At 70.7% G+C, this 56723-nt stretch carries 51 protein-coding genes and 1 pseudogene (2 of these 52 only partly in view); 25 read left to right on the forward strand and 27 right to left on the reverse strand.

What is annotated here, in order from left to right; all coding sequences use genetic code 11:
* Positions 1-370: the start of a helix-turn-helix transcriptional regulator gene (locus ABZT04_RS09925; RefSeq protein WP_356054952.1), read on the reverse strand. Its footprint begins 479 nt before the window's first position; only the first 370 of its 849 coding nucleotides appear in the window; it begins with the start codon at positions 368-370; its stop codon lies beyond the left edge, outside the window.
* Between the two features lie 350 nt (positions 371-720).
* Here ABZT04_RS09925 and ABZT04_RS09930 point away from each other — a divergent pair, with 350 nt between their 5' ends.
* Entirely contained in the window at positions 721-3546 is a 2826-nt protein-coding gene (locus ABZT04_RS09930) for an alpha-L-rhamnosidase (RefSeq protein ID WP_356055164.1), read from the forward strand.
* A gap of 54 nt (positions 3547-3600) precedes the next feature.
* Here ABZT04_RS09930 and ABZT04_RS09935 read toward each other — a convergent pair whose 3' ends face one another.
* The 5 genes from ABZT04_RS09935 to ABZT04_RS09955 all read right to left on the reverse strand — a co-directional run bounded on the left by ABZT04_RS09935 (position 3601) and on the right by ABZT04_RS09955 (position 8593).
* The gene (locus tag ABZT04_RS09935) at positions 3601-3936 is read right to left on the reverse strand and encodes a hypothetical protein (protein WP_356054954.1); all 336 of its coding nucleotides are present in this window, start codon (positions 3934-3936) and stop codon (positions 3601-3603) included.
* A gap of 63 nt (positions 3937-3999) precedes the next feature.
* Complete coding sequence (locus tag ABZT04_RS09940) at positions 4000-5919, reverse strand: glycoside hydrolase family 9 protein (protein ID WP_356054956.1); 1920 nt, start codon at positions 5917-5919, stop codon at positions 4000-4002.
* Between the two features lie 50 nt (positions 5920-5969).
* Positions 5970-7223, reverse strand: coding sequence for an ATP-binding protein (locus ABZT04_RS09945; RefSeq protein WP_356054958.1), 1254 nt, complete (start codon positions 7221-7223; stop codon positions 5970-5972).
* Positions 7220-7891, reverse strand: a complete 672-nt coding sequence (locus ABZT04_RS09950; protein ID WP_356054960.1) for a response regulator transcription factor — start codon at positions 7889-7891, stop codon at positions 7220-7222. Before ABZT04_RS09950 ends, ABZT04_RS09945 begins: the two co-directional genes overlap by 4 nt.
* Positions 7892-7963: 72 nt before the next feature.
* Positions 7964-8593, reverse strand: coding sequence for a TetR family transcriptional regulator (locus ABZT04_RS09955; protein ID WP_356054962.1), 630 nt, complete (start codon positions 8591-8593; stop codon positions 7964-7966).
* A 176-nt stretch (positions 8594-8769) separates the two neighbouring features.
* Here ABZT04_RS09955 and ABZT04_RS09960 point away from each other — a divergent pair, with 176 nt between their 5' ends.
* The 9 genes from ABZT04_RS09960 (at position 8770) to ABZT04_RS10000 (ending at position 19647) form a co-directional block, all read left to right on the forward strand.
* Positions 8770-9405 (forward strand): nuclear transport factor 2 family protein, encoded by a 636-nt coding sequence (locus tag ABZT04_RS09960; RefSeq protein ID WP_356054964.1) that lies wholly within the window; start codon positions 8770-8772, stop codon positions 9403-9405.
* Between the two features lie 89 nt (positions 9406-9494).
* Positions 9495-10238 carry an SDR family NAD(P)-dependent oxidoreductase gene (locus tag ABZT04_RS09965; RefSeq protein WP_356054966.1) on the forward strand — a complete coding sequence of 248 codons (744 nt, stop codon included), beginning with the start codon at positions 9495-9497 and terminating at the stop codon, positions 10236-10238.
* A 37-nt stretch (positions 10239-10275) separates the two neighbouring features.
* Positions 10276-11208 (forward strand): LLM class F420-dependent oxidoreductase, encoded by a 933-nt coding sequence (locus ABZT04_RS09970; protein WP_356054968.1) that lies wholly within the window; start codon positions 10276-10278, stop codon positions 11206-11208.
* Positions 11209-11433: 225 nt separating this feature from the next.
* Positions 11434-12453: a DNA-directed RNA polymerase subunit alpha gene (locus tag ABZT04_RS09975; protein ID WP_355909291.1), complete on the forward strand. Its 1020-nt coding sequence runs from the start codon at positions 11434-11436 to the stop codon at positions 12451-12453.
* 414 nt (positions 12454-12867) lie between these two features.
* Positions 12868-14628: a helix-turn-helix transcriptional regulator gene (locus ABZT04_RS09980; RefSeq protein ID WP_356054971.1), complete on the forward strand. Its 1761-nt coding sequence runs from the start codon at positions 12868-12870 to the stop codon at positions 14626-14628.
* Positions 14629-15217: 589 nt separating this feature from the next.
* Positions 15218-18238 (forward strand): nitrate- and nitrite sensing domain-containing protein, encoded by a 3021-nt coding sequence (locus tag ABZT04_RS09985; RefSeq protein WP_356054973.1) that lies wholly within the window; start codon positions 15218-15220, stop codon positions 18236-18238.
* Positions 18235-18678, forward strand: coding sequence for a roadblock/LC7 domain-containing protein (locus ABZT04_RS09990; protein ID WP_355909300.1), 444 nt, complete (start codon positions 18235-18237; stop codon positions 18676-18678). Before ABZT04_RS09985 ends, ABZT04_RS09990 begins: the two co-directional genes overlap by 4 nt.
* A complete protein-coding gene (locus ABZT04_RS09995; RefSeq protein ID WP_355909303.1) occupies positions 18675-19049 on the forward strand; it encodes a DUF742 domain-containing protein in 375 nt (124 codons plus the stop codon). The genes ABZT04_RS09990 and ABZT04_RS09995 overlap by 4 nt, the downstream gene beginning before the upstream one ends.
* On the forward strand, positions 19030-19647 hold the full coding sequence (locus tag ABZT04_RS10000) for an ATP/GTP-binding protein (protein ID WP_356054975.1): 618 nt from the start codon (positions 19030-19032) through the stop codon (positions 19645-19647). Before ABZT04_RS09995 ends, ABZT04_RS10000 begins: the two co-directional genes overlap by 20 nt.
* A 28-nt stretch (positions 19648-19675) precedes the next feature.
* Here ABZT04_RS10000 and ABZT04_RS10005 read toward each other — a convergent pair whose 3' ends face one another.
* The 5 genes from ABZT04_RS10005 to ABZT04_RS10025 form a co-directional block, all read right to left on the reverse strand.
* Positions 19676-20272, reverse strand: a complete 597-nt coding sequence (locus ABZT04_RS10005) for a DUF4232 domain-containing protein (RefSeq protein ID WP_356054977.1) — start codon at positions 20270-20272, stop codon at positions 19676-19678.
* Between the two features lie 165 nt (positions 20273-20437).
* Positions 20438-21367 carry an NAD(P)-dependent oxidoreductase gene (locus tag ABZT04_RS10010; RefSeq protein WP_356055165.1) on the reverse strand — a complete coding sequence of 310 codons (930 nt, stop codon included), beginning with the start codon at positions 21365-21367 and terminating at the stop codon, positions 20438-20440.
* Between the two features lie 66 nt (positions 21368-21433).
* Positions 21434-22786 (reverse strand): hypothetical protein, encoded by a 1353-nt coding sequence (locus ABZT04_RS10015; protein ID WP_356055166.1) that lies wholly within the window; start codon positions 22784-22786, stop codon positions 21434-21436.
* Between the two features lie 109 nt (positions 22787-22895).
* Entirely contained in the window at positions 22896-23288 is a 393-nt protein-coding gene (locus tag ABZT04_RS10020) for a MazG-like family protein (protein WP_356054979.1), read from the reverse strand.
* 62 nt (positions 23289-23350) lie between these two features.
* Complete coding sequence (locus ABZT04_RS10025; protein ID WP_356054981.1) at positions 23351-23920, reverse strand: DoxX family membrane protein; 570 nt, start codon at positions 23918-23920, stop codon at positions 23351-23353.
* 133 nt (positions 23921-24053) lie between these two features.
* On the opposite strand from ABZT04_RS10025, the gene ABZT04_RS10030 reads away from it, so the two are divergent.
* Positions 24054-24380, forward strand: a complete 327-nt coding sequence (locus ABZT04_RS10030; protein WP_355909318.1) for a nuclear transport factor 2 family protein — start codon at positions 24054-24056, stop codon at positions 24378-24380.
* A gap of 56 nt (positions 24381-24436) precedes the next feature.
* A complete protein-coding gene (locus ABZT04_RS10035) occupies positions 24437-25429 on the forward strand; it encodes an aldo/keto reductase (RefSeq protein ID WP_356054983.1) in 993 nt (330 codons plus the stop codon).
* 142 nt (positions 25430-25571) lie between these two features.
* Here the strand turns inward: ABZT04_RS10035 and ABZT04_RS10040 are convergent, their stop codons facing one another.
* Both ABZT04_RS10040 and ABZT04_RS10045 read right to left on the reverse strand, forming a co-directional pair.
* Positions 25572-26279 carry an ABC transporter ATP-binding protein gene (locus ABZT04_RS10040; protein ID WP_356054985.1) on the reverse strand — a complete coding sequence of 236 codons (708 nt, stop codon included), beginning with the start codon at positions 26277-26279 and terminating at the stop codon, positions 25572-25574.
* Between the two features lie 92 nt (positions 26280-26371).
* Positions 26372-27853, reverse strand: a complete 1482-nt coding sequence (locus tag ABZT04_RS10045) for an FtsX-like permease family protein (protein ID WP_356054987.1) — start codon at positions 27851-27853, stop codon at positions 26372-26374.
* Between the two features lie 274 nt (positions 27854-28127).
* Here ABZT04_RS10045 and ABZT04_RS10050 point away from each other — a divergent pair, with 274 nt between their 5' ends.
* On the forward strand, positions 28128-29306 hold the full coding sequence (locus tag ABZT04_RS10050; RefSeq protein ID WP_356054989.1) for a D-alanyl-D-alanine carboxypeptidase: 1179 nt from the start codon (positions 28128-28130) through the stop codon (positions 29304-29306).
* Positions 29307-29525: 219 nt separating this feature from the next.
* Here ABZT04_RS10050 and ABZT04_RS10055 read toward each other — a convergent pair whose 3' ends face one another.
* Both ABZT04_RS10055 and ABZT04_RS10060 read right to left on the reverse strand, forming a co-directional pair.
* Entirely contained in the window at positions 29526-30284 is a 759-nt protein-coding gene (locus ABZT04_RS10055; protein WP_356054991.1) for an SDR family oxidoreductase, read from the reverse strand.
* A gap of 17 nt (positions 30285-30301) precedes the next feature.
* Complete coding sequence (locus ABZT04_RS10060) at positions 30302-31300, reverse strand: Gfo/Idh/MocA family oxidoreductase (protein WP_356054993.1); 999 nt, start codon at positions 31298-31300, stop codon at positions 30302-30304.
* Positions 31301-31405: 105 nt separating this feature from the next.
* Here ABZT04_RS10060 and ABZT04_RS10065 point away from each other — a divergent pair, with 105 nt between their 5' ends.
* The 4 genes from ABZT04_RS10065 (at position 31406) to ABZT04_RS10080 (ending at position 35786) form a co-directional block, all read left to right on the forward strand.
* Positions 31406-32701, forward strand: a complete 1296-nt coding sequence (locus tag ABZT04_RS10065) for a multidrug effflux MFS transporter (protein ID WP_356054995.1) — start codon at positions 31406-31408, stop codon at positions 32699-32701.
* Entirely contained in the window at positions 32641-33828 is a 1188-nt protein-coding gene (locus tag ABZT04_RS10070) for a serine hydrolase domain-containing protein (RefSeq protein WP_356054997.1), read from the forward strand. The genes ABZT04_RS10065 and ABZT04_RS10070 overlap by 61 nt, the downstream gene beginning before the upstream one ends.
* A gap of 111 nt (positions 33829-33939) precedes the next feature.
* The gene (locus ABZT04_RS10075; protein ID WP_356054999.1) at positions 33940-34926 is read left to right on the forward strand and encodes a small ribosomal subunit Rsm22 family protein; all 987 of its coding nucleotides are present in this window, start codon (positions 33940-33942) and stop codon (positions 34924-34926) included.
* A 125-nt stretch (positions 34927-35051) separates the two neighbouring features.
* The gene (locus ABZT04_RS10080) at positions 35052-35786 is read left to right on the forward strand and encodes a bifunctional DNA primase/polymerase (protein ID WP_356055001.1); all 735 of its coding nucleotides are present in this window, start codon (positions 35052-35054) and stop codon (positions 35784-35786) included.
* Positions 35787-35790: 4 nt separating this feature from the next.
* Here ABZT04_RS10080 and ABZT04_RS10085 read toward each other — a convergent pair whose 3' ends face one another.
* The 4 genes from ABZT04_RS10085 to efeO are packed head-to-tail and all read right to left on the reverse strand — an operon-like array spanning position 35791 to position 40022.
* Positions 35791-36783: a hypothetical protein gene (locus tag ABZT04_RS10085; protein ID WP_356055003.1), complete on the reverse strand. Its 993-nt coding sequence runs from the start codon at positions 36781-36783 to the stop codon at positions 35791-35793.
* Positions 36743-37615 (reverse strand): iron uptake transporter permease EfeU, encoded by an 873-nt coding sequence (gene efeU, locus ABZT04_RS10090; RefSeq protein ID WP_356055005.1) that lies wholly within the window; start codon positions 37613-37615, stop codon positions 36743-36745. The genes ABZT04_RS10085 and efeU overlap by 41 nt, the downstream gene beginning before the upstream one ends.
* 3 nt (positions 37616-37618) lie before the next feature.
* Positions 37619-38872 (reverse strand): iron uptake transporter deferrochelatase/peroxidase subunit, encoded by a 1254-nt coding sequence (efeB, locus tag ABZT04_RS10095; protein ID WP_356055007.1) that lies wholly within the window; start codon positions 38870-38872, stop codon positions 37619-37621.
* Between the two features lie 10 nt (positions 38873-38882).
* The gene (efeO, locus tag ABZT04_RS10100) at positions 38883-40022 is read right to left on the reverse strand and encodes an iron uptake system protein EfeO (protein ID WP_356055009.1); all 1140 of its coding nucleotides are present in this window, start codon (positions 40020-40022) and stop codon (positions 38883-38885) included.
* A gap of 247 nt (positions 40023-40269) precedes the next feature.
* Between efeO and ABZT04_RS10105 the strand changes: the two genes are divergently transcribed.
* On the forward strand, positions 40270-40914 hold the full coding sequence (locus ABZT04_RS10105; RefSeq protein WP_356055011.1) for a PhzF family phenazine biosynthesis protein: 645 nt from the start codon (positions 40270-40272) through the stop codon (positions 40912-40914).
* A gap of 22 nt (positions 40915-40936) precedes the next feature.
* Here the strand turns inward: ABZT04_RS10105 and ABZT04_RS10110 are convergent, their stop codons facing one another.
* Both ABZT04_RS10110 and map read right to left on the reverse strand, forming a co-directional pair.
* The gene (locus ABZT04_RS10110; protein WP_356055167.1) at positions 40937-41584 is read right to left on the reverse strand and encodes a biliverdin-producing heme oxygenase; all 648 of its coding nucleotides are present in this window, start codon (positions 41582-41584) and stop codon (positions 40937-40939) included.
* Between the two features lie 111 nt (positions 41585-41695).
* A complete protein-coding gene (map, locus tag ABZT04_RS10115; protein ID WP_356055013.1) occupies positions 41696-42553 on the reverse strand; it encodes a type I methionyl aminopeptidase in 858 nt (285 codons plus the stop codon).
* A gap of 59 nt (positions 42554-42612) precedes the next feature.
* On the opposite strand from map, the gene ABZT04_RS10120 reads away from it, so the two are divergent.
* A complete protein-coding gene (locus tag ABZT04_RS10120) occupies positions 42613-42846 on the forward strand; it encodes a hypothetical protein (RefSeq protein WP_355909374.1) in 234 nt (77 codons plus the stop codon).
* On the opposite strand, the pseudogene ABZT04_RS10125 reads toward ABZT04_RS10120, so the two are convergent.
* Both ABZT04_RS10125 and ABZT04_RS10130 read right to left on the reverse strand, forming a co-directional pair.
* Positions 42847-44138, reverse strand: a pseudogene (locus ABZT04_RS10125) (MFS transporter). It abuts the gene before it with no gap.
* Positions 44139-44232: 94 nt separating this feature from the next.
* Positions 44233-44835 carry a hypothetical protein gene (locus tag ABZT04_RS10130; RefSeq protein WP_356055015.1) on the reverse strand — a complete coding sequence of 201 codons (603 nt, stop codon included), beginning with the start codon at positions 44833-44835 and terminating at the stop codon, positions 44233-44235.
* Between the two features lie 114 nt (positions 44836-44949).
* On the opposite strand from ABZT04_RS10130, the gene ABZT04_RS10135 reads away from it, so the two are divergent.
* From ABZT04_RS10135 to ABZT04_RS10145, 3 genes are read left to right on the forward strand one after another with little or no spacing between them, the layout of a single operon-like run.
* Positions 44950-46032 carry a sialidase family protein gene (locus ABZT04_RS10135; RefSeq protein ID WP_356055017.1) on the forward strand — a complete coding sequence of 361 codons (1083 nt, stop codon included), beginning with the start codon at positions 44950-44952 and terminating at the stop codon, positions 46030-46032.
* A 37-nt stretch (positions 46033-46069) separates the two neighbouring features.
* Positions 46070-46798 carry an NADPH-dependent F420 reductase gene (gene npdG, locus ABZT04_RS10140; RefSeq protein ID WP_356055019.1) on the forward strand — a complete coding sequence of 243 codons (729 nt, stop codon included), beginning with the start codon at positions 46070-46072 and terminating at the stop codon, positions 46796-46798.
* Between the two features lie 59 nt (positions 46799-46857).
* Positions 46858-47028: a hypothetical protein gene (locus ABZT04_RS10145; RefSeq protein WP_266768013.1), complete on the forward strand. Its 171-nt coding sequence runs from the start codon at positions 46858-46860 to the stop codon at positions 47026-47028.
* Here the strand turns inward: ABZT04_RS10145 and ABZT04_RS10150 are convergent.
* On the reverse strand, positions 47018-47818 hold the full coding sequence (locus ABZT04_RS10150) for a site-2 protease family protein (protein ID WP_356055021.1): 801 nt from the start codon (positions 47816-47818) through the stop codon (positions 47018-47020). The two genes, ABZT04_RS10145 and ABZT04_RS10150, sit on opposite strands and share 11 nt — an antisense overlap.
* Before the next feature lie 238 nt (positions 47819-48056).
* Between ABZT04_RS10150 and ABZT04_RS10155 the strand changes: the two genes are divergently transcribed.
* Positions 48057-51599, forward strand: a complete 3543-nt coding sequence (locus tag ABZT04_RS10155; RefSeq protein ID WP_356055022.1) for a BTAD domain-containing putative transcriptional regulator — start codon at positions 48057-48059, stop codon at positions 51597-51599.
* 34 nt (positions 51600-51633) lie between these two features.
* On the opposite strand, the gene ABZT04_RS10160 is transcribed toward ABZT04_RS10155, so the two are convergent.
* From ABZT04_RS10160 to panB, 3 genes are all read right to left on the reverse strand, one after another.
* Positions 51634-52455 carry an ABC transporter permease gene (locus tag ABZT04_RS10160; RefSeq protein ID WP_356055024.1) on the reverse strand — a complete coding sequence of 274 codons (822 nt, stop codon included), beginning with the start codon at positions 52453-52455 and terminating at the stop codon, positions 51634-51636.
* Positions 52452-53471: an ATP-binding cassette domain-containing protein gene (locus ABZT04_RS10165; protein WP_356055026.1), complete on the reverse strand. Its 1020-nt coding sequence runs from the start codon at positions 53469-53471 to the stop codon at positions 52452-52454. The genes ABZT04_RS10160 and ABZT04_RS10165 overlap by 4 nt, the downstream gene beginning before the upstream one ends.
* Before the next feature lie 170 nt (positions 53472-53641).
* Positions 53642-54517: a 3-methyl-2-oxobutanoate hydroxymethyltransferase gene (gene panB / locus ABZT04_RS10170; protein ID WP_356055029.1), complete on the reverse strand. Its 876-nt coding sequence runs from the start codon at positions 54515-54517 to the stop codon at positions 53642-53644.
* A 203-nt stretch (positions 54518-54720) separates the two neighbouring features.
* On the opposite strand from panB, the gene ABZT04_RS10175 reads away from it, so the two are divergent.
* On the forward strand, positions 54721-56310 hold the full coding sequence (locus ABZT04_RS10175; RefSeq protein WP_356055031.1) for an MFS transporter: 1590 nt from the start codon (positions 54721-54723) through the stop codon (positions 56308-56310).
* 52 nt (positions 56311-56362) lie between these two features.
* Positions 56363-56723, forward strand: the 5' portion of a protein-coding gene (locus tag ABZT04_RS10180; protein ID WP_356055033.1) for a TetR/AcrR family transcriptional regulator. It continues 266 nt past the right edge of the window; only the first 361 of its 627 coding nucleotides appear in the window; the start codon lies at positions 56363-56365; its stop codon lies beyond the right edge, outside the window.

The raw sequence follows: 56723 nt of genomic DNA on the forward strand, positions 1-56723 counted from the left end.
CGGACCAGGTGTCGAGAAGCCGGTGCAACGGCGGGGCGACGCGCTCCACCAGGGGCGCCCGGCGCGTACGCCGAGTGGTCGGGGTGGCCACCCTGAACAGGTGCGCGACCGCTTCGTCGTCCAGTTGCAGCGCGCGTGCCACCGCTTCGAGGATCCGCCGGGACGGGTGCCGTTCGCGGCCCTGCTCCAGGCGCATGTAGTAGTCGGTGCTCACCCCTGCCAGGGCGGCGACCTCCTCGCGGCGCAGACCGGGCACCCTGCGGCGGCCGGTCGCGGGGAGCCCCGTGTCTTCGGGGCGCAGTCGGGCACGCCGTGCGCGGAGGAAACCTCCCAGCGCGTTCTCGGCGGCGGGGCCCTTGTCTGTGTCCATACATCGAGGCTAGGGCGCCGCGGTGCCTGGTTGGGACGGATAAGGGGGGTGCGTTTCACCCAGGAACCCTTGCGCTCCACCCAGAACATGACGGCTGCCGCGATGGGTTGACACCCGCTTTTCGGGCGCCCATCATCGGTGCGAACTTCGGCGAGTCATCTCGCACCCCCGTCGCGTCTCAGATCCCAGGCATGCACGCTCGATCGTTTTGAATCGATTCAAGCACGCGCTGTCCAGTTGAGCAGCCAGTTGAGCAGCTGGTTCCCCACCGATTCCGGGAGGTACTCATGCGCCGCCATCGGCCATCGCTGAACCGAAAGTCCAGACCAGGGCGCCTAGTTGGCCTCGTGATGGTGGTGTCCGCCGCGCTGGCCGTGGCGCCCGCGCCGTCCGCCGGAGCGTCGGTAACCACAACTCCCGGCCCCCGAGCGGTACTTGACGCCCTGAACTACTCGCCGACCTCGCGCACCCTCAAGCCGACAGCCGTCTACCGTACGTCCGGCAGCGTCGCGAACCCGCAGAACGTCCTCACCGGACAGCCGACCCGGATCTCCGGCTCGCAGTCGGCCGTCACGCTCGACTTCGGTAAAGAGGTCGGCGGTGTGACAACGTTGTCCTTCGGCAGCGCGAGCGACAGCGGCCAACGGGTGGGCCTGGCCTTCAGCGAGTCGTCCCTGTACGTGGGCAACAACAGCGACCGCAGCAGCGGCCGCGACGGCGAGGACGGCGCGCTCTACGCCACCGCCTCCGCCAACGGCACCTATACGGTGCCCACCGCCCAACTCCGGGGCGGCTTCCGCTACTTGACGGTCTTCCTCGACACCTCGGGCTGGGTGGACCTCAAGGGCGTCAGCCTCGCCTTCACCGCGGCCCCGGGGAAGGCGAACCCCGCCGACTACCCCAACTACTTCCACTCCAGCGACGAGTTGCTCAACCGCGTCTGGTACGCCGGGGCCTACACCGTGCAGCTCAACACGATCGCCTCCGACCAGGGCCGCGCCTGGCCCCCGCCCACCTCGGAGTGGGACAACAGCGCGACCGCCGGTGTCGGTGACTCCGTCCTGGTCGACGGGGCGAAGCGCGACCGTACGGTGTGGCCCGGCGACATGGGCGTCGCCGTACCCACGCAGTATGCGTACTCGGGCGACCTCACCTCGACCCGCAACGCGCTCACCACGATGTACGACGCGCAGTCCGCGGCGGGTGAAATCCCGTGGTCCGGGCCGCCGTTCAACCTCACCGGCTCGGACACCTACCACACCTGGACCCTGCTGGGGACATCCACGTACTACACGTACACCGCCGACCGGGCGTGGCTGGACTCGGAATGGGCCGACTACAAGCGCGGGATGGCCTTCATCACCGACAAGATCGACGGCAACGGCCTGCTCAACGTGACCCGCACCCAGGACTGGGCCCGGGTCGGCCAGGGCGGCGAGAACATCTCCGCCAACGCGCTGCTGTACGGCGCGCTCAAGGGCGGCGCCACCCTCGCCGCGGTCGAGGGTGACAGCGCGCTCGCCGCGAGTTGGAACAGCAAGGCGGACGGGATCAAGGCCGCCGCCAACTCCCGTCTGTGGGACGCCTCGAAGGGCCTGTACAAGGACAACCCCACCAGCGGGCTCTACCCGCAGGACGGCAACTCCCTTGCCGTCTGGTACGGGTTGACCGACTCGGCGGCCAAGGCGAAGAGCGTCGTCGCGGGGCTCGGGAAGAACTGGGGCGCGTACGGCCCCACCACCCCCGAATGGGGCGGCAACGTCTCGCCGTTCGCCGGCGGCATGGAGCTGAACGCCCGCTTCACGGCCAACGACGACTACACCGCCCTGGACCAGATCCGCCGCACCTGGGGCCACATGCTCGACAGCGACATCGGCACCAAGAGCACCTTCTGGGAGGGTGTGAAGTCCGACGGCGGCCTCGCCTACGGCGGTTCGTTCATGAGCCTGGCCCACGGCTGGTCCACCGCGCCGACCTCCACGCTCACCTTCGACGTGCTGGGCACCGCACCGGAGTCGGCGGCCGGCGCCTACCGCTTCGTCCCGCACCCCGGCGACCTGACCAGCGCGGACGGCCGCATCACCCTGCCCCAGGGCGCCGTCGACGCCTCCTGGTCCCGCGACCCCGCCGCCGGCACCTACTCCGCGCACCTGACCAGCCCGTCCGGTACCAACGGCCGTATCGGAGTCCCGAAGTTCGGCGGCGGCAACGTCTCGGTGACCGTGAACGGCACCACCGTCTGGAGCAACGGAACCTTCACGCCCACCTCCGGCATCACCGGCGCGAGCCAGGACGACACCTACGTCTATCTCACCGGCGTCGCGCCCGGCAGCTACACCGTGACCGCGACAGGCCTCGGCAACCCCGCCGCGTCCGCCGACCCGGCCACCACCGGTGCGCTGCGCGCGGGTTACACCCGGTGCGGGGGAGAGGGCGGCACCTGCTCCTTCAGCGGCACCCGCTCGGTGGCCTACGGCGCCGGGACGTACACGTACAAGACGGTGACCGACAGCACCGCCTGCACCAACGACTCCTTCGGCGGCGACCCGGCACCGAACCTCGTGAAGTCCTGCTACGTCGCCGACGCGGGCGGCCCGCCCGGCTACACCGCCTGCGCGGCCGAGAACGGCACCTGCGCGGTGCCCGGCTACAACCGCGACGTCGCTTTCGGCGCCAACGGCAACTTCGCCCACCAGGTCACCAACGGCTCCGTCGCCTGTACCAACGCCCACTTCGGCGATCCCATCGACGGCGTCGCCAAGTCCTGCTACCTGCCGCCCGACGGAGCACCGGCCGGCGGCTGGACCAAGTGCGCCGCGCAGAACGGCACGTGCCCGGCCGCGGCGGGACAGCCGGTGATGTACGGCGCGTTCGGGGCCTTCACCACGGCCACCGCCACCGGCGACACCGCGTGCACCGACGCCAGGTTCGGCGACCCGATCCCCGGTGAGTCGAAGGCCTGCTACACCGCCACGGGCGGTCCGGTCGGCTACGCCACCAACTGCGCTCCGGAAGGCGGCACTTGTGGCTTCAGCGGACAACAGACCGTCGCCTACGGCGCACGGGGCCGCTTCGTCTACAAGTCGTTCACCGGCGGGGCCGGTTGTACGACGGCGGCCTTCGGCGGCACTGACCCGCTGCCCGGCGTGAGCAAGTCCTGCTACCTCACGCCCTGACCGGAGCGACGCTTCCGGCAGCCCCAACTCCCCGCGTATCAGGGGCTGCCGGACTTACTCAGGGTGGGCTACTGCCTCCTTCTGCAGTTGCACCGCCGCCACCAGGCTCAGCATCGGCTCCGCCTGCCGCAGCGCCTTCACCGCCGCGACCGAGCCGACGTCCCCGGTGAAGCCGACGGCGGCCAGGCGGGCGCGGACCCAACGGGCGCGCAGTTGGGGCTCGGTGGCGCCTGCTGTGGACTCCACGAGCGCGACAGCACGCTCCAGGCCGGGGCGGTCCTCCGGCGACGCCCCGGCCAGGGCCTGACGCAGGGCTGCCACGACCACGTCCGAGTCCCGGACGGACAGCACGAAGTTGTTCTTCTCGCTCAGTTTCGTGATTCCCCTCATGGCGACAGCCTGTCCCTCATGTTCCATGCGTGCCAAGCGACTTGAGGAGTCTCAGAGGCTCGGTCACCGGCCGTCGGACTGTGCGGTCAGGGTGAAGGCCAGCAGGGCCGTCGTGGTGAAGTCCAGCGAGGGCTCCACGGTCTGCCAGGCGCCCACGTCGTCCACGTACCGCGCGCCCTTGCCGTCGAAGTCGGTCCAGGCCCCCGACGGGGGAGCGGCCGTGCATTTCTTCATGGTCGGGAAGCCGTTCAACTCACCAAGCTTGGAGGCCGCGTTGGGGCCGTTGACGACGGCTCCGCGCAGAATGGCGCCCTTGCCGTCGTGACTGCCCCGGAGGTTGGCCAACTGGTGTTCCGGGCAGTGCGGGTAGACCTCGCCCGCGCCGATCACGAAGCTGGTGCCCCAGGGGTTGGCGCCGAGTGCCCAGCCCCGTTGCTGCCCGGCGAAGGCCGCGTAGCGGTTGTCGCCGGTGGCCCTGGCGTAGAGGCGGGCGGTGGCCACCAGCCCGAAGGTGTGCGGTACGGCGTCGAAGTCGTCGTAGACCGCGCCGGCGCCGAACGGATCGTGCCCGGCGCGATCGACACCCTCCTCCACCTGGCGGCGCAGATCCCGGTACAGGTCGGCGGCCCCGACACCGTTCGAACGGGCGCCGTCCAAGGCGGTGATCAGGTCGCTGTGGGCCAGGGCGCTGACGTCCGCCACATCGAGGGTGCCCTTGACGTCGGAGTCCAGGTAGGCGCGGGCCCAGCGGGCCGAGTCGGCCGTCCAGCCGCTCTCCCGGTCGTCACCCAACTTCCGAGCAGCCAGCGCGAGTTCGGCGCCCGCGAACTCCAGGTCGTCCTGCCAGGAGTCCTCCGGGTAGAAGGCGGCGGGGAACGCGGTGACAAGTGGTTCATCGGGGTCGGTGTCCGCCAAGTCGTAGACCGAGGCGGCCTTCTCCAGCCATTCCCGCGCCTCACCGGGGTCCGTGTCGGCGACCCGCTGCGCGGCGAGGGCGAAGGCCGCGGCCACCCGTCCGGCCAGGCTCGGAGTGATCGCCTCGCCGGGGTCGTTCGCGCGGAACACCGGCCGGTGCTTGATCGTGTAGTCCGGGTCGCCCGGCGACACATCGAGCCGGTCGTCGGCCTCCGGCAGCCGCCACACGTCGTGATCCGTCCGTACGGCGTCGTTGCCCGCACCGATGCCGACCTGGGCGTAGAGGGTCTCGCTGTCCTCGTCCCACAATTTGTCCAGCCAGTCCAACCCGTGCGTGGCCTCGGCGGACAGCTCCTTCATGTCGGGCAAGTCCCGCTGGGCGGGAAGGAGTTCGGCGGTCGAGTAGGAGGTGGTACCGGTGAACTTGAGGAAGTCCCCCGCGTCGAACCAGCCCCCGGAGACGTCGACCTGGTCGCCGGTCGGCGTCAGCCGCTCGTCGAGGAGTTCGTTGCCCTCCTCGTCGTAGTCCGGATCGGTGTAGACGGTCGCGTCCTCGTCGGCGAGATGGGACGGGCCGTGCTTCAGGGCGCCGGGAAGCACGTCGGCTCCGTCGCGCTGGGCCTGGAGGAACCGGATGTTGTCCCGGACCAGCGGGGTCAGCAACTCGCGGGCGTCGGCCACCTGGAAAGCGGGGGAGCGGCCGCTCGCGGTGCCGGTGAGGACGATGCGGTAGGTGCCAGGGGTGTTGAGTGAGGAGAGGTCGACCGTGCGGACCGAAGGGTACTTGGCGTTCCAGTGGCCGGTGAAGGGACCGAGCCTGCCCGCCGTGACCACCTTGTCCTCGGCGTCGACGACCTTGAAGCGAGCCCCCTTCAGGGCCGCCGAGGGACCCATGATGTAGGCCCGCTTCGTCTCGCCGCGCGCATAGCCGACCTGGTCGACCCGGACGGCCACTCCGGAGGAGGGCGGGTCGGCGGCCGCGCCGTAGAGGTTCATGGCGACGAGTACGGCGCCGAGGCTCACGGCGGTGGTGGTGACCAGCAGTGCGGGACCGCGCGATACGTTCATGCGCCCACGGTGCCGGGGCCTTCATGAGATGACGATGAGGACGACAGGACCTAGGCCGTCGGCAGCCGCAGCTCGGCGATCAGGCCGCCTCCGGGCGCCTCCGTGAGACGGGCGGTGCCGTGATGCAGCTCGGCGACCCAGCGGACGATGGCGAGCCCCGCCCCCGTGCCCGAAGCGGTCCCGGAACCACCGGTGACACCCCGGGCGAAGACCCGCTCCCGGTCCGCGGGCCGGACACCCGCGCCATGATCACGGACCGCGACGAGGCCCTCGGCGACGGTGACCTCCACCGGAGCCCCGGCCGGGCCACCGTGGCGCTGGGCGTTCTCCACCAGGTTCCGCACCGCCTGGGCCAGCAGGTCCGGGTCCCCGAGCACCACCACCGGCTCGGCGGTCACCGTGACGCTCTCGTGGTCCGGCAGCTCCTCGACGGTGGTCTCCACCAACTGGTCGAGGCGCAGGGGCACCAGCTCGGCCCGCTGCGCACCGGCCTCCATACGGGCCCTGGCGAGCAGCCCGGTGACCAGCCGGCTCAGCCGGTCCACGAGCCGTAGCGCCTCGTCGGAGGAACCGCGCCCCTCGACCACGAGCCGCAGGGTCGCCAGCGGCGTGCGCAGCTCGTGCGCCGCCTCGGCGAGGAACTGCTCCTGCTGCGCCAGCCCACGCAGCGCGGGACGCATGGCCCGCCCTGACAGCAGATGGCCGACGGCCGCCGCACAGCAGACCAGGGCCGTGCAGCCGAGCACCAGCCAGCGCACGAGGACTTCGTGATCGTGCTCGCCGCGCGCCAGGTCGGTACCGACCAGCACGGCCGCGCCGATCCGGTCGCCGTCCCAGACGGGAGCCGCCGCCCACCGCAGCCGCTCGCCATGTCGGGCAGGGGCGCTGACGACGACGGTCTCCTGTTCGTCGAGGACGCTCTGCCAGACCCGGTCGAGCCGTTCCTGATCGGGCAGTGCGGACCGGCCGGGCACGACGTTCCGAACCGACGGCGATGCTCCCGACTTAGTCTGGAGAACGGCCAACACCTGGGCTCCCCGGGCGAGTTCGTCCTCCCGCAGCGGCTCCAAGTGCAGCACCCCCGCGTCGAACCAGACCGCCCGCGACAGCCCCGTGGCGCGGCTTGAGACCTCGTGGTCGAGACCGGAACGGCGGGATCCGGCATCGATACGGATGGCGACGGCGGCGAGTACGACGAGACAGGCCGCGGTGGTCGCGGCGAACAGGAGCGTCATCGACCGGCGGGTGCGCCGCAGCCGGGCCACGGCGGGGGAGCGGGCGGACGCTGTGCCCCCGCGGATCACGTCCGCGCCTCGTCGGCCAGCCGGTAGCCGACGCCGCGCACCGTGGCGATCGGATCGGGCGGCCCGAGCCGCCGTCGCAACTGGCCGATCAGCACGTCCACGACATTGGACATCGGCTCGCTCGCCTCGTCCCAGCAGCTCTCGATCAGCTCGGTGCGCGTCACCACCAGGCCGGCGCGCAGCATCAGGACCTCCAGCACCGCGAACTCCTTGGCCGACAGACTGAGCAGCACCCCGGCCCTGGACACCCGGCGCCGCGGCAGATCGACCTCCAGGTCGCCGGCCCGCAGCAGCGGCGGCCGCGCGGGCTGTTCCCTGCGGCACAACGCCCGTACGCGTACGACCAGTTCGGCGAAGGCGAACGGCTTGACCAGGTAGTCGTTCGCCCCGTGTTCGAACCCGGCCACCCGGTCGCTCACCGCGTCCAGCGCCGTCAGCAGCAGAAAGGGCAGCGTCGATCCCGCCCGCCGGTGTCCGGCGAGCAGCGTGAGCGAGTCACCGTCCGGCACCGAACGGTCGGCCACGACACAGTCGTAGCGATTGACGGAGAGCTTGAGATCCGCCTCGGCCAGAGTCCGCGCGAGGTCCACCGCGAACCCGGCGTCCCTGAGCTGAGCAGCGACGACGGGTCCCAGTCCGGGATCGTCCTCCAAGACCAATACGCGCATGCGCCGGAGCTTAGACGGTGCGGGTGGCGGGGCCGGACGCCGCGACTCCGGACCCGGGCCGGTCGCCCGGTGCTACCCGCGGGCTCCGCGGAACGCCCCGGCGACGATGGGGACGAGCTGCCGCTCGATCTGCTCGGCGGACATGGTCGCCAGCTCCGCGCCGATGGGCGCCAGCGCGAGCCAGTTGAGCAGGCCGGCCGCGCAGCGGGTTCGGAAGATCAGTTCCTGCTCGTCGACCCCGGGGATGTGCGGGGTCAGCACGCGGATGGCGTCGCGGCGGCTCTTGTCGAACTTGCCGGTCAGACGCTCCCAGCCCTGGGGCGGTTCGATGCCGACGCGTGCCACCGTGCGCATCACGGCCAGGTCCTGCCCGCCGGCCGCGAGCGCGCGGATCATCGGCCCGGCGAACGCCGCCGCCACCTCCTGGAGCGTCGGAGTGGGGCCGAGGGAGTCGAGCGCCTCCATCTGCGCGTCCAGATACTGCTCCAACGCGTGCTCGATCGCCGACTCGCACAGCGCCTTGAGTGATCCGAAGTGGTAGCTCACCGCGGCGACGTTGGCCCCGGCCCGATCGGTGATCTCGCGGAGTGTCACGCCCTCCTGGCCGCGCTGCGCCAGCAGCTCAAGGGCGGCCGACTGCAAGCCGTCCCGGGTGCGCTGGCCGGCCTCCCGGCGCAGGTCCGTCTTCTCCACGCGTGTCATGCAATGTACTCAAGCAGACGTTTGAGTACATCGTCAACACTCCTGTCTGACCTGCGGTGACGGCTGCGAGGGGCAGGGAATTCAAACAGTGGCTTGACAGGTTGCCGAGACCGTTCATAAAGTCAAGCGAGCGTTTGAATTACTAACGGCGCACAAGAGACCTGAAGGAACCTGTCATGAAGCTGATCAGCCGGAAGTCGATCACCGCCGCGACCGCGGTAGCCGTCCTGGGCGGTCTTTCCATCGCGGCCATGCCGTCACAGGCCGCGACCCCCGCCCGCGGCGGTACGACGGTCCCCGACCTGACTCCTCGCCAGCTCGCCGAGCTGCCCCTCACTGACCGCCACCTGACCAAGCACGAGCGGCAGAACCTCGCGGTCGTCCTGCGCGACTACTACGTAGCGGAGGGCAGCCACATCGACGTCCCGACCTTCGTCAACAGCTTCACCAAGGACGGCGTCTTCAACGACATGGTCGCCGGACAGGCCTACCGGGGTAAGGCGCTCGGGAACGTCCTGCCGTACATGAAGGGCCTCTTCTCCGATGTCCACCGCGACCTCAAGCGCATCACCGTGAACGGCGACGTGGTCAGCATCGAGTTGTCGATCGACGGCACGTTCGACGGGCAGCTCCCGACGCCCACGGGTGGCTTCGTCAAGGGCAAGGGCCAGAAGGTCGCCGCCCCGACCGCCGACTTCTGGTACCTGAAGAACGGCAAGGTCACGACGTTCAACTGCTTCGTCGGCTACTCGAAGATGTACGCCGACATGGGCGTGAACTTCGACTGGGCCACGGCCGTCAACAAGCACTGAGCCGAGCCGCTGCGCGGCGGGTGACGCCCGGCCCCACCGGCCCCGCGTCACCCGCCGGCCCATGTCACCCCACACGGTCGGAGCACCCCTTGAACGTCACGGGCAACACCATCTTCGTCGCCGGAGCGACCTCCGGCATCGGCCTCGGCCTCGCGTTGCGGCTGCACGCGGCAGGCAACCGGGTCATCGTCTCGGGCCGCCGGGAGGACAGACTGAAACAGATCGTCTCGGAGAACCCCGGCATCGAGTCCCTCGTGCTCGACGTCACCGATCCGGCCGCTGTCCAGGACGCCACCGCGCACCTGCTACGACGCTTTCCCGACCTCAATGTCCTGGTGGCGATGGCCGGCATCATGCTGCCCGAGGACCTGCACAGCGACGGTTTCCTCGCCACGGCGGAGGCGACGGTGGCGACCAACCTCCTGGGCCCCATCCGCCTCGTGGCCGCGCTGACCGAACACCTCGCCACCCGGCCCCGGGCGACGATCATGACGGTGTCCTCCGGACTCGCGTTCGTCCCCCTACCCATCGCCCCGACCTACAACGCCACCAAGGCCGCCATCCACTCCTTCACCGAGAGCCTGCGCGTCCAGCTCGCGGACACGCGTATCGACGTCCTGGAACTGGTGCCCCCGGCGGTGCGCACCGCCCTGATGGGACAGGAGGACTCGGCGACCGCCATGCCGCTCGACGCCTTCCTCGACGAGGTCATGACCATCCTCGGCCGCGGCGGACAACCGAACGAGATCCTCGTCAAGGCGGTGGAACCCGTGCGGTTCGCCGAGGCCCGCGGCGAGTACGCCGACCTGCTGCGCATCCTGTCCAACCGCTGACGACCGCGCGACCCACCACAACAGAGGAAGCATCGGCATGACGACCCGGCTTGGAATCGGACTTCCGCAGAACCGGCAGTACAACCTCGGCAAGGACGTGCCCGACGTGGCACGCGCCGCCGAGGACATCGGATACGACAGCGTCTGGGTGTACGAACGCGCCCTGTTCCCGGACCCCCCGACCCAGCCGCTCTACGGCGTCCCGGGCCTGCCCTGGCCCGAGGCCTACCGGGGCGTGGCCGAGCCGCTGGTCACCCTGACCCTCGCGGCGGCGGCCACCGAGCGGGTCGAACTGGGCACCGCCGTGCTCGTCGCCCCGCTGCACATCCCCTTCCAACTGGCCAAGACGCTGGCCACACTGGACGCGGCGAGCGGCGGCCGGGTGGTCGCGGGCCTCGGCAGCGGCTGGTCCCTCGACGAGTACGCGGCCGCCGGGATACGCCCGTTCGAAGAGCGCGGCAAGGTCATGGACGAGATGTTCGAGGTGTGCCGCGCGGTGTGGGGCCCGGACCCGGTGGTCTACGACCACGGCCGCGTCACGCGGATCGCGTCGGCCGTGGTCGGACCGAAACCGGCCCGGTCCATACCGATCCTGGTCCCGGCCAACTCCCCACGGGCCATGCGCCGGCTCGTCGACCACGCCGACGGCTGGCTGCCGTACGCCGACGGGCCCGACCAAGTGGCCAAGAGTTGGCGCCGGTTGCAGGACCTCGCCGCCGAGCGGGGCCGCACCCTGCCGCTGCGGACGGTGGTGCGCGTGAACCCGGACTACACCCCCAAGCGGTACGAGGGACCGGACCGCCGGCCCTTCCAGGGCGACGTCGAGCAGATCGTCAGCGATCTGATGGCGTACGCCGACATCGGCCTCGACGAGTTCCTGGTCGACCTCTCATGGGCCACGCGGGACGGGCAGGAACTGAAGGACGTAGCCGCCGAGGTGTACGCGGCGGCCCGTGCGGCCGGCTTCTGACCGACCCGCCCAGTTTTCGCCTCCCGGATCGGCCGAACCGCGCCCGTTCTACGGCAGGGCTCTGACCTGGTCCTATGGGCCGGTCGGGGCCCTCTGTCGGGTGGTGGCACAATGGCTGCCGCTACATACCGGGCCTGCCCGGCGAGGTTCCAGGCGAAATCGCCGTACCCTTCTTCATGTCTACGGCGTCAAATAGCGGGCGCCGAAAAAGAGAGGCAACACCCCGTGCTCATTGCTCAGCGTCCGTCTCTGACCGAAGAGGTCGTCGACGAGTTCCGTTCCCGGTTCGTGATCGAGCCGCTGGAGCCGGGCTTCGGCTACACCCTCGGCAACTCCCTCCGCCGCACGCTCCTGTCCTCCATCCCGGGTGCGGCGGTCACCTCCATCCGGATCGACGGTGTCCTGCACGAGTTCACCACCGTGCCGGGCGTCAAGGAGGACGTCACCGACCTGATCCTCAACATCAAGCAGCTCGTCGTCAGCAGTGAGCAGGACGAGCCGGTCGTGATGTACCTGCGCAAGCAGGGTCCGGGTCTGGTCACCGCCGCCGACATCGCGCCCCCGGCCGGTGTCGAGGTCCACAACCCCGATCTCGTCCTCGCCACGCTCAACGGCAAGGGCAAGCTGGAGATGGAGCTGACCGTCGAGCGCGGTCGCGGCTACGTCTCCGCCGTACAGAACAAGCAGGTCGGTCAGGAGATCGGCCGCATCCCGGTCGACTCGATCTACTCGCCCGTGCTGAAGGTCACCTACAAGGTCGAGGCGACCCGTGTCGAGCAGCGCACCGACTTCGACAAGCTGATCGTCGACGTCGAGACCAAGCAGGCCATGCGTCCCCGTGACGCGATGGCGTCGGCCGGTAAGACCCTGGTCGAGCTGTTCGGTCTGGCGCGTGAGCTGAACATCGACGCCGAGGGCATCGACATGGGCCCGTCCCCCACGGACGCCGCCCTGGCCGCCGACCTCGCGCTGCCGATCGAGGAGCTGGAACTCACCGTCCGCTCCTACAACTGCCTCAAGCGCGAGGGCGTCCACTCCGTGGGCGAGCTGCTGGCGCGCTCCGAGGCCGACCTGATGGACATCCGCAACTTCGGTGCGAAGTCCATCGACGAGGTCAAGGCGAAGCTGGCCGGTCTGGGTCTGGGCCTGAAGGACAGCCCGCCCGGATTCGACCCGACCGCCGCGGTCGACACCTTCGCCGCCAACGACTCGGACTCGGGATTCGTCGAGACCGAGCAGTACTGATCACCGAGTAGTACACGTCGGCGTCATGCGGGCGCCCGGAACCATCGGCCTTGCCGTGGACCGGGCGCCCGCACTGCTGAGGTCGGCCTGTCGGCTGATCCGGGGTCCGGAGCGCCCCCCGCGCGCCCCGGACCGTGGACCCCCCGTACCCCGTCGTCATTCAGCTCTTCGGCGCCCGGGCGGAGCACGGATCGAAGTGCCGCGGTCGTACGCCTCCGGCATATCGACCGTAGTCGGCGCCCACGGGTTCCCCCGAAGGCATGACCTGTGCTCCTGTTCCGCCCATGGACACGTCCCTGTGCCCGGTAGGCTCCCGGCACAGACAGCTTCGCCGGAAATCGCGGCGGTCTGGAGGGGTCGGGTGTTGCCAGCGGGTATGTGGCAACACCGGCCGGGTGGCGCGTTGTTGGGGGGATGGCCATCGAGCACGACGGATTCGGCGCCGAGTTACGGCGGCGCCGTATCGCGGCCGGCATGTCACTGAGCGAGCTGGCCGGCAAGGTGTACTGCAGCCGCAGCTTCCTGAGCCGCGTGGAGAACGGACGCCGCAGGGCGTCCCTGGAGTTGGCCCAGCTCTGTGACGAAGTCCTGGACGCCAAGGGCGCGTTGGTCGGGCTGGCACCGCTGCCCGGCGCGGACCCGGTGCCCAGGGCGGTCCGGCGCGGGACGGACCAGTCGCTCAAGTCGCCCGAGCGGGGCGGGCGTTCGGCGGTGGCGCGGGATCACGCCGAGTTCCGGCGGCTGCTGCGGCGCGGTGACCTCAGCCATGCCGCGGGGGAGATGCGGGAGGCCGAACGCCACTACACCGCCGCGTACCGCAGCGCCGAGGGTGATCCTCGGGCGCAGGCCGAGGCCGTGATCAGGATGGCCCGTCGCTGGTCCGATCCCGGACAGGTCGACCGTGAGCTGATCCAGTCCCTCAAGGGCTGTCTGGCCGCGCTGGAGGGCGACGACGGCGTCGAGGCCGCGGGGCTGCGACTGCGTCTGGAAGCCCACCTCGCGAAGAAGATGTCCCTGGCGGTGAGCCAGGAGACGGCGACGGGCCTCGCGGGTCCCGCCGAGGGCGCGCGGCTCGCCGAGGACACCCTGCGCCGATTACCCGTGGACGGCGACGACGAGGTGCGCTGCGAGGTCCTCACCGAATGCCGCTGGGCGCGCTACGACTTCATGACCGCCCCCGAGTCACTGACGCTCTCCGAGCGACTGCGCGAGGCCGCGGCGCGGCAGGACTCGACGTACTTCCGCGGTGAGGCCCTCATGGCCGTCGCCGTCGACCAACTGCGCAACGGCAGGATCTTCAGCGCGCTGGCCACCGCGAACCAGTACCGCAAGCACGCGGCGGACACCCACAGCGCCCTCGCCCTCTGGCAGCGGCACACCCTGGACGCCCTGCTCGACCTGTGGCACGGCCGGTTCGACGCCGCCGCCCAGTGGATCTTCGTGGAGTCCCTCAAGTTCATCGACCTGCTGCGCGCCGACTACGCGGTGCCCGCCGACAACCTGACCCAGACCCGCCTCGGCCAGGCCTACTGGCTGCTGCGGCAACAGGGCAGGCTGGCCGAGCTGTTCGCCTCCGACCTGGCCGGCGATGTCGAGCGGCACGCCTACTTCCCGGTCTGGCGGGCCGGTCTGGCCCTCGCCCTGTGCGAGACCGGGCAGTACGCCGAGGGGGCGGACCTGTTCCTCGGCTGTGTCGCCGATGTCGACCGGTTCCCGCCGTCTGGCTGGGCGGTACCCGCGCTCGTGCTGCTGGCGGAGGTCTGCGCGGCGCTGGACCTGGAGGGCGGATTCGAGACCGAGGTGACGCAGGTGCTGCCCGTGCTCCGCGCGCGGCTCGCGCCGCACGACGGCGAGCAGATCGCCCTGGGTGGCTGGCCCACCGTCCTCCTCGGTCCCACCGCCCGGGCCTGCGGACTGCTCGCCCTGGCAGCCGGGGAGCCGGAGACCGCCCTCGAACACTTCCGGCAGGCGGCGGTCCCGGCCCGCTCCTCCCAGCCGGAACTCGCCCGCCTCCGCCTGGCGCAGGCCCGCGCCCTGCGCCGCGCGGGCGGCCCGGGCAGCGAGTCGTACGCCGTCCGGCTGCTGCGGGAGGCGGCCCGCGGGGCGGAGACCTACGGCATGACCTGGCTCGGGGGACAGAGCCTGGCCCTGCTGGAGGCGCCCGGGCGGGCGTGAGGGCGGCGAGTTGTCCGCAGCGGCGATACGGCGTCGCCCAACGACCCCGGAAGCCGATGGAGTTGGTGTGCATGGACCGTGTTCATGCTGTGAACTAAGTCACATCTGCTGGCGAGTTGGGTGCTTCGCCCCGGCGCCCTCGCGACGCCCCTCGCGTCACCCGCACCACCCTCTGCCCCGCACCTCACCGTGGGTAGTCAGCCAAAACGTCTTCGTGGGCGGGGAGTTCGGTGCGAGGGGCATCGAATTGTCTACGCGCATAGTGTACTGAGTGGCCTAAACCTGTGCGTCTGGCGCGTTCGCGGCGTCCCTTGACCCGGGTCGGATGGCTCGGTTTCATACCTAACCAACTGCGCGGGGGGCTCGGGTGCCCGTCGTGAATCCGCAGGGTGTCCTTGGCGTTCCTGGCGTGCCGCGCCGTCAACTCCCCAGTGTGTGCAGGCATGTTGACGTGTCTGTCGGCCCGCTTCGACGCGTCGCGCGCCACCCCGGAAAGGAAATCGCCGGTGTCGCAGTTCCTCACCGCAGCTCCTCTTCTCCACCGTGCCGGATGCCGGTGGGCGAGGTGAGCAGACATCGGGGTACGTCCGTGCAGACGGGAACCGGCGCCGGTCGCGGACGCAGTATCCGCGCCTCGCTCATCACGCTCGCGGTGGTGCCGGCGACGGCGATGGTCCTGCTGTGGGTCAGTGGCTCGTTCGCGCTGTTCGACCAGTGGCACAACGCCAACAAGGAAGGGCAGTCGGCGAAGACCACGTACGCCCTGCTGCCGGCGCTCGGCGAGTTCCAGAAGGAACGGCGGCTCACGGTCGGCCTGTTGGCCTCGCACGGCAGCCCCGCCGCCCTGGCGGCGCAGCGGCATCGGACCGACGCCGTACTCGCCGGATTCCGCGCGGCGGACGCCGCGTCCGGCAGTGACGGATCGACGCAGTACCGGGCCCAGTTGGCCACCGTACGGAAGCGGATCACCGCGCTGACCGCCGCACGGACCGCCGTCGACGACGGCAAGAGCACCCGGCAACAGGCCTACGCCGTCTACTCCGACGCCGTGTCGTCGGCGCTGAACCTCTTCGGGACGCTGAGCGCCGACAACGGCGACGCCGCCACGGCGGCCGACGCCGGCCATGCCCTGGCGTTCCTGCGCGGGGCGGAGGCGCTCTCCCAGGAGGAGGCGATCCTCGACGGAGTCGCCGCGTCCCGGACGCTGAGCGTCCAGGAGCGGTCCGCGCTGGCGGCCGCCCAGGCCGTCCGGACCTCGGTGCTGTCCAACGAGGTGCAGCCCTACCTGCCCGCGGAACTGGGCGCGGAGCTCGGCAAGGCCATGGACGGTTCGGACTGGGCCGCCCTGACGGCCTTCGAGAAGACCGTCGCCGATGCCTCCGCCGCGCACGACGGCACGATCCGCGTACCCGCCGTCGCGGCCGCCCGCGCCGCCGCCCCCGGGCGGGTGTCCGGCGCGGTCCAGGCCGTGGAGGGGCAGTTCCTGGGCAAGGTCACCGCCGACTCCGACAGCCGGACCCACCTGGTGCTCGTCAAGGCACTGCTCGGCAGCGCCCTCGCGCTGGTGGCCGTGCTCGCCGTGGCCCTGCTGTCCTGGCGCATCACCCGGTCCCTCATCGGCCGGATGTCCGGACTCCGTGCGCAGACGCTCGAACTGGCCGAGGAACGGCTGCCCGAGCTGATCACCCGGCTGCGCACCCAGGGCAAACGCGCCGAACTCGACGACCTGCCCGAACTCGACTACGGCACCGACGAGTTGGGCAAGGTCGCGGACGCGTTCAACAGCGCCCAGCGGACCGCGGTGAGCGTCGCGCTGGAGCAGGCCTCGCTGCGTGAGGGGGCGCGGCTGGTGTTCCACAACATGTCGCGCCGGATCCAGCTCCTGGTGCACCGTCAGCTCACGGTGATCGACTCCATGGAACGCAAGGAGCAGGACCCCCAACTCCTCGCCGACCTCTACCGGGTGGACCACCTCGCCACCCGGATGCGGCGCAACGCCGAGAGCCTGACCGTGCTGTCCGGCGCGGCGCCCCGGCGCCGGTGGAAGCACGCGGTGCCGCTCGCGGACCTGCTGCGCAGCGCGGTGTCCGAGATCGAGGGCTACACCCGGGTCGTCGTCGAACCCCTGCCGTCCATAGCGGTGTTGGGACCGGCGGTCGGCGACACGATCCATCTCATGGCCGAACTGATCGAGAACGGCGTGACGTTCTCCCCGCCGCACACCGAAGTACGCGTACGGGCACTGCCGGTGGCGCAGGGCTACGCCGTAGAGGTGGAGGACCGGGGTCTGGGCCTCTCACCCGACGAGTACGCGGCGGCGAACGAACTCCTGCACCAGCCCAAGGACTTCAGCTTCACCACCCTCGGCGAGGACCCCCGCCTCGGCCTCTTCACCGTCGGCCACCTCGCCCACCGCCACGGCATCACAGCCAGCCTCCAAGCCTCGTCCTACGGCGGCTCGCTGGCCGTAGTCGTCCTCCCCCACGCCCTCACCGAACCGACCACCGACACCACACCACCCCCGTTCGACACCCGAGCCGACCGCCACCTGGCATCGGTCACCGGCACGGACACCGGCCCGATCCCGACCGCCCGCACCGGCGTGACAGCCACGGGCATGCCGATGCGCATCCGCACGGCCGCGCCCACGGGCTCCTCGACCCCGGTGACGGCCGCCTCCGACACCACACAGATGGGGGAGACCGGAGCGGGGGGAGTTCCGACGGGTTACCAGGAGGCCGGGGTTTTCGGGGATCCCCGCGAGGCTGGGTCTGCCGGGGATTCTCGTGGCGCTGGGTTCTCAGCCGGTGCGCGTGAGGCCGGTTCTTCGGCGGACTACCGTGCCTCCGGAGCTTCTGGGGGTACCCGCGAGGTCGGACCGTTTGGGGACTCCCGTGAGGCGGGGCCTTCAGCAAGTCCCCATGCGGCCGCGCCCTCAGTGGGCTCCCGTGCTGCCGGAGGTTCTGCGGGTCCTCGCGGGGCTGGGTCTATCGGGGAGCCCCGCGAGGCTGGGCCCGCATCAGGTCCCCGTGCGACCCGGTCTTCAGCGGACTTCCGTGCAGCCGGAGCTTCTGCGGGTTCCCGTGAGGCCGGGTCCTTCGGGGACTCCCACGACGGTGGGGCCTCACGTGGCCCCCGTACGGCCGGGCCATCAGTGGGCTCCCGTGTCGGCGGAGCTTCCGTAGGTCCCCGTGGGTCCGTGCCGCTGTCGGGTTCCCGTGGGGGCGGAGCTTCCGGGGAGACCCGCTCGGGGGGCTCTTCGGGGGAGTCCCGGCCGGGTGGGACGTACGGGGAGTCCCGGTCGGGTGGTTCGTCGGGCGGAGCCCGCGTCGGTGGGTCCGGGCGGTTGCCGCGGCGGGTTCGGCAGGCTCATCTTGCTCCGCAGTTGCGGGAGCGGGCGGTTGAGGCCGACGGTGAGTACGGCGCGCCCGAGCGGCGGCCGGAGCAGGCGCGGTCGATGCTCGCCGCGCTGCGGGACGGTACCCGGCGGGCCCGCGCCCAGGAAGAAGTCCCCATGCCTGTCTGGCCGACCTCGCCACGAGACGAAGTCCCCGCGTCCGAGCGGCGCCAGTTGCCCACCCGTCCCCGTCCGACAAGGAACACCCCATGACCGCGCCCAACACCACGCACGGCGGACTGGCCTGGCTGCTGGACAACCTGATCGAGCGGATCCCCGAGACCCTGCACGCCATCGTGCTCTCGGAGGACGGTCTGCTCGTCGGTTCCTCCGAACGGCTCGCCCAGGACGACGCCGAGCAACTCGCCGCCATTTCCTCGGGAGTTCACTCGCTCGCCCTCGGCACCAGCCGGCACTTCGGCGGCGGACGCGTACAGCAGACCGTCATCGAGATGGACGATCTTTTTCTCTTCGTCACCACCGCCGGCGGCGGCGCCCGCCTCGCCGTGCTCGCCACCTCGCAGGTGGACGTCGGCAACGTCGGTTACGAAATGACCATGGTGGTACGGCAGGTGGGCCAGTTCCTCAGCGCGGCCCCCCGGTTCCCCGAGCCCGAGTACAGCGGCGCGCCCTTCGCGGGTGAGCATGAATGAGACATTGGTCCGAGGAAGATCCCTGGGCGGACGAAGACCCCGCGCTGCTCGTCCGCCCGTACACCGTGACCGGCGGCCGCACCCCGACCGCCCACACCGGCATCGAGCTGATCACCCTGATCAGCACCGTCCGGCCACCGACCCGCGACCAGCGCCTCCAGCCCGAACAGAACCGGCTGCTCGCGCTCTGCCGTACGCCGACGGCGCTCGTGGAGGTCGCCGCCCGGCTGGACCAACCCGTCGCGGTCATACGGGTGTTGCTCGATGACCTCCTGGACAACGACCTCGTCTCCGTCTCCCCGCCCGCCGCGGCCGGTACCCCCGACGCCCGTTTCCTCCAGGCAGTGATCGATGGCATACGCAGAATCTGAACGTCGCGCCACCACGGTGGCGCCCAACGCCGCGACCGCCAAGATCCTGGTCGCGGGCGGCTTCGGCGTCGGCAAGACCACCCTCGTCGGCGCGATCAGCGAGACGACCCCGCTGCGTACCGAGGAACTCATCACCGAGGCCAGCGTCGGCATCGACAACCTCGCCGGCGTGGAGCGGAAGACCACGACGACGGTCGCCATGGACTTCGGCCGGATCACGCTGAGTTCGGCCCTCGTGGTCTACCTCTTCGGTGCGCCGGGGCAGGACCGGTTCTGGTTCATGTGGGACGACCTGTCCCGCGGCGCGCTCGGCGCGGTCGTCCTGGCCGACACCCGCCGACTGGAAAGCTGCTTCCCCTCCGTCGACTTCTTCGAGCACCGCGGCATCCCCTTCGCCGTGGGCGTCAACTGCTTCAACGGCGTCTGCGAGGAGGACCCCGAGGAGATCCGCGTCGCCCTCGACCTCGCTCCCGAGATACCGCTCGTACTGTGCGACGCCCGCGACAAGGAGTCGGTGAAGACGGTGCTGCTCGCGCTGCTCGAACACGTCATGCGAGGCCTGGCGGCGGAGGCCTCCGGCGACCGCCAACCGGTATAGCCCCTGCGGCCATACGGCGGTTCTACGGTCAGGAAGGCCTCGTCGCCGTCACGGCCGTCGCGGTCAAGGTCCCGTCGCACTCCGCGAACTCCCCGTCGTCCAGCGCGACTTGGTGCGCTCCGGCGCCGGGCAGCCCGATCACCATCGTCGGATAGAGGACCGGCGCCGAACCGGACTCGCAGTAGCCGTCCCCCTCGCCCTGCACCTGCACGAAGGTCAGCTTCAGCCAGGCCTGGCCGCCGGGGGCGAGCCGCACGGGGGAGGCGGAGCCGATGGGGGTGACCTCCAGGGGCACGTTCAACTCCGGGGAACCGTTCGCCGCGCCGGCGACGGTGGGGTGCCCCCGCAGAACACACGCCTTGCTGGTCGTGTTCGTGAACCGCACGACCGCCGCCCCGGTCCCGGTCCCCTGCGGACGATCGGCGGCTTGGTAGGCACGCGCCTTCAGGGAGCCCGCGGCGCAGGTCTTCACTGCCGTACCGGTGGGCTGCGAGGAAACGGGAGACCCGGTGCTGGAGTCGGCGCCGGTGTCTGTATTTCCCGGATGACACCCCGTCACCACCAACACCGCCGCCGACAACGCGACCAACGCCGCCGCGCCCCTACGGATGCTGCTCTTCTGCATGACGTCCCCCGAGTTCCGTTCGTGCGACCGGACGTGCCGGCATTTCGACGGGGGAGACAGAGCAGGCCGTATGTGAGGTTTCTCCTGTGCGTTCGCTGTGTCTTTACTGTGACGAGATCGGGACCGAGGCCGCCAACCCCCGCCCCTCACCCGCACGTTGGACCGTCAGCCGGTCGGCTTGCCCTCCGTACCCGCCTCGAAGCTCGCGAAGTACGCCGCCGCCATGTCCTCGTCCCCATGCCCCTGTGCCGCCGCACGCGCGAAGCGTTCCGCGCCTGCCGCTGCCACGTCGAGGCGGACTCCGTTGGCCGCGCCGGCCTGGACGATCAGGCGGGCGTCCTTCTCGGCGGTGGTGACCGCGAAGCTGGCCGGAGTCAGCCGGTCTTCGAGGATGGCGGCGGCCTTGGCGTGCAGGTAGCCCATGTCGAGGGGGCCGCCGGCGATGAGGTCGAGGAAGTTCTGGGGGTCGACGTCCAGGGCCTTGGAGAGGGCCAGGGCCTCGCCCGCCGCGTTCGTCACGGCCAGGACCCAACTGTTGGCCACCAGCTTCAGGCGGGTCGCGGTGGCCGCCGCGCCGTCCTCGCCCACCCACATCGTGCGGGCGCCGACCGCGTCGAAGACCGGGGTCACCGTGTCGCGGCCGGTCGCCGGGCCCGCCGCCAGGACGGTCAGTTGGCCGGCCTCCGCGGGCTGGCGGGTGCCGAGCACGGGGGCGTCGTAGAAGACGAGGTCGTGGCGCTGGGCGAACGCGGCCAGTTCGGCCACCGATTCGAGGGCCGAGGTCGTCGACTGGACCCACGCGGCGCCGGGACGCAGCACGGGGGCGGCCTCGCGCATCACCTCCAGCACGGTGTCGCCGTCGTAGAGCATCGTGAGGACCACGTCCGCGTCGCGGACGGCCTCCGCCACCGTGTCGGTGACGTGCGCGCCGTCGGCGGTCAGGGGTTCGGCCTTGGCGCGGGTGCGGTTCCAGGCGTGGACGGTGAATCCGGCACGGGCGAGGTTGCGGGCCATCGCGGCCCCCATGATTCCGGTGCCCAGGACGCTTACGGTGAGCTTCTCGGTGGTCATGACTCGGCTTTCGTCCTCGACGATGTTGTCGATACCAGGGTGCCAGGTGGTGCGCGCCCGGCCCCTCGACCGGCCGGGCGCGCGTCGCCGTCAGCCGGTGACCGTGAACCAGGTCGACCGCGACTTCTGCCACTCCGGGTACGCGAGGTCCTTCGCCTCGGTGCCGTCGCCGTACAGGTCGGCCGCGCCGTCGTCGGTGATCAGTTGGGCGCGGGCGCCCGCGACCGTCAGGTCCGGTACGTCCACGACCGCCTCCCAGGCGCCCGGGTCCGTGGTCGGCAGATCACGCAGCTTGACCGGCCGGTCGGCGGCGTTCCCGGTCCAGGAGTAGAGGGCGTACGGGTCGGAGTTGTCGTCGGCGGCCCAGGAACCGGCGACGATCAGATACTGGTTCGCCGCGTTCTTGCGGATGTCGCGCACCGAGAGGCCGCCGAGGTCCAGCTCGATCGGCGTGCCGAAGGTGGCGGCGGTGCCGTTCGCGACCACCTTGTCGATGTTGGTGACCGGGACGAGGAGCGCTTTGCCGCCTGCCACCGCGGGGGCGAGCGGAGCCCGGAAACCGAGGTACGCCGTGGTCGTCGAGCCCGGCGCGAACTCCAGACCCTCCACGTTGAACCCGTCTATCTCCTTGGGGATCTCACCGTCCGCGGTGCCGGCCGCGAAGCCGTACCGGTTCCCGTTCGCCTTGTCCCAGGCCACCAGGTTGTCACGCAGCCTGCCGTACGAACTGCCGTAGGAGAGCGCCGTGTTGGCGCCCGTGCCGGTCACCTCGGTGGTGAAGACCGTGTTGCGGGCCGCCTTGTACTCGCCGTCCTTGTTGTTGCCGAGCGAACCGGTCCAGTAGATCGTGTCGCCGACACGGGCCGCGCCCTCGATGTCGATCTCCTTGTCGACGCCGATGTCGTCGCTGAAGTCCCAGGTCTTCACCGGCGCGCCGGACGCCGAACGGTCGTACAGGCGAAGGACGTTGGACTCGTCATCCGCCACGACGACATAGCCGCCGCCCACGTCGACGGCGGCGGAGGCGTCGCTGGAGCCGGTGAAGTAGCGGGTGTCGCCGGCTTGTTGGACGGCTGCCGAGGCGGCGTAGTGGAGGGTCTTGGTGGCCGTTTTGCCGCCCAGGCCGGTGACCTTCACCGTGAGGTCGGTGTAGCCCTGCGCGGCCGCCGTGACGGCGAGTTGGCGGGTGCCGGCCGTGCCGGTGACGGTCACCGCGCTCGTCGGCGCCACGGACGTCCTGCTGCTCTTGCTCGCCGCGACCGTCAACGCGCTCGCGTCCGCGCCGCTCTGAGCGACCGTCACCTGGATGGTCGGATCGCCGACGGCGCCCACCGCACCCGAAAGGTAGCTGGCCGACAGGGAGATGGTCGGTGTGCCGTAACTCGCCGCGTGCGCCTGGCCGTTCAGGCCCAGGGCGGCGAGGGCGAGGCAGGTGCCCACCACGGCGACCGCCCTGCGTCCGTTGGAGAAAACTCCGTTGGAGAAAGTTCCGTTGGAGGAAACGTAGTCCTGCACGGGGACCCCTTCGTCGGCTCGGTGTCGACGAGAAGGCTCAGTGGATCTCACCAACACCGCGGGGCGCGGGCAGGTCCTGGGAGTGAACAACGGCGGACGGCCCGAGGGAGCGTTCCATGACCTTCGCCAGATGGCCGGTGAAGACCTCCCGCGTGTCCGGGGTCAGCGTGCGCAGCGCCACCAGCGCGGTGATCACGACATCGCACAGTTCGCCCTGGACATCGTCCCAGGTGTGGGTGACGCCCTTGCGCGGGTTCTGGCCGGTCGCCCCGATCACCGCCTCGGCGACCTCGCCGACCTCCTCGGACAGCTTCAGCATGCGCAGCAGCATGCCCTCGCGGCCGTCGAGGGGCTGGGTCGTCTCCAGCCAGGTCCAGAGGCTGTCGATGCCGGCCCAGAGGTCGGCGGGCCGGTCGTTCTGATCACTCATGGACCCAGCCTGCCATCACCGCCCCGCGCGCCTGCCCCAGTCGCCCACCCCGCCCGTCCGGTCTATTCGTCCGCGTACTCCTCGAACAGGGTCTCCTGCCCGTCCTCCCACCCGTCCTTCGACGCCTCCCGCACCCTCCTGTTCCGCAGGCCGACCACCACGGCCGTCGCCGCCCCGGTCGCCGCGAGCGCCAGCGGGACCATCCAGCCCCGGTTCACCGTGTGGCCGAGCGCCTGGTCCAGGGAGAAGCGGCCCGGCCCGGTGATCGCGAGGCCGGCCGCGGTCAGGGCCAGGGAGGCCGCGTACTCGTAGCCGCCGCCCTGCGCGAAGAAGCCGTTGGGCGCGTGTACGGCGCTCGCGCCGACCATCGCCCCGGCCGCCGCGGCACCCGCCGCCGGAGTCGCCAGGCCCAGCGCGAGGAGCGTGCCGCCACCCGCCTCCGCGAGGCCCGCCATCACGGCGCTCTGCCGGCCGGGGGAGTAGCCCATCGCCTCCATGGCCTCCCCGGTGCCCTCGATCCCGCCGCCGCCGAACCAGCCGAACAGCTTCTGCGAGCCGTGCGCGGCCAGCACACCGCCGGTACCCAGCCGGAGCAGCAGCAGGCCCAGATCACTTCGGTCGTAACAGCTCACGGTGACTCCCGGAACGCTCAGCAGGAACAGGTTCCCCTCCGAGTCCCCACCGTCGCACCGTCGACACCCACGGGGCCTGTTCGGGCCGCCGTTCGGGTGGCGGGTGCCTGGGAACGGTGTGAGTCTGACCGGCATGACGATTCAGACGTCCAAACTCAGCGATCCGGCCGTCCGGGCCTTCGTCGGCGCCGTCAACGCCCATGACCGCGATGCCTTCCTGGCGCTGCTCGCGCCCGGCGCGACGATGGCGGACGACGGCTTGGACCGTGACCTCGCCGAGTGGATCGACCGGGAGATCTTCTCCTCGCACGGCCACATGGAGGTCGACCGGGAGTCGAACGGCGGGCGGGCCCTGGTCGCCCGCTACTCCAACGACGCGTGGGGCGAGATGCGGACGCGGTGGAGTTTCACGGTGGGCGAGGACGGCAGGATCGCGCGCTTCGAGACGGGGCAGGCGTAGAGGTTCTGTCCAGGACCTTGACCTGAAGCGCACTCCAACTCCTAGCGTGCACAGGCATGGAGACGCAGACACACAGGACCCTCGGCCGTACCGGAATCGACGTGAGCGCTCTCGGCTTCGGCTGCTGGGCGATCGGCGGTGAGTGGCAGGACGCGAGCGGGCAGCCGCTGGGCTGGGGCAAGGTCGACGACGAGGAGTCCGTACGGGCGGTCCGGCGCGCCCTGGACCTGGGGGTGACCTTCTTCGACACCGCCGACACCTACGGCGCGGGGCACAGCGAACGCGTCCTCGGCCGCGCGCTCGGCAAGCGCCGGGACGATGTCGTCCTCGCCACCAAGTGGGGCAACGTCTTCGACGAGGAGACCCGCACGCTCACCGGCGCGGACGACTCCCCGGAGTACGCCCGCCGGGCGCTCACGGCGTCGCTGGCGCGCTTGGGCACCGACCACATCGACCTGTACCAACTCCACCTGTCCGACGCGGACGTGTCGCGTGCGGCCCAACTCCGCGACCAGTGCGAGGAGTTCGTGCGGGAGGGGCTGATCCGCGCCTACGCCTGGAGCACCGACGACCCGGCCCGCGCCGCGGTGTTCGCCGAGGGGGAGCACTGCGCGGCCGTGCAGCACGCGGCGAACGTGTTGCAGGACGCGCCCGAGATGTTCGCCCTGTGCGAGGAGCTGGGACTGGCCAGCATCAACCGCAGCCCCCTCGCGATGGGCCTCCTCACCGGAAAGCAGGCCGCGGGCCGGGTGTTGGAGCCCGGCGACATCCGCAACACACCCCCGTCCTGGATGCAGGGCTTCAAACAGAACGCCGGCGCCGACGAGAAGTGGGCCGCCCGAGTGGACGCCCTACGCGAGATCCTCACTTCAGACGGCCGTACGCCGGCACAGGGCGCCCTCGCCTGGCTGTGGGCCCGCAGCCCCCGCACCATCCCGATTCCGGGCTTCCGCTCGGTCCCCCAGGCGGAACAGAACGCGGGCGCGATGGAGAAGGGGCCGCTTACTGCTGGGCAGTTGGCGGAGGTGGAGGGGGTGCTTGGGAGGTAAGGGGTAGGGGGCGGCTGCCCTGGGCCGTACGAGATCGTGGGTGGGATGCCGAAGAGCCGCCCCCCACCCACCAGTCGGCCGAAGCCGACCGGCTGCTCGGGTGGTGGGCGGCCCCTGGAATCCAGGTACGGGTTCAGTACCCCTAGTTGCCCTGCTGTGCGAACTGACCGCCCCTGCTCTGTTCGGTGAGGGTGATCTGGCCGGACTTGATGGTGGCCAGGCGGGGGGCTCGGCGGGCGATCGACGAGTCGTGGGTGACCATGATGAAGGTCAGGCCGTACTCGTGCCAGAGGCCTTCGAGGAGGCCCATGATGTCGTCGCGGGTGCCCTCGTCGAGGTTGCCGGTGGGCTCGTCGGCGAGGAGGACCTTCGGCTTCTTGACCAGCGCGCGGGCGATCGCGACGCGCTGCTGCTGGCCGCCGGAGAGCTCGGAGGGGGCGTGGCGGAGGCGGTCTCCGAGGCCGACCGAGGTGAGGGCCTCGGCCGCGCGCTCGCGACGTTCCGCCGGCTTGACGCCGAGCGGGACCAGGGCCGTCTCGACGTTCTCCTGCGCGGTGAGCGTCGGGATGAGGTTGAAGGACTGGAAGATGATGCCGATCTTCTCGGCCCGCAGCCGGGTCAGCTTGGCCTCGCTGATGGTGGCGAGGTTGACGCCGTCCAGCTCGACACTGCCCTCGGAGGGGCGGTCCAGACCGCCGATCATCTGCAGCAGCGTCGACTTGCCGCCGCCGGTGGGGCCCTGGATGACGAGCTGGTCGCCGTCCTCGATCGTGAGGTCGACGCCGCGCAGCGCCTCGACCGTCTCCTTGCCCCGCGTGTAGCGCTTGGTGACGCCGGTGAGCTTGTACATGGGATCTCCGTCGGATACGTCTGTGAAGAAGAGGGACGGGGCGCCGCCGCCCGGGGGGAGTGGAGGCGGCGCCCCGGATCAAGGGGCAGCGACTAGGAGACGCTGCGCAGGGCGTCCGCCGGACGCATCCGGGAGGCGCGCCAACCGCCCATCGCGCCGGCGATCAGACCGCCGGTGACGGCCAGGCCCACCGCGAGGGCGATGGTGGTCAGCGAGACCGGCGCGTTCAGCGCGATCTCCAGGGTGTTCTGCGTGGCCTGCTGGCCGGGTCCGCCCTGGCCGCCACCGGGACCGCCGCCCTGGCCGCCGCCCGTGGAGCCGAGCTGCGCGGTCAGCTTGGGGCTGATCGCGGTGACCGCGTAGGCCGCCGCGAGGCCGAGGGCGATACCGAGGGCGCCGCCGATCAGACCGTTGACCATGGACTCGCCGACGACCTGCCGGGTCACCTTGCGGCTCGGCCAGCCCAGCGCCTTCAACGTGCCGAACTCACGCACCCGGCGCGACACCGCGGACGAGGTGAGCAGTGCGGCGACCAGGAACGCGGCGATCAGGACCGCGATGGACAGCCACTTGCCGACGCTGGTCGCCAGGTTGGAGGCGGTGGACAGCGAGCCGGAGACGGTGGAGGCGAGGTCGGCGGAGGTGGTGACCGTCGTACCCGAGATGTTCTTCTGGATTGTCGACTTGACGGTCGAGATCTGCTTGGAGTCGGTCGCCTTGACGTAGATCGTGGTGACCTTGTTCTTCGAGTCGCCCAGCGTCTGCGCCTGCTTCAGCGGCAGGTACACGTCGATCGTGGACTCGCTGCTGTTGGGCGTCGCGATGCCGATGACCGTGAACTTGGTGCCGGAGATCGAGAAGGTCGAACCGACCTTGTACTTCTTCGACTTGGCGTACGACTTGCTGACGACCGCGACCTTCGCGTTGGTCTGCGCGGTAGTGAACGTCTTGCCGGTGGTGATCTTCGACGTGGACAGCGGGCCGAGCGCCTGGTTGGTGACGTCGATGCCGGCGACCGAGTACGAGTTGACGTTGAAGTTGGCGCCGCCGCCCTGGACCTGGGGCGCGCCGGTGGAGCCGGTGGAGCCGCCGCCGGGGCCGCCCTGCTGCCCGGAACCGGAGGAACCGGTGGAACCGGAGGTGGTGGAGGACTTCGCCTTGCCCTGCGTGAAGGAGCCGTCGACCTTGGTGACGTTCAGGGTGAGCGCGCCGACCGCGCTGGACACGCCCTTCTGGGAGGCGACCTTGGTGACCAGGGAGGACGCGAGGGCCTGACCGCCCTGCGTGTTCACCCGGTCCGAGCTCTGCGAGCTGCTGCTGCTCGATGTGGCGCCGAACTTGAAGCTGGGACCCTGCGAGCTGCCGGCCTTGGGGGCCGACTGCGCCTTGGTCACGGTCATGTCGGTGCCGAGACCGTAGAGAGACTTGAGGACCTTGTCCTGAGCCTGATTCATGCCGGCCGTCACCGAGTTGACGGTGATGACCAGCGCGATACCGAGCGCCAGACCCATCGCGATGACCAGGGCCGCTTTCTTGCGCCGGCCGAGCTCGCGCTTGAGATAGATGCCAAACATCCCATTCCCCAAAGGTTCTTGGCGCCCGCTGTGGGCGCGGCCACAAGCTATGGAGGAACCTTTGAGTCGACCTGAGTAAAGGATGTGTCGGAGCTGAGAAAAAAACGTCCGGAATCAGAATTTCGTCAGACAGCTCATTCCTAAGCTGTGGAGGGCTTCCTGCCAGGAAACCCCTGTTCAATGGCCTGCTGAAATGGGTTCCAGGTCACCTTTTCGGCGGCCGGTCACGGACCCCGCCGTGCATCGTCCCGGCCCGATTTTGTACGGTCCCGGGATGCGCGATTCCTCTCGGCTCACCCGGCGTGCCGCTCTCGGCCTGACCGCCGCAGTCCTGCCCGTGGCGGCGGCCACGCCCGCGTCCGCGGCCACGGCCACGGCGATAGGCGGTGAGCGTCTGGCCCGCGACGGGATCCAGGTGGGCAGTGCCGCCGGACTGCCCAAGAAGCTCACCGCCCGTTCCTGGCTCATCGCCGACCACCGGACGGGCGAGGTGCTCGCCTCGTACCGCGCGCATCAGCGCCTCGCGCCCGCGTCCACGCTGAAGATGCTGTTCGCCGACACCGTGCTGGGGAAGTTCGAGCCGACCCGGACCTACCGGGCGACCGACGCGGACCTGGCAGACGTCCCGTCGGGCTCCAGCCTCGTCGGCGTCAAGCCCGGAATCCTCTACACCGTCCACCAGCTGTGGCAGGGCGTCTTCCTGCGCTCCGGCAACGATGCCGTGCATGTGCTGGCCCACATGAACGGCGGGATCGCGAAGACGGTCGCCGAGATGCAGGCCAAGGCGGAGGACCTCCAGGCCCTGGACACCCGTGTGGTGAGCCCGGACGGCTTCGACCACCCCGGGCAGGTCTCGTCGGCGTACGACCTCACCCTCTTCGCCCGGCACGGGCTGCACGACGACGACTTCAGCTCCTACTGTTCCACCCGCATCGCGAACTTCCCGGCCGGCGGCAAGAAGACCTTCCAGATCCAGAACACCGACCGCCTGCTCACCGGCGCGTACGGGCTGGGCACGTACCGGGGCATGATCGGTGTGAAGAACGGCTACACCAGCCACGCCGGCAACACCTTCACCGGCGCCGCCACCCGCGACGGCCGCACTCTTCTGGTCACCGTGATGCACCCGGCCAACGGCGGCAACGAGGTCTACAAGGAGGCCGCCGCGCTGCTCGACTGGGGTTTCGGCAGGGGGAGTTCGGCGCCGGCCGTGGGCGTGCTGGTCGATCCGCTGAGCGAGGGCGGGGCGAGCGCGAGTCCGACGCCGTCGGGGGCGGGTGCCAAGGGAGCGCCGGGAGCCACGGGTAGGGCGGCCTCGGGGTCGGGCGGGTCCTCGTCATGGCGGCTGCTGGAAGGCGCGGCGGGGACGGTCGCGGTGCTCGCGGGCGGCGCGTTCGCGCTGCGCAGGCGGCGGGCCGCGGTGGCCGACAGCGGGGAGAAACAGGGGAGTTGAGCTGTGCGACAGCCGTTCCACCGCCCGGTGCGAAACCTCGCGGTCCCATGCGAGGTCCACCCCCACCCGGGCAGTGGAACGGCTGCCGCCTCCCCCCTCGGGATTGGTCTGCGGAAGCTCAGTGCTCCAACTGTGAAGCTTTGGTGGAGAAGAGTTGAGCATAAGTCAGTAAGCGGGCGCAATGGTGTGGACGGTCAAATTCCGCTTGTGCAAATCGACTTACCCGCGCCCCACGTACGGCATCGCGGTCGCCAACACCGTCGCGAACTGCACGTTTGCCCCGAGCGGCAGCTCCGCCATGTGCCGCACCGTGCGCGCCACATCCGCGACATCCATCACCGGTTCCGGGGCTACCACCCCGTTGGCCTGCAACGCCCCGGTCTCCATCCGCCGCGTCATGTCCGTCGCCGCGTTCCCGATGTCGATCTGCCCGACCGCGATCGAGTACGGCCGCCCGTCCAGCGACAGCGACTTGGTGAGTCCCGTCAGCGCGTGCTTGGTCGCCGTGTAGGCCACCGAGTGCGGCCGGGGCGTGTGCGCGGAGATCGACCCGTTGTTGATGATCCGCCCGCCCTGCGGCCTCTGCTCCTTCATCTGCCGGTACGCCGCCTGCGCGCAGAGGAACGCCCCGTTGAGGTTGGTGTCCACCACATGCCGCCACGCGTCGTAGGGCAACTCCTCGACCGGCACCCCACCGGGCCCGAAGGTCCCCGCGTTGTTGAACAGCAGATCCACCCGGCCGAACCGCTCCACCGTCGCCGCGAACAGCGCGGCCACGTCCTCCGGCCGCGCCACATCCGTCCCGACGACGAGTGAGGCGCCCCCGGGCAGCAGCGCTGCCGTCTCCTCCAGCGTCCCGGTGCGGCGGCCGGCCAGCGCCACCGACCAGCTCCCGCGCAGCAGTTCCACGGCGACCGCCCTGCCGATGCCGGAGCCCGCGCCGGTCACCACGGCGATCTTCGATTCCTCTGTGTTCATGGGCCGCAGCCTACGAGTCAGCCCTCGTGCGGGTACCGCACCCCGATCCGCTCCCGCACCGCGTCCAGCGTCCGCATCACCGCGAGCGTGCCCGCAAGCGGCACCAGCGGCGACTCGGTCTCACCGGCCCGCAGCGCCCGCATCACCTCGGCCGCCTCGTGCCGCAGGGTGTTGCGGGGCCCGTCGGCCGGGGCGAGGACGAACTCCTCAGGGTCGCGGCCGTCCCGGTGCAGCACGAACCGCTCGGGGTGGAAGAAGCCGTCCGGTATGTCGATCCGGCCCAGCGAACCGGTCACCGACGCCGACGTCCCCGTACCCCCGGCGATCGAGCAGTGCAGCGCGGCCAGCGCGCCGCTCTCCCAGGAGAACAGGGCCGCGGTCTGGAGATCGGCGCCCTCGGGGGAGAGCACCGCCGACGCCTTGATGTCGGCGGGCTCACCGAGCAGCAGGTGCGCGAACGACACCGGGTACACCCCGAGGTCCAGCAACGCGCCGCCGCCCTGCGCCGGGTCGCGCAGCCGGTGCGACGGCGGGAAGGGGCCCGCCAGCCCGAAGTCGGCCTGGACGGTGCGGACTTCACCGATCGCGCCGTCGTCGACGAGGTCCTTGAGGCGCCGGATCAGCGGATTGCAGTACATCCACATGGCCTCCATCAGGAAGCCACCGCGCTCGCCCGCCAGCGCGACCAGCTCCACGGCCTCGCGGTAGTTCAGGGTGAAGGCCTTCTCGACCAGCACGTTCCTTCCGGCCTCCAGACAGAGACCGGCCGCCGCGCGGTGCGCCGAGTGCGGGGTGGCGACGTAGACGACATCGATGTCCTCGTCGTGCGCCAGCGCGTCCCAGTCGCCGTAGGCCCGTTCGATCCCGAACCGCTCCGCGAACGCCTTCGCCGACGCCTCCGCCCGCGAGGCGACCGCGACCACATCGGCGTCCGGCAGATCCACCAGCGCCGCCGTGAACGCCGCCGCGATCCCGCCGGTCGCCAGGATTCCCCAGCGCACGCTCTCTTCCGTCATTGCGGCCCCACCCTCGCTCACCAGACCATCGGCACCCTGTACGAGCTGAGAGCATAGGTGGCGGATCACCCGGAGAGTCCGGAGACTTCGGAGAGGGAGGGGCACATGCCCGAGCAGGAGGCGCAGGCGCCGAGCACGCCGGGGTCCGTCGTACCGTCGCCCAGGGCGGCCCGCCGCGCCGGTCTCCTGACCGTTCTCGTCCTCGGCGGCCTCACCGCGACGCCCCCGCTGTCGATGGACATGTACCTCCCCTCGCTCCCGGAGGTCACCCGCTCCCTGCACGCCCCAGCCGCGACCGTCCAGCTCACGCTCACCGCCTGCCTCGCCGGCATGGCGCTGGGGCAGTTGGTGGTCGGCCCGATGAGCGACAAGTGGGGCCGCAGACGCCCCCTGCTGACCGGCCTCGTCGTCTACATCCTGGCGACCGCCCTGTGCGCGCTCGCGCCGAACGTGGAGTCGCTGATCGCCTTCCGGCTGGTGCAGGGACTCGCGGGCGCGGCCGGGATAGTGATCGCCCGGGCCGTCGTACGCGACCTGTACGACGGCGTCGCCATGGCCCGCTTCTTCTCCACCCTCATGCTGGTCTCCGGGGTCGCCCCGGTCGTCGCGCCGCTCGTCGGCGGCCAGATCCTCCGGGTGACGGACTGGCGGGGCGTGTTCGTGGTCCTCACCGGCGTGGGCATCGTCCTCACCGCCCTCGTCTGGACCCGCCTCCCCGAAACCCTCGCCCCCGCCGACCGCCACGCGGGCGGCACCACCGAGGCCCTGCGCGCCATGCGCACCCTCCTCGCGGACCTTCCCTTCACCGGCTACATGCTCACCGGCGGCTTCGCCTTCGCCGCCCTCTTCGCCTACATCTCGGCCTCTCCCTTCGTCGTCCAGGAGATCTACGGCGCCTCCCCGCAGACCTTCAGCCTGCTGTTCGGCGTCAACTCGGTCGGGCTGGTCGTGGTGGGCCAGATCAACGGAAAGCTGCTGGTCGGCAGGGTCTCCATGGACAAGGTCCTGGGCGCGGGCCTGGCGGTGGTGGTCGTAGCGGCGACGGCCCTGCTACTCATGGCCACAGGCGCCTTCGGCGAGGTGGGCCTGGCCCCCGTGGCCACCGCGCTCTTCGTCCTGATGTCCGCGATGGGCGTGACCCTCCCCAACGCCCAGACCCTCGCCCTCCTGCGCACCCGGCACTCCGCGGGCTCCGCCTCCGCGCTGCTCGGCACCTCCTCCTTCCTCATCGGCGCGACAGCCTCCCCGCTCGTCGGCATCGCCGGCGAGCACACCGCCGTTCCGATGGCCGTCGTCCAACTGGTGGCCGCACTGGTGGCGGCGGCCTGCTTCATGGGAATGTGCCGTCCTTGGAACGGTTCTTGGAACACGCGTACGACTGTGGAGGGAGTGGGGAGCTGAGCGCCCCGAGACTGCGCATCGACACCCCGGAGCGGGCCGGCCTCGACCCCGAGGAACTCGGTCACCTGGTCCGGGAGGTCCACGACCTCACCACCGGCGACCGGCCCTGGGCGGCGGGCACCGTCGTGGTCGCCGGCCGCGGCCCGGTGATCGCCGTGGAGGAGGCGGCGGGCTGGGCCGTTCGCTACTCCGCCTACGACCCCGAGACCGACACCGGCGTCGAACTGCCGCCCGCCTCCCGTGTCCCGGCCACCGTCGACACCCCCTTCGACCTGGCCTCCCTCACCAAACTCTTCACTTCGGTCGCCGCCATGCAGCAGATCGAGCGGGGCACCCTCGGCATCGACGCCCGCGTCGGCGCCTATCTGCCGGACTTCCGCGCCGCCGCCCGGCACGGCATCACCGTCCGCCAACTCCTCACCCACACCTCGGGCCTGCGCCCCGAACTCCCGCTGTACGACTGTGCCGACGACATCGAACGCCTGTCGATGCTGCGAACGGAGGCCCCGGTGGAGGAGCCCGGCACCTACCTCTACTCGGACCTCAACCTGCTCCTCCTCCAGTACGTCCTGGAACGCATCAGCGGACGCACCCTCGACGTCCTGATCCACGACGGGATCACCCGCCCCCTGGGCATGACCTCCACCGACTTCGGCCCGTGCCCCGGCGCGGCCGCCACCGAGGACCAGCGCAGACCCTGGGCCAAGGCCGACCGGGGCATGCTGCGGGGCGTCGTCCACGACGAGAACGCCTGGGCGCTCGGCGGGGTGGCCGGCCACGCGGGCCTGTTCTCCACCGCCCGCGACCTCGCCGTCTTCTCCCGCACCCTCCTGGCAGGCGGCTCCTACGGCCCCGCCCGGATCCTCGGCGCCGACTACGTGGAACTCCTGCTGACCCCGCCGGGGCTGGGCTTCGGGGTCGATCAGGCGTGGTTCATGGGGGAGTTGGCGGGGCGGGGCGCGGTGGGCCATACCGGGTTCACGGGAACGTCGTTGGTGTTGGACCCGGCGACGGACACGTTCCTGGTCCTGCTGGCGAACACGGTGCATCCGCGGCGACGCGGGGCGGACAGTGGGCCTCGGGCGGCGGCGGGGACGAGGTTGGCGCGGGCGGTACGGGGTTTTTGACGTCCACTCTTCGATGCCCGAGTCGGGTGGTGGGTGGGCATAGGTCCGGGGGTCTGGGGGCGGAGCCCCCAGGGACGCCAACGTAGTTCCCGGCCCACTTAGAATCGGCGGGTGAACGACCCCGTACCCCCGGCCGAAACCCTCCGCACCGCTCTCGCCAAGCTCCTCGACGGCCTCCCGCCCAGGCAGGCCACCGGAGCCGTGGAACGCCTGATCGGCAGCTACCGGGGCGCCACCCCGACCCACGCCCCCATCCTCAGGGACCGCGCGGACGTCATCGCCTACGCCGCCTACCGGATGCCGGCCACCTTCGAGGCCGTCCACTCCGCGCTGGAGGAGTTCGCCGACGCCGTACCCGACTGGACGCCGCAGGGCCACCTCGACATCGGCGGCGGCACCGGCGCGGCGACCTGGGCCGTCACCGCCACCTGGCCCGGCGACCGCCCGGTGACGGTCCTCGACTGGGCCGAACCCGCCCTCACCCTCGGCAAGGAGCTCGCGACCGCCAACCCGGCCCTGCGAAACGCCAGTTGGCAACGCGCGAGGATCGGTTCGGCGCTCACCCTCGACCCCACCGACCTCATCACCGTCTCCTACGTCCTCAACGAACTCACCGCCCCCGACCGGACCGCCCTCGTCGACGCCGCCGCGAGTGCCGCCCAGGCCGTGGTGATCGTGGAGGCCGGCACCCCCGACGGCTACGCCCGCGTCATCGAGGCCCGCGACCGCCTGATCGCCGCCGGCTTCCACATCGCCGCCCCCTGCCCGCACAGCGCGGCCTGCCCGATCGTCCCCGGCGAGGACTGGTGCCACTTCTCGGCCCGGGTCAGCCGCTCCTCCCTGCACCGCCGGGTCAAGGGCGGCTCCCTGCCGTACGAGGACGAGAAGTTCAGCTATGTGGCCGCCGCCCGCTTCCCCGTGACTCCGGCCCCCGCCCGGGTCGTACGACGTCCCCAGATCCGTAAGGGACAGGTGCTCCTCGACCTCTGCGAGAGAGACGAGCAGCTCCGCCGTACGACGGTCACCAAGCGTCACGGCGATCTCTACAAGGCGGCCCGGGACACGGACTGGGGAGACGCCTGGCCGGACAAATCGTGACGATATGGGGTCCTGCCTCCCGGGATGCGGGATGGTGGGACCATAGGGGTAGTTCTCCGCACAACAACCGGGCGGGAACAGCGGGACAAGAGCAGCAAGGTGACAACAGCGGGGCGAGGAGATAGATGAGCGCGACGTTCGGTGGCCGGAGCGGTCGGCAGGGCAAACTCTCCTCGTGGCTGCGTGGACGCCGCCCGCAGGAGGCCCCCGACGGCAGCGGGCGTGAGGCGCTGCTGCTCGCCGCCGCCGGAGCGGGACTGCCGCTCGCGCCCGCCGCGCACCCGGCCCCGGGCTACCGGTGTTCGTGCGACCGGGTGGGCTGCCCCACCCCGGCCCGGCACCCCGTGTCGTTCGCCTGGCAGACGCAGTCCACCACCGACCGGGCGCAGATCGAGCGCTGGGCCCGCCATCAGCCGCAGGCCAACTTCATCACCGCGACCGGCATGGTCAACGACGTCCTGGACGTACCCCTCGAAGCGGGCCGCGAGGCCCTGGAGCGGCTGCTCGCCGCCGGTGTCGAGATCGGCCCCGTCGCCGAGAGCGACGACGGCCGGCTCCTCTTCTTCACCCTCACCCGCGGCACCCCCGAGGACGAGGACGAGTGGTGGCCGTGCGAGCTGGACTGCCACCCCGAGACGATGGACGAGCACCCCGGGCTGCGCTGGCACTGCCGCGGGTCCTACGTCCTCGTACCCCCCGCCCGGCTGCCCGGCGACAACCAGTCGGTGCACTGGGTACGCGGCCCCGAGCATCCCCTGCCCGACCCGCTGACCCTGCTCGAAACCCTCACGGACGCCTGCGCCCGGTACGCCGGCCAGCAGCCCGACCACTCCAACGCGTCCTGGCCCCTCGGCCGCTAGCGGCCTAGCCTCCCTGCGCGGACGTAAGCCCCTCGATCCGCCCCAGCACCGACACCTTGCCGCCCCGCTTCGGGTCCAACGCCACTTCGTTGGAGACCAGTTGGAGGGTGAGGGACTGCTGGACCTCGCCCGTCGTCAGTGCCTGTACGTCCTTGCTCTGGGCCGGCACCGACGTGCCCGCCGCCGCGGTCTCCTTCTGGAAGTAGCGCGTGGTGAAGAACACCAGCGCCCCGCCGTCCGCGGTGCGCAGCGCGAGGGGGGCGTAGTCGCCGCTCGTCAGCGGTTCGTCGAGATACTGGGTGGCCAGGCCGGGCTTGGAGGCGCTCTTCGCCCGGTCCGCACGCCACGAGCTGGTGTGCGCGCCGTCCGCGAAGTCCGTCCCGCCGTTCTTCAGATACGTCACATAGGTCTGGCTCAACTTGCCCGGGGCGACGGCCAGTTCGGCCGAGTTCGCGGGCACGGCCTCGGCCCAGCCGTCCTTGTCGGTCTTGAACTTCGGTACGGCGTCGGGCGCGAGCAGCGTCAGATACGCCACCTGCCAGGGCTCGGCCAGGTCGTCGCGGGTGAACACTAGGATCCAGCGGGCGCCCCCGCCCTTGTTGGCGGCGGTGTCGGCGACGAACCAGCGCGGCCAGCCGGCCTTCTTCGGGATGGTGAACTTCGCGTCCGTCAGCTCCAGCGGGGAGTGACTCGGGTTCCCGGACGGGGAGTTGGCGTGCCCCGCCTTCAGCCGCGCCGCATCGATGTCACCGAGCGCGCCGGTGACATGAGCGGCGTCTAGGGAGCTGTCGTACGCCTTGTCCGCCGCGTTGTACGCGGTAGTGAACTGCTGGAGCGCCTTGGCGGCCTCGGCGCGGGTGGTCGCGGGGAGCACCTCGCGCTCGCCGTGCACCACCACACAACCGCTCGCCGTCAGCGACAAAGCGGTCACCGAGGCTGCTATCAGTACGCGCCGGTCAAGCCTGCGGAGCCTTCGAGGGCCGCGATCCCTGCTCATCAGGTGTCTTCACCTTCCCCTTCCCGGAGGCGAACCCTACCGGGGCGAAGAACAGGGCGAGCGTCGGGATCAGGTACAGCAGCCACACCGTGATCTGCAGGACCGTCGGGTCCGGCTGGAAGTTGAAGACGCCCTTCAGCAGGGTGCCGTACCAACTGTCCGGCGGGATGGTGCCGCTGATGTCGAACGCCAGGTTCATCAACCCCGGGACCCAGTCCGCCTCTTGAAGATCGTGGAAGCCGTAGGCGAGCACACCGGCCGCGACGACGACCAGCATCGCGCCGGTCCAGGTGAAGAACTTGGCGAGGTTGATCTTCAGGGCGCCCCGGTAGAACAGCCAGCCCAGGAACACCGCGGTGGCCAGGCCCAGTGCCACGCCGACCAGCGGACGCGGGGTGCCGTCACTCGCCGCGTGCACCGACGCCCACACGAACAGGGCGGTCTCCAGGCCCTCGCGGCCGACGGCGAGGAACGCGGTGGCGACCAGCGCGCCCGTGCCCATCGCGAGGGCCGCGTCCAGCTTGCCGTGCAGTTCGGTCTTCAGATGCCGGGCGGTGCGCCGCATCCAGAACACCATCCACGTCACCAGCCCGACCGCGACGATCGACAGCGAGCCGCCGAGCGCCTCCTGAGCCTCGAACGTCAGCTCCTGGGAGCCGAATTCGAGCGCGCAGCCGAAGCCCATCGCGATGAGCACCGCGACGCCGATGCCGATCCAGATCGGCTTCAGGGCGTCCCGCCGGTCCGTCTTGACCAGATAGGCGATCAGGATGCAGACGACGAGGCTGGCCTCCAGCCCCTCGCGCAGACCGATCAGATAGTTGGAGAACACGCGTTACGCCTCCTTGGAGAACAGCGTGCTGCCCCACCAGTCGTCCTTGTCACGGACGCCCGGCGGGACGGCGAAGACCGCCGAACCCACGTGCTGGATGTACTCGTTGAGCGCGTCGGACGCCGAGAGCTTCCGCTGCAGCGGGATGAATCCCTTGCGTACGTCACGCTGGTAGGCCAGGAAGAACAGACCCGCGTCGAGCCGGCCGAGCCCGTCGGTGCCGTCGGTGAACGAATAACCCCGGCGCAGGATCGTGACCCCGGCGTTGGAGTCGGGGTGCGCGAGCCGCACATGCGCGTCGGGCTTCATCGCCTTCAGGAACGGCGGGTCGTGCTCCTTCGCCTTGCCGACCGGCGCGCCCTCGCCCTTGTCCCGGCCGAAGACGTCCTCCTGCTCCTGGAGCGAGGTCCGGTCCCAGGTCTCGATGTTCATCCGGATACGCCGGGCGACGAGATACGAACCCCCGGTCATCCAGGCCGACTTGCTGGTCCCGTCCCCTTCGCCGACCCACACGAACTTCTTCAGCCGGTCCGTCTCGGTGCCGGCGATGTTGCGGGTGCCGTCCTTGAACCCCATGAGATTGCGGGGGGTTTGGGCACCGGGAGTCGTGGACGAGGTCTTCCCGAAGCCGAGTTGGGACCAGCGGATGGCGACCTTGCCGAAGCCGATCCGCGCCAGGTTGCGGATCGCGTGCACGGCGACCTGCGGATCGTCCGCGCAGGCCTGCACACAAAGATCGCCGCCCGTACGGGACTTGTCGAAGTTCTCGCCGGGGAACCGGGGAAGGTCGACGAGGGCGTCGGGACGGCGGTCCTTCAGATCGAACCTGTCGAAGAACGACGGCCCGAAGCCGATGGTGAGGGTCAGCCGCGACGGTTTCAGCCCCAGCGCCTCCCCGGTGTCGTCCGGCGGCGCCTCGGCGAGCCCGCCGTAGGCACCCTCGCCGACCGCGTGCCCGCCGGTCATCCGCCGGGCGGCGGCCGTCCAGTCCTTCAGCAACTGCACGAACTCGGCACGGTCGTCGGTCTTCACGTCGAACGCGGCGAAATGCAGCCGGTCCTGCACCGGGGTGGCGATGCCCGCCTGGTTCGCGCCGTGGAAGGCGACCGCGGCACCGGTGTCGGCGGCGGCCGGGTCGACATCGTCGCCCGCGTCGGTCATCGCCACCGCGCCACCGGCCGCGACGGCCCCGAGCGCGAGCCCGGCACCGCCCCAGCCGATGAGGGCGCGACGCGACGGATCGGTTTTCTCAGCCATGTCCCGCCCCTTACTTGACGACGGCCGCGGCGAGCTTGGACAGCGGCTCCGCGAGCGCGTTGACCGCGTCCGACAGCTCCTTCTGCTGCGCCTTGGTGACCTTGTCGTACGACACGAAGCCGTCCGAGGTCGACTTCGAGCGGTACTTGTCGAGCAGCGTGTTCAACGCGGTGAACTGCTTGTCCAGTTCGGTGGTCAGCGCCGCGTCGTTCTTCTGAGCGACCGACTTCAGCAGCTCGTACGCCTTCTGCGCGCCCTCGACGTTGGCCTTGAAGTCGCTCAGGTCGGTGTGCGAGTAGCGGTCCTCCTCACCGGTGACCTTGCCGGTGGCGACCTCGTCGAGGAGTTCCTTGGCGCCGTTGGCCATGGAGGTCGGGGTGATCTCGGCCTTGCCGACCCGCTTCTGCCAGTCCTTCAGGTCGGTGAGCAGCTCGTCGGCGAGGGACTTGTCGGTCGCCGTGATCTTCTTGTCCGCCCACAGGGACTTCTCCAACCGGTGCCAGCCGGTCCACTTCTGTCCCGCTTCCAGGCCGTCGGCGCGGGTGTCGGTCTTGGGGTCGATGTCCCCGAACGACTCGGCGATCGGCTCGGTGCGCTCCCAGCCGACGCGGGAGGGGGCGTAGGCGTTCTTGGCGGCGGTGAGGTCGCCGGCCTTGATGGCGTTGACGAACGTCTCCACCTTCGGGATCGTCGCGTCGGCCTGCTCCTGCGCGTACTCGCGGTAGGCGGCGACGGCCTTGTCGAGCGTCGGGTTGCGCTTGGCGGTCGTGCCGGAGCCGGTGACGGTGAGCTTCTGCCGTACGCCGAGACCCTTCATACCGGGACGGCAGGCGATCTCGTACGATCCGGCCTTCACCTCGGCGGTCAGCGTGTACTTGGTGCCCGGCCCGATGTTCTCCTTCTCGGAGACGATCCGGTCGTCCGGGAAGAGGATCTCGACCTCGGTCGCCTTCGACCCGGTGTTCTCGATCTTCAGCGTGACCTGGCCGGCCGGTATCGACGTGGCCGAGGTCGTGCACTTGGAGTCGGCCGCGGTCACCTGGATCGCGTCACCGTCCTTGGCGTCGCTCTTCGCGGTGCACGCCGTGACGGCGGTCAGGGCGGCCGCGGCGGCGACAGCGGTGACGACGGGAAGTCGGACGGCACGCATGCAGGCTCCAAGCGGGAGAATGTTGGTGAGGCTGCCCTAACTTACCCGAGGCTTACCTCAGTCATGCCCGCGCGGTCCGGTATTCACTGCCCATAGAAAAATCACAGACACGGCTTGATCTCGGCGGCGAAAAACGGTTGCCAAGAGATGGTCAAGGAAAGTTCAAGTGCGGTCGGGGGCTCGCGGTGGCCGCCTCCCCCGGCCATCTGGGACGACCGGGCCGCCGGTGTGATGTTTCAATTCCCCCGTGACTGACTACGACGTACTCCGTGTCTTCTGCGGCCCCAGCGGCGGATACGGCAACGAACTGGGCGTCGTCCGCGAGGGTTCCGTCATGCCGGACCCGGACGAGCGACAGGTGTTCGCCGGGAAACTCGGCTTCAGTGAGACGGTGTTCGTCGACGACCCCGAGCGCGGAGTCATCGACATCTACACCCCCACCCTGCGCCTGCCCTTCGCCGGCCACCCCTGCGTGGGCACCGCCTGGCTCCTGGACGTCCCCGAACTGGTCACCCCCGCCGGCATCGTGGGCGCCCGCCTCGACGGCGAGTTCAGTTGGATCGAGGCCCTCCCGGAATGGGCCCCGCCCCGCACCCTCCGCCAGTACGGCACAGCGGCCGAGGTCGACGCCCTGCCCGTACCCCCACCCGGCGAGTGGATCTACGCCTGGGCCTGGGAGGACGAGGCCGCCGGTCGTATCCGCGCCCGCGCCTTCCCCGGCCGCGACGACGGCATCCACGAGGACGAGGCCACGGGCGCGGCAGCACTGCTCCTGACGGACCAACTGGGCCGCGCACTCAACATCACCCAGGGTGCGGGCTCCCAGATACTCACGGCGCCGCAGCCGGGGGGTTGGGTGGAGGTGGGGGGACGGGTTTTCCTGGAACGCTAGGAATGGCAGGGGCGGGGGAGTGTCACGCGCTCAGCGGAAACTCCTCCGCCAACCCCCGAAACACCCCCGTGTTGAGCGCGAACGCCCGCTTGCACTCCGCCACCACCCGCTGCTTCTCCAGATCGTCGGCCCGGATCCCGTCCAGCAGTTCCCGGTAACCCCGCTTGAAGGCCGCCGGGTTGCCGATCCCCTCGAAGACGTAGAACCGCACCCCGTCCCCCTTCCGCACGAACCCCCACGTCCGCTCCGCCCTGTCGCGGATGATCTGGCCGCCGGAGAGGTCGCCGAGGTAGCGCGTGTAGTGGTGGGCGATGTAGCCGGCCGGCCAGGATTCCGCGCACTCGCGGACCCGGTTCGCGTAGGCGCGCGTGGCCGGCAGCGCGGTCAGGCCGGAGCGCCAGTCAGCGCCCCGCAGGTGTGCCAGGTCCCGCTCCAGCGCGGGGAGTCGGAACAGCTCCGGCCGGATGAACGGCCCGGCCACCGGATCCCCCGCCAGCCTCTCGGCACCGGTCTCCAACGCCTCGTAGACGAACCACAGTTGCTCGGTGTAGCGCGCGTACGCCTCCACGCCCAGTCGGCCGCCGAGCAGGTCGCTCATGAAGGGGGAGGTCTCCGCCTCCATGTGCTGTTCGTGGGACGCGGTGCGGATGACCGTCGAGAAGGAGTCCATGGACATATCCTCTAAGGTAAGGCTTACCTAAGTCAACAGGCTTGCCGACACCCTGTCGGTAAAAGCGTACAAGAAGAGACCCACCCTCAGCAGAGGATGGGTCCCGGGGTGCTACGGCAGGGTGAGGACCTCCGCCCCCGTCTCCGTCACCACCAACGTGTGCTCGAACTGCGCCGTCCGCTTCCGGTCCTTCGTGACGACCGTCCACCCGTCGTCCCACATGTCGTACTCGTACGTCCCCAGCGTCAGCATCGGCTCGATGGTGAACGTCATCCCGGGCTGGATCACCGTCGTCGCGTGCGGGCTGTCGTAGTGCGGGACGATCAGGCCGGAGTGGAAGGACGAGTTGATGCCGTGGCCGGTGAAGTCCCGGACCACGCCGTATCCGAAGCGCTTGGCGTACGACTCGATGACCCGGCCGATGATGTTGATCTGGCGGCCCGGCCTGACCGCCTTGATCGCGCGGTCGAGGGATTCGCGGGTGCGCTCCACCAGCAGCCGGGACTCCTCGTCGACGTCACCGACCAGATAGGTCGCGTTGTTGTCGCCGTGCACCCCGCCGATGTACGCCGTCACGTCGAGGTTGATGATGTCGCCGTCGCGCAGCACCGTGGAGTCCGGAATGCCGTGGCAGATCACCTCGTTGAGCGAGGTGCACAGGGACTTGGGGAAGCCGCGGTAGCCGAGCGTGGACGGATAGGCGCCGTGGTCGCACATGTACTCGTGCGCGACCCTGTCGATCTCGTCCGTGGTCACACCCGGCGAGATGATCTTCGCGGCCTCCGCCATCGCCTGCGCGGCGATCCGCCCGGCGACGCGCATCGCCTCGATCGTCTCGGGGGTCTGCACCTCCGGCCCGGTGTACGGGGTCGGCGCGGGCTTGCCGACGTACTCGGGACGGCGGATGTTCCCGGGCACGGAACGGGTGGGGGAGAGCTCCCCTGGTACGAGCAGCGACTGGCCAGACATGCCAGCGAGTCTAACCAGCGGTCATGAGGGAACATTGATCGTGGTGAAAGGAGCCGTCCATGGCCCTGTTCAAGAAGCGCACGGCCGGAAAGCCCGGCGAGTGGTACTACTGCCTCGAACACAAGAAGGTCGAGGAGGGGCCGGAGTGCCCCGCCAAGGACCGGTTCGGGCCGTACGCCACCCGCGCGGAGGCCGAGCACGCGATGGAGACGGCCCGCGAGCGCAACCTCGAGTGGGAGAACGACCCCAAGTGGCACGACGCCACCAAGGGGAGCGCCGACGACGACAGCTGATCAGACACCGGCCGCGGCCGCTCGCCGCGCCTTCAGCCGTACGGCGTGCTCGTCGGTCCGCTCGTCGTACGACATCAGCTTCGGCAGGCCCACCGCCAGCAGCCCCACCGCGCCCACGCACATCAGCCCGCCCGCCCACACCGAGGTCCGCACCCCGGTCCACGCGGCCATCCCGCCCGACCGGACCTGCCCCAACTGCGGCCCCACCGAGTAGGACAGCAGCTCGATCCCGGCGAGCCGGCCGCGCAGCTCGTCCGGGATCGTCTGGTTCCACATGGCCGCGCGGAAGATGCCGCTGACCATGTCGCAGCCGCCCGCGAGGGTCAGGAACAACAGCACCAGCCATACGTTGCCCACCGCGCCGGCGCAGGAGATCGCCGCGCCCCACAGCGCGGCCGACAGCACCACCATCCGCCCGTGCCGGTGGATCCGTGAGGTCCAGCCGCTGGTCACGCTCACCAGCAGCGCCCCGGCCGGAACCGTCGAATACATCAGCCCCAGTGACCACTTGGCGTGCAGGTCGTCCGCGAGGAACGGCAGCACCGCCAGCGGCATCGCGAAGAACATCGCCGCGAGATCGATCGCGTACGTCCCGAGGAGTTCCTTGCGGCTCCACGCGTACCGGGCGCCCTCCGCGATCGACCGCAGCGAGGGCTTCCGCGCCTCGTGCGTGCCGGGGGACGCGGCGATACGGAAGATCAGGACGACGGACACGACGTATGTCACCGTGTCCGCCGCGAACGCGTAGGGCAGCCCCGCGAACGCCACCACCACACCCGCCACGGCCGGTCCCGTGACCCCGCCGACCGTCCAGCGCAGGGAGTTGAGCGCCGACGCGGCCGTCATGTGCTCGTGGGCCACGATCCGCGGCCACAGCGAGTCCAGCGCGGGCCGCTGGATCGAACCGAGCACCGAGGTCAGGGCCGCGATCACATACAGCGGCCAGACGGCGGGATCGGGCAGCAGCGAGTTGAGCAGCAGCGCCCCACAGAGCACCCCCAGCCCGGCCTCCGTCCACACGATCAGCTTCCGCTTGTCCCACGCGTCCGCGAGCTCCCCCATAGCCTTAAGGGCATGGGGGGACCCCCATCGCCGTAGAGCCCGAACACGATCAACGGCACGAGTTCCACGGCCCCGATCGCGCCCACCGCCGCCGCGGATCCGGTGAGTTCCTTGATCTGCACCGGCAGCGCGACAAACGTCAGAAAACTCCCGAAGTTCGACACCAGCCCCGCGACCCAGAGCCTGCGGAAGTCGGCGGAGCCGTGCCAGGGGGCGAGATCGGGAAGCAGGGCACGGAGGCCGGTGGGGGGAGCGGGGCTGTCGGTCACGAGGGGCAATGGTCGGCGCCGGACACTCCCCTGGCAACCGGATTTCCCCCATGCCCTACCAGCGTGCGGGCGGCGGTGCCGTGAGGTGATCCGTCAGGCGTGACAGACGGTCCCGGAAGCGTCGCCGTCCCCGTGTCGCGGGCAGTACGTTCTCCCCGGCCGCCGCGCTCACCAGGTGCTGCACGGTGTCCAGGTCGAGGTCCGTGGCCTCCGGTACGGGGAGTGATTCATGGGCCAGGGACGCCAGTTCGCGGTTCTCGGAGCCCAGGGAGAGGACCGTCGCGCCGGCCCGGCGGGCGTCGTGGACCCGTTCCAGGAGCGGGGCGCCGGGGCCCTCGGGGGAGACGAGCAGCAGCGTCTCGCCGCGCCGGGCCGCCTCGATCCGGCCGAGGCCGACGGCCAGGTGGGCCGGGTCGGAGGGGCGGGCGTCATGCCGTACGAGAGTCGGGGCCAGTTCCGGTGTGCCCGACCAGGCGGCCTCGTCGACCAGATGGGCCGCCAGATGCCACGGCTCGTACGCGGGCGTGCCCACCAGCAGCAGCCCGCCGCCGTGCGATACGACCGACCCGCGCAGCACCCCGGCGAACCGGCGCGTGGCCCCCAACCACTCGGTCCCGGCGAGCACTTCACGCAGCAGTGCGACCCGTACGGCGTCCATGTCCGCGCATCCTGCCGCAACCTGCCACTCGTGACGTGGAGTTCACCGCGAATTCGCCCAACTTGGGGATGGTGCGGGCTCATCGGCCCCACACGTCGCACATGGAGTCAACTCATGGCAGACACCGCGGAAGTCACCGTTCCCTTCAGCGCCGGGCAAGGGGGCTACGCGAGTTACCGCATCCCGGCGGTGGTGGTGACCTCCGCCGGTACCGTCCTCGCGTTCTGCGAGGGCCGGGTCGACTCCGCGAGCGACCACGGCAACATCGACATCGTGCTACGGCGCTCCACGGACGGCGGCCGGACCTGGGGCCCACTCACCACCGCCGCCACCAACGGCGACCACCTCGCGGGCAACCCCGCCCCGGTCGTCCTCGACACCGGCCGCATCCTGCTCGTCTACGTCCGCGCGGTCGGCACCGTCACCGAGGACGACATCCTCCGCGGCAAGGTGTCGGCGGCGGACGGGCGGCGGATCTGGGTGCGGTACAGCGACGACGACGGTGTCACCTGGTCGAGTTCGAAGGAGATCACCGAGCAGGTGAAGAAGCCCGAGTGGCGCTGGTACGCCACCACCCCGGGGCACGCGATCCAGTTGAGCACCGGCCGCGTGGTCGTCGCCGCCAACCACACCGTCCCGCCCACCGGCACCGACGTCGGCAACGAGGCCAAGTACAACAGCGGCCACTGCCTGCTCAGCGACGACCGGGGCGAGACCTGGTACCTCGGCTACGTCGACGAGAACCCCGACGGCTACATCAACTGCAACGAGACCACCGCCGCCGAACTCCCGGACGGGCGCGTCTACTTCAACACCCGCAACGACTCCACGTCCCCCGGCAACCGCGCCGACGCGTACTCGCAGGACGGCGGGAAGACGCTGGTCAAACCCTTCCGTCCGCAGGCCGGCCTCGCCGCCCCCATCTGCGAGGCCAGCGTCCTCCAACTCCGCGACCCGGACGTCCTCCTGTACTCCGGTCCCGCGGACCCCGCTGCCCGCGCCCTGATGACGATCCGCGCCTCCACCGACGACGGCACCACCTGGCGCCCGGTGTTCACGGTCGACGGCCTGCCCGCCGCGTACTCCGACCTCGTCCGGATCGACGACGACACGGTCGGACTCCTCTACGAGACAGGGGACTTCGGAGCGAACGAGACGATCACCTTCCGCCGGGTGCCCGTGACGGACCTCACCTGACCGGATAACGGCGCCGACCCGGACGTAAAGTCGGCCCATGACCTCTACCGACAGTGCTGCACAGGGCCCCGCCACGGCCGCCGCGAAGGCTCCCGCCAAGGACCCGTGGGATCTTCCCGACGTCTCCGGACTCGTCGTGGGCGTGCTCGGCGGGACCGGGCCGCAGGGCAAGGGACTCGCCTACCGGCTCGCCAAGGCCGGCCAGAAGGTGATCATCGGCTCCCGCGCCGCCGAGCGCGCGCAGGCCGCCGCCGACGAACTCGGTCACGGTGTCGAGGGCGCCGACAACGCCGAGACCGCCCGTCGCAGCGACCTCGTGATCGTCGCCGTGCCGTGGGACGGCCACGGCAAGACCCTGGAGTCGCTGCGCGAGGAACTGGCCGGGAAGCTCGTCGTCGACTGCGTCAACCCGCTCGGCTTCGACAAGAAGGGCGCCTACGCGCTGAAGCCGGAGGAGGGCAGCGCAGCCGAGCAGGCCGCCGCCCTGCTGCCGGACTCCCGGGTTGCCGCCGCCTTCCACCACCTGTCGGCGGTGCTGCTCCTGGACGCGGAGATCGCCGAGATCGACACCGACGTCATGGTCCTCGGCGAGGAGCGGGCGGATGTCGAGATCGTGCAGGCGCTGGCCGGCCGCATCCCCGGCATGCGGGGCGTCTTCGCGGGCCGGCTGCGCAACGCCCACCAGGTGGAGTCCCTGGTCGCGAACCTGATCTCGGTCAACCGCCGCTACAAGGCACACGCGGGGCTGCGGGTCACGGACGTGTGACCGCGTGGGGGACACTGGTGGGCAGCACCCACCCGTGTCCCCCGACAGGAGCCGACCCCATGCCCCGCCTCGCCCTCTACGCCCTCGTCGTCTGCCTGCTGGCCGTGGCCGCCGCGGTCGTCTCCTTCGTGCAGGGCAGTTGGATCGGGATCGTGTGGGTACTGCTCGCGGGGCTCTCGTCCAACATGTGCTGGTACTACCTGAAGCGGGGCCGCTCGGTCACCGGCTGATCGAGCAGAACTCGTTGCTGCCCTGCCAGAAGCGGTACAGGTTCTGACCGCAGTAGGTCTCGAAGTCGCTGATGCCCAGGCCACGCAGGATCGCGTCGATCACGTCGAAGAAGTACGTGTTGATCGACGGCACCCACAGCAGCGCGAACACGAACAGCAGGCCGAACGGCGCGAACGGCTCCACCTGGCGCTTGATGTTGTACGACAGCCAGGGCTCGATCACGCCGTAGCCGTCCAGGCCCGGCACCGGCAGGAAGTTCAGCAGCGCGGCCGTGACCTGGAGCAGGGCGAGGAAGGCCAGCGCGAACTGGAAGTCCTGGGGCACCCCGTCGAGCGAGTGCAGCCAGAACGGGGCTGTGCAGACCGCCGCGAACAGCACGTTCGTCAGCGGGCCCGCCGCCGAGATCAGGCTGTGCTTCCACCGGCCGTGGATGCGGCCCCGCTCGATGAAGACGGCGCCGCCGGGCAGACCGATGCCGCCCATGATGACGAAGATCACGGGGAGCACGATGCTGAGCAGCGCGTGTGTGTACTTGAGGGGGTTGAGGGTGAGATAGCCCTTCGAGCCGACCGAGATGTCCCCGCTGTGCAGGGCGGTGCGCGCGTGCGCGTACTCGTGCAGGCACAGGGAGACGATCCAGGCTGCCGTCACGAACAGGAACACGGCGACGCCCGGCTGCTCGGCGAACCCGGTCCAGGTGGCCCAGCCGGTCACCGCCGTGACGGCCAGTATCCCGAGGAACACGGGACTGATCCGCCGGTCGCTCGGGCGGGTGGTGGTGGCGGTCATGGGGGAGGGCTCCCTGCTGGGGTCGGTGGACGCGAAGCCCGACGGTACCGGGCCCAGCGGGAAAACGTCTCGCGGTCCGCTGTCGGTTCCGGGGAAGGTGGGCACATGGGACGGGACATGGGACTCTGGCACGCGTTCTACGACCCCGTCACCCCTCGGGGGCGGCCTCCCCTGTGACGTCCGTGCCCGGCGCCGCGCCGCCCCGAACCCGTGACCCCTTCCCACGCCACCAGAGACAATGGACCCCGTGCGCTATCGCATTCTCGGCACCACCCAGGCACTGCGCCCGGACGGCACACCCGTCCCGGTCGGCGGCGCGCGGCTGCGTGCCCTGCTCACCGTGCTCGCCCTGCGGCCCGGCAAGACCGTGCCCGCGAGCGTCCTGGTGGACGAGGTGTGGGCAGGTGACCCGCCCGCGGACGCGACGGGTGCGCTCCAGGCACTGGTGGGCAGGCTGCGCCGGGTGCTCGGCGCGGACGCGATCACCTCGGCGGCGAGCGGGTACCGGCTCGCCGCCGCCCCCGACGACATCGACCTGCACCGTTTCGAGCGGCTCACCGGCGAGGGGCTGCGGGCGCTGGCCGACGGCAACCCCGCGAAGGCGGCGGAGGCCCTGGACGACGCGCTGGTCCTCTGGGCCGGCCCGCCCCTCGCGGACCTCCCCGACCGTACGGCGGAGGCGTCCCGCTGGGAGACCCGCCACCTGGACGCCCGCCGCGCCCGCCTGACGGCGGCCCTGGCCCTCGGCGAAGCGGACACCGCCCTCCCCGAACTGACCGCCCTCTGCGACACCCACCCCCTCGACGAACCCCTCCAGTACCTGCGCCTCCAGGCCCTCCGATCCACCGGCCGCACAGCGGAGGCCCTGGCCGCGTACGAGGACGTACGCCAGCTCCTGGTAGATCGCCTGGGGTCCGATCCGGGGCCTGAACTGCGGGCGTTGCATGGGGAGTTGCTGAGTCCTGGTGAGGATGGCTATGGCGGGGTCGGCGGCGGCGCGGGCCGGGGTGAGCCGGGCGGTTACCGGGTATCCGGCCGGCCGGACCGCTATCAGGGTCCCGGCGAAGCGCGCGGCCGCCACGGCTCCGGCGGACCCGGCGACGGCCGCGCGACCAGCGGTCACCTCGGGTCCGGCGGCGACGCCGCTCAGGCCTCGCCCGGCACCGACGCCGCTCAAGCCTGGTCCGGCACCGACGCCGCTCCGGCCCGCCTCCGCACCGACGCCGGCACCCTCGCCCCCCTCCGCGCCAACCACCCCACCCCACCCCCCGGCAACCTCCGCGCCCGCCTCACCTCCTTCGTAGGCCGGGAAGCCGACATCGACGTCATCCGGGATGACCTCGCCTCGGCCCGGCTCGTGACGTTGCTCGGGCCCGGTGGGGCCGGGAAGACGCGGCTGTCGCAGGAGGTCGCCGAAGGGGTGCGGGACGCGGCGCGGGACGGGGTGTGGCTGGCCGAACTCGCGCCCGTGGACGACCCGGACGCCGTGCCGGAGGCCGTGCTCACCGCTGTCGGGGCGCGCGAGACCGTGATGTACGGCGCCGGTGCCGAGGCGATCAGGGCCGCCGGAGGTGACCGGCACGACGACCCCGTCGACCGCCTCGCCGAGCACTGCGGCCGGCGCCGGATGCTGATCGTCCTCGACAACTGCGAGCATGTCGTCGGCGCCGCCGCCCGGCTGGTGGAGGCGCTGCTGGAGCGCTGCCCGGAACTGACCGTGCTCGCCACCAGCCGTGAACCCCTGGGCGTACCGGGGGAGTTGCTGCGCCCGGTGGAGCCGCTGCCCGACCCCGTCGCGCTGCGGCTGCTCGCCGACCGGGGGGCCGCCGCCCGGCCCGGGTTCACGGTGGAGGACGATCCCGAGGCCTGCGCGGAGATCTGCCGGCGGCTCGACGGACTGCCCCTCGCGATAGAGCTGGCGGCCGCGAGGCTAAGGATGTTGACGCCGCGTCAGATAGCCGACCGGCTCGACGACCGCTTTCGTCTCCTCACCTCCGGCAGCCGCACGCTGCTGCCCCGCCAGCAGACCCTGCGGGCCGTCGTCGACTGGTCCTGGGACCTCCTCGACGAGGACGAACGGGACGTGCTGCGCGCCCTGTCCGTGTTCGCCGGAGGCTGCGACCTCGCCGCGGCCGAGGCCGTGTGCGGGCCGGCCGCGTTCGAGGCGCTCGGCTCCCTCGTCGACAAGTCCCTTGTCGTGGCAGCCCCTTCGGGCGACGGGGAGATGCGCTACCGGCTCCTGGAGACCGTCGCCGAGTACGCGGGCGAACGGCTCGACGAGGCCGGCCTGCGCCCACGCGCCGCGCGTGCCCATCTGACGTACTACCGCGAACTCGCCCGCACCACCGACGCGTTGCTGCGCGGCCCCGGCCAACTCGCCGCCGTGGGAAAGCTGGAGCGCGAGTACGAGAACATCCGCACCGCCCTGCGGCACGCCGTCGCCGAACGCGACGAGCAGGAGGCCATCTGCCTCGTGCTGTCCCTGGTCTGGTACTGGCAGATGCGCGACATCCGCATCGAGGGCCGCAACTGGTGCATCGAGGTCATGGCCCTGAGCCCCGACCCCTTCGCCGCCCCCCTCCGGCGCGCCGCCCCGGTCTGGCAGCGCTGCACCGACGTCCCGCCCCCGCTCTCCGGGGAACTCCTCGCCGAGGCCCGGCGCGGTGTCCACCTCACCCATCTGTCATGGATGGACACGGAGTTGGAGGCCTGGGAGGCACCTGAGGCGAAGGAGAAGCTGCGCCTGATCGCCGAGGTCTACGAACCGGGCCTGCCGCAGACCTGCCGTACACCCGGCCTTTTCTGGTTCTTCGCGGTGATGCTGAGCGGCCACGTGGAGCGGCTGCCCGCGATCCTCGACGCCGACGTCCACACCTGCCGCTCCACCCCCGGCATGGAGTGGGAGCTGGCCTCCACCCTCCAGATGCGCGCCAACCTGCTCGCCAACCGCAGTGACTGGGCGGGCGACGCGGCCCGCGACGCCGACGAGTCGCTGGAGATCTTCCGCCGCCTCGGCGACGTCTGGGGCATCGCCGAGGCGCTCTCCGCCCGCGGCGAGGCCCTGGAACGCACCGGCGACTACCGGCGCGCCGCCCTCGACTACGAGGCCGCGATCGAACACGCCGAACTGATCGGCGCCCGCGGCCAGGTGGCCGTGCTCGGCGTCCGGCTGGGCAGCGCGCTCATCGAGGGCGGCGAGCCCGAGCGCGGCGAGCGCATGCTGACCGAGGTGCTCAAGACCACCCACGGCACGGGCAACGAGGCGATGCCCGCCGCCCGTATGTTCCTCTCCGGCCACTTCGCGCTGACCGGCCGTCTCCCCGAGGCGCGCGAGCAACTGCGGCTGCTGCGCGAGCAGTTCGCGATCTCCCACTTCGCCGTCTTCGACGCGTTCATCCACGGCGCGGAGGCCTGGGTGGCGGCGCTCGAAGGCGAGTACGAGGAGTCGCTGGACAAGGCCCGGCGGGCGCTGGAACAGGCGGGCGCCCCACTGTCCGAGGCCATCGCCCCGCACCTGAGCCCGCTGTACCTGAGGATCGCCGCGATCGCCCTCGCCAGGACGGACGGCGGCGCCCGGGCCCGCGACGGCGTCCGTCTCGTCGTCGCGGCCCGGGCGCTGCTGCCGCCCGGGCATGTCGCGACATCCATGGAACGCGAGGTCGACCGCCAGGCCGAGGCGCTCGCGCGCGGCGCGCTCGGCGACGCGACCTACGAGGCCTGCGCGGCCGAGTACGCCGAAGGCGGCGGCCTCTCCCTGAAGGAGGCCGCCGCCCTGGTGTGACGCCGACGCGAACCGGGTGGGCCCGGCGGCCGGTTCAGGCCTTGGTGCGGAACTTGTGGATGGCGATCGGGGCCATCACCGCCGTGAGCGCCACCGTCCAGCCAAGGGTCAGCCACACGCCGTGGGCGATCGGGCCGCCCACCATCAGCCCGCGGGCCGCGTCCGCGAGCCCCGACAGCGGGTTGTAGTCGGTGAAGTTCTGCAGCCAGCCCGGCATCGACTGGGTCGGCGCGAAGATCGACGAGCCGAACTGGAGGGGCATCAGCACCAGGAAACCCATGGCCTGCACGGACTGCGCGCTCTTCATGGTCACGCCGAGGGTGAGGAACACCCACATCAGGGCCGAGCCGAACAGCGCGGACAGTCCGACCGCGGCGAACATGCCGCCCCAGCGGTGGATGTCGAAGCCGACGAGGACACCGACGACCATCAGGATGGCGCAGGCGACCAGCATGCGCATGATCTCGACCACGATCTTGGCGACCAGCACCGAACCGCGCCCGATGGGCAGCGACCGGAACCGGTCCATGACCCCGGAGTGGAAGTCGGTGTTGAAGCCGGTGCCCACCCCCTGGGCCATGTTCATGCCCATCATGGCGAGCAGGCCGGGCACCACGTACTGCACGTAGGCGTGCTGCCCACCGCCCAGGGACTGCCCGATCGAGCCGCCGAAGACGTACACGAACAGCAGCGTGAAGATGACCGGGAACAGGATGGCGTCGAACATCGACTCCGGGTCCTGCCGGATCCACAGCAGGTTGCGCCGGATCAGGGCGCCGGTGTGGCGCAGATGGTTGCGCAGCGGAATACGGGGATCCGCCGCGACGCCGGCGGGATTCACGGTGACGGCGCTCATACGGCGACCTCCTCGCGGTCTTGGGTGGGCACGGTGTCCTGCGGGGCACTGGCGCGGTGGCCGGTGAGGGACAGGAACACCTCGTCCAGGCTGGGCAGTTCGGTGGTGATGGAGGCGATGGTGAGGCCGCGCGCGCTCACCGCGCCGACCACGGCGGTCAGTTGCTCGTCGCTGAGGATCGGCACCAGGACGGTGCCGCTCTCCACGTCGACGGTGGTGGTGGCCAGGCCGGTGATGCCCAGCTCGTCCAACGCGTGGGCCAGCGGCCGCAGTTGCAGCGGGTCGGCCGGGCGGATGCGCAGCGCGCGGCCGCCGACCTTGGCCTTCAGCTCGTCGATGCCGCCGTTGGCGATGACCTTGCCGTGGTCCACGACGGTCAGCTCGGAGGCGAGCGCCTCGGCCTCCTCCATGTACTGGGTGGTGAGCAGCACGGTCACGCCTCCGCCGACCATGGACTTCACCTCGTCCCACACCTCGTTCCGGGTACGCGGGTCGAGACCGGTGGTCGGTTCGTCGAGGAAGAGCACCTGCGGGTGCCCGATCATCGAGGCGGCCAGGTCGAGCCGGCGCCGCATACCGCCGGAGTAGGTGCTCGCGGGCCGCTTGGCGGCCTCCGTCAGCGAGAACCGCTCCAGCAGTTCGTCGGCGCGGGCGCGGGAGTCCTTGCGGGAGAGGTCGAGCAGCCGCCCGATCATGTAGAGGTTCTCCCACCCCGGGAGCTTCTCGTCCACGGAGGCGTACTGGCCGGTGAGGCCTATCACCCGGCGCAGTTGGCGGGGCTGGCGCAGGACGTCGTAGCCGGCGACGGTGGCCTCGCCGGAGGTCGGGGCGAGCAGCGTGGACAGGATGCGTACGAGGGTGGTCTTGCCGGCACCGTTCGGCCCGAGCACACCCATCACGGTGCCCTCCCGGACGTCCAGGTCGACGCCGTCCAGCGCCTTGGTCTCGCCGTAGTGCTTGACCAGCCCCCGCACAGTCACCGCCGTGCCGCTGGATGTGTTGTCGATTCGCGTCATGTGGATGACAGTGCCAGCCGCCACCGACAAACCGCCGACAGGTCGCCTACAGGGATCCGTCGGTACCTACAACGCGCCTACATCCCGCTCGCGAAGACACCGCAGCCCCGCCGACGGGGGAAGATCGGCGGGGCTGCCTGGTGCCGCAGTGGCTCTGTGACGTCACACGGTCAGTGGACCGAGTGCTCCTCAAGGGGGAACGTTCCGCCGACCACGTCCTCGGCGAACGCCTTCGCCGCGCCTGTCATGACCGCGCGCAGATCGGCGTACTGCTTCACGAACTTCGGGACCCGGCCGCCGGTGAGCCCCAGCATGTCGGTCCACACCAGGACCTGCGCGTCCGTCTCCGGCCCGGCGCCGATACCGACGGTGGGAATGTGCAGCACCCGGGTCACCTCGGCCGCCAGCTCCGCCGGCACCAGCTCCAGGACGACGGCGAACGCCCCCGCGTCCTGCACCGACTTGGCGTCCCGCAGCAACTGCTGGGCGGCTTCCTCGCCGCGCCCCTGTACGCGGTAGCCCATCGCGTTCACGGACTGCGGGGTCAGCCCGATGTGCGCCATCACCGGGATGCCGGACTCGACCAGCAGCCGGATCTGCTCGTGCGACCGCTCGCCGCCCTCCAGCTTCACCGCGCCGACCCCGGCCTCCTTCACCAGCCGGGTCGCCGAGCGCAGCGCCTGCACCGGGCCCTCCTGGTAGGAGCCGAAGGGCAGGTCGCCGACGATCAGGGCGCGGCTGGTGCCCCGTACGACGGCGGCGGAGAGCATGGTCATCTCGTCCAGCGTGACGGGCACGGTCGACTCGTACCCGAGGTGGCAGTTGCCCGCCGAGTCGCCGACGAGCATGACCGGGATACCGGCCTCGTCGAAGACGGACGCGGTCATCGCGTCGTAGGCGGTGAGCATGGGCCACTTCTCGCCGCGTCCCTTGGCGAGGCCGATGTCGCGAACGGTGATGCGGCGGGTGCCCTTGCCTCCGTACAGCGCCCTGCTGCCGTCGGAGGAGCTGTTCTGCACAGTCTGGGCAGCCGAAAGATGCGTCATTGCAACGGCTCCTTCAGTCATCTCGAGGCACCCTGACGGCGTCCCCGGATCACCTCCATGGTGGCACCTCGTGCCACGGAGGGCCAGAGGGACCCCCGTCGCCCGCGTCACGTCCTGTCCGGTGGGTAAGGACTGGGTAAAACAATTCCGATACGGCACGGTCTCGTATCGAAATTGCCCGGGCGTTCCCTACGCTGGACGGCATGACCACTCCATCCGTCCCGGGCACCCGGATACCCGAAGCTGTGCACCGCCGTCGCTGGGCCATCCTCGGCGTGCTGATGCTGAGCCTGCTGATCGTGGTGCTCGACAACTCCATCCTCAACGTCGCCATCAAGACCATCTCCACCCCGGCCCCGACCGGCCTGGGCGCGACACAGAGCGAGCTGGAGTGGGCGATCAACGCCTACACCCTCGTCTTCGCCGGCCTGCTGTTCACCGCGGGCCTCCTCGGCGACCGGCTGGGCCGCAAGAAGACCCTGCTCGGCGGTCTCCTCGTGTTCGGCATCGGCTCCGCGCTGGCCGCCGAGTCCGGCTCGCCCGACCAGCTCATCGGCTACCGGGCCCTGATGGCGCTCGGCGCCGCCTTCGTGATGCCCGCCACCCTCGCCGTCCTCATGAACGTCTTCGAGCGCGACGAGCAGCCCAAGGCCATCGGCATCTGGGCCGGCGGCGTCGGCCTCGCCATCGCCATCGGCCCGATCACCGGCGGTGTGCTCCTCGACCACTTCTGGTGGGGCTCGGTCTTCCTGATCAACGTGCCGATCGTGCTGATCGCCCTCGCGCTGATGATCTGGCTGGTCCCCGACTCCCGCGACCCGAGGCCCGGCCGCCTAGACCCGGTCGGCGTGGCCCTGTCCGTCGTAGGCCTCGTCCTGCTGGTCTACGGCATCATCGAGGGCGGCGAGCTCGCCGACTTCACGGCGCCCAAGGTGCTGTCGACGATCATCGCCGGTGTCGTGGTCCTCGCCGGGTTCGTCTGGTTCGAGAAGCGCAGCGACCACCCGTCCATCGATGTCACGTACTTCAAGAACAAGGTGTTCTCGGCCGCGATCGCCGCCATCGCGCTGGTCTTCTTCGCGCTGATGGGCGTGACCTTCTTCTCGGTCTTCTACACCCAGAGCGTGCGCGGCTACTCGCCGCTGCAGACCGGTCTGCTGATGCTGCCGCTGGCCGCAGCGCAGATGATCTTCGCGCCGCGCGCCCGGCTGGTCGTCGACCGCTTCGGCTACAAGGTCACAACCGGCGTCGGACTCCTGCTGCTCGCCGGGATGCTCGCCGCCTTCGCGACCCTCGATGCGGACACGCCGATCTGGCTCCTGGAGGTCATCTTCTTCCTGATGGGCGCCGGCATGGCGCACGTGATGACCCCGACCAGCGTCGTCATCATGCAGGCCCTGCCGCGCGAGAAGGCGGGCTCCGCGTCCGCGCTCAGCAACACCTTCCGCCAGGTCGGCGGCGCGCTCGGCATCGCCGTCCTCGGCTCGGTGCTGTCCACCGCCTACCGCAACGGCATCGAGGGCAAGCTCGGCTCGGTCCCGGCCGCACTCAGGGACACGGCCGGCGAGTCCATCGAGGCCACCCTCGGCGTCGCGGCGAAGCTCGGCCCGCAGGGCAGGGCGCTGGTCACCCCGGCCAACGACGCGTTCCTGCACGCCATGCACGTCACCGCCCTGTGCGGCGCGGGCGTCGCGATCATCGGCGCGGTCGTGGCGTTCCTCTTCCTGCCCGGGAAGCCGATAGCCCGTCAGGAGGGCAAGGAGGAACAGGAGTTGGTCGTCGTAGGGGAGTAGCGACGACAATCACCGAGGATGGAACGGGGGCACAGCGAAGGGACGGAGCGAAGTGAGCCTTGTCGGCAGCGGGCCCGGGCAGGACGCCCCCACCAGGGGACGTCCGCGTAGCGAGGCCGTCGAACGCGCCATCACCGAGGGTGTGATGAAGCTCCTGGAGGACGGCGTGCCACTGGCCGAGCTCTCCATCGAGCGCATCGCCCGCACCGCCGGTGTCGGCAAGGCCACCATCTACCGCCGCTGGCCGGGCAAGGAGGAACTGTTCGTCGACGTCGTCCGCGAGGCCGAGCCGGCGGACCCCGAACTGCCCGGCACCTCCCTGCGCGACGACCTAGTGGCGATGATGGAACAGCTACGCCAACGCGGCCTGATCGCCCGGTCCTCGGCGCTCCTGCACAACGTCTACGCGCAGA

The sequence above is a fragment of the Streptomyces sp. NPDC005492 genome (assembly GCF_040605995.1).
Classification (GTDB): Bacteria; Actinomycetota; Actinomycetes; order Streptomycetales; family Streptomycetaceae; genus Streptomyces.

Coding starts and splice junctions, on each gene's coding strand:
- ABZT04_RS09930 (WP_356055164.1), top strand. CDS start 721: ATGGTGGTGTCCGCCGCGCTGGCCGTGGCGCCCGCGCCGTCCGCCGGA.
- ABZT04_RS09935 (WP_356054954.1), bottom strand. CDS start 3,936: ATGAGGGGAATCACGAAACTGAGCGAGAAGAACAACTTCGTGCTGTCC.
- ABZT04_RS09940 (WP_356054956.1), bottom strand. CDS start 5,919: ATGAACGTATCGCGCGGTCCCGCACTGCTGGTCACCACCACCGCCGTG.
- ABZT04_RS09950 (WP_356054960.1), bottom strand. CDS start 7,891: ATGCGCGTATTGGTCTTGGAGGACGATCCCGGACTGGGACCCGTCGTC.
- ABZT04_RS09955 (WP_356054962.1), bottom strand. CDS start 8,593: ATGACACGCGTGGAGAAGACGGACCTGCGCCGGGAGGCCGGCCAGCGC.
- ABZT04_RS09960 (WP_356054964.1), top strand. CDS start 8,770: ATGAAGCTGATCAGCCGGAAGTCGATCACCGCCGCGACCGCGGTAGCC.
- ABZT04_RS09970 (WP_356054968.1), top strand. CDS start 10,276: ATGACGACCCGGCTTGGAATCGGACTTCCGCAGAACCGGCAGTACAAC.
- ABZT04_RS09980 (WP_356054971.1), top strand. CDS start 12,868: ATGGCCATCGAGCACGACGGATTCGGCGCCGAGTTACGGCGGCGCCGT.
- ABZT04_RS09990 (WP_355909300.1), top strand. CDS start 18,235: ATGACCGCGCCCAACACCACGCACGGCGGACTGGCCTGGCTGCTGGAC.
- ABZT04_RS09995 (WP_355909303.1), top strand. CDS start 18,675: ATGAGACATTGGTCCGAGGAAGATCCCTGGGCGGACGAAGACCCCGCG.
- ABZT04_RS10000 (WP_356054975.1), top strand. CDS start 19,030: ATGGCATACGCAGAATCTGAACGTCGCGCCACCACGGTGGCGCCCAAC.
- ABZT04_RS10005 (WP_356054977.1), bottom strand. CDS start 20,272: ATGCAGAAGAGCAGCATCCGTAGGGGCGCGGCGGCGTTGGTCGCGTTG.
- ABZT04_RS10020 (WP_356054979.1), bottom strand. CDS start 23,288: ATGAGTGATCAGAACGACCGGCCCGCCGACCTCTGGGCCGGCATCGAC.
- ABZT04_RS10030 (WP_355909318.1), top strand. CDS start 24,054: ATGACGATTCAGACGTCCAAACTCAGCGATCCGGCCGTCCGGGCCTTC.
- ABZT04_RS10035 (WP_356054983.1), top strand. CDS start 24,437: ATGGAGACGCAGACACACAGGACCCTCGGCCGTACCGGAATCGACGTG.
- ABZT04_RS10040 (WP_356054985.1), bottom strand. CDS start 26,279: ATGTACAAGCTCACCGGCGTCACCAAGCGCTACACGCGGGGCAAGGAG.
- ABZT04_RS10045 (WP_356054987.1), bottom strand. CDS start 27,853: ATGTTTGGCATCTATCTCAAGCGCGAGCTCGGCCGGCGCAAGAAAGCG.
- ABZT04_RS10050 (WP_356054989.1), top strand. CDS start 28,128: ATGCGCGATTCCTCTCGGCTCACCCGGCGTGCCGCTCTCGGCCTGACC.
- ABZT04_RS10055 (WP_356054991.1), bottom strand. CDS start 30,284: ATGAACACAGAGGAATCGAAGATCGCCGTGGTGACCGGCGCGGGCTCC.
- ABZT04_RS10060 (WP_356054993.1), bottom strand. CDS start 31,300: ATGACGGAAGAGAGCGTGCGCTGGGGAATCCTGGCGACCGGCGGGATC.
- ABZT04_RS10065 (WP_356054995.1), top strand. CDS start 31,406: ATGCCCGAGCAGGAGGCGCAGGCGCCGAGCACGCCGGGGTCCGTCGTA.
- ABZT04_RS10080 (WP_356055001.1), top strand. CDS start 35,052: ATGAGCGCGACGTTCGGTGGCCGGAGCGGTCGGCAGGGCAAACTCTCC.
- ABZT04_RS10085 (WP_356055003.1), bottom strand. CDS start 36,783: ATGAGCAGGGATCGCGGCCCTCGAAGGCTCCGCAGGCTTGACCGGCGC.
- efeB (WP_356055007.1), bottom strand. CDS start 38,872: ATGGCTGAGAAAACCGATCCGTCGCGTCGCGCCCTCATCGGCTGGGGC.
- efeO (WP_356055009.1), bottom strand. CDS start 40,022: ATGCGTGCCGTCCGACTTCCCGTCGTCACCGCTGTCGCCGCCGCGGCC.
- ABZT04_RS10110 (WP_356055167.1), bottom strand. CDS start 41,584: ATGGACTCCTTCTCGACGGTCATCCGCACCGCGTCCCACGAACAGCAC.
- map (WP_356055013.1), bottom strand. CDS start 42,553: ATGTCTGGCCAGTCGCTGCTCGTACCAGGGGAGCTCTCCCCCACCCGT.
- ABZT04_RS10120 (WP_355909374.1), top strand. CDS start 42,613: ATGGCCCTGTTCAAGAAGCGCACGGCCGGAAAGCCCGGCGAGTGGTAC.
- ABZT04_RS10130 (WP_356055015.1), bottom strand. CDS start 44,835: ATGGACGCCGTACGGGTCGCACTGCTGCGTGAAGTGCTCGCCGGGACC.
- ABZT04_RS10135 (WP_356055017.1), top strand. CDS start 44,950: ATGGCAGACACCGCGGAAGTCACCGTTCCCTTCAGCGCCGGGCAAGGG.
- npdG (WP_356055019.1), top strand. CDS start 46,070: ATGACCTCTACCGACAGTGCTGCACAGGGCCCCGCCACGGCCGCCGCG.
- ABZT04_RS10145 (WP_266768013.1), top strand. CDS start 46,858: ATGCCCCGCCTCGCCCTCTACGCCCTCGTCGTCTGCCTGCTGGCCGTG.
- ABZT04_RS10150 (WP_356055021.1), bottom strand. CDS start 47,818: ATGACCGCCACCACCACCCGCCCGAGCGACCGGCGGATCAGTCCCGTG.
- ABZT04_RS10155 (WP_356055022.1), top strand. CDS start 48,057: ATGGACCCCGTGCGCTATCGCATTCTCGGCACCACCCAGGCACTGCGC.
- ABZT04_RS10160 (WP_356055024.1), bottom strand. CDS start 52,455: ATGAGCGCCGTCACCGTGAATCCCGCCGGCGTCGCGGCGGATCCCCGT.
- ABZT04_RS10165 (WP_356055026.1), bottom strand. CDS start 53,471: ATGACGCGAATCGACAACACATCCAGCGGCACGGCGGTGACTGTGCGG.
- panB (WP_356055029.1), bottom strand. CDS start 54,517: ATGACGCATCTTTCGGCTGCCCAGACTGTGCAGAACAGCTCCTCCGAC.
- ABZT04_RS10175 (WP_356055031.1), top strand. CDS start 54,721: ATGACCACTCCATCCGTCCCGGGCACCCGGATACCCGAAGCTGTGCAC.